The organism is Actinokineospora sp. NBRC 105648 (assembly GCF_030269645.1).
Lineage (GTDB): Bacteria > Actinomycetota > Actinomycetes > Mycobacteriales > Pseudonocardiaceae > Actinokineospora.
Genome location: NZ_BSTR01000055.1, coordinates 1 through 51,595 on the forward strand (window position 1 = coordinate 1; position 51,595 = coordinate 51,595).

Here is a 51,595-nt window from a genome sequence, read left to right on the forward strand (position 1 = left end):
ACCGCATCGTCCGCGAGTACCTGCCCACAGGTGTCGAGATCACCAGCGACCCCACCTACCTCGCCGCCATCGCCGCGGAGATCAACGACCGACCCCGTAAGATCCACGACTGGAAGAAGCCCAGCGAAGTATTCACCGAACTCCTCGAAGCAGATGCTTCCACCGCCTGAACTCGCCCCGCTCTTACTCGGGCAGCTCGGACGGTGTGCCGCACACCGACCTACGGTCGACCATGTTGGCGGCTCATCGCATGGGCTGCCCGATTTACAAGCAGGGCTCGATCTAGTGAACTCGCTTCGTGTGGGACCCCTAGAGCACCGCGGTGGAGAGAAAAGGGCGGGTGAAGGGCATCCCCACCCACGGCAAGTTTAGCGGCACTCTCCCCCCACACGAAGCGAGTCCACCAGATCGAGCATCCGTAACGGGACTTGCGTACCAGCGGGGTCGGCCTCACCGCTGCGGTTTGCTGGGGGCAGGGCGGTAGGGACTTGCGTAAGGGGCAGAGTCCATGGGGCTTTGGGCCAGGTTCGGTCTGCTGCCCTCAGTGCTGTCGGTGTCGGGGGATCATCCAGAGTGCGTCCACCGGCATCGTCAACGCCACCTTCGCCCGTGGTTCCTTCCCCGGTACCGGCTCCAACCTCCACTTCGACGCGATCGAGGCCAAGGTCAGCGTCATCTCCGTCAATGCGAACGGTTCCCCGATGCACGTGTGGTTCCCGGTCCCGAACGGAATGTATGAGCCGCGTGGCAGGTCCCTGGCCCGGTCCGGGATCCAGCGGTCCGGGTCGAACTGGTCTGGTGCCGTATGGATCGCCGGATTGTGGTTCAGGGCGTGTGGGCTATACATGACTGCCGCGTTCGCTGGTATTCGCCAGCCGCCGATCACGGTTTCCCGGGTGGCGGTTCGGCTCAGTGCCCAGCCCTGTGTGCGGTAGCGCAGGGTCTCGGCGATTACTCGTTTCGTGTATTCGAGTCGCGGTAGGTCCGCGTGTTTTGCTGTGCGACCGGCCAGCACAGTGTCCGTTTCGGTGAACAGTGCCTGTTCGACAGCCGGGTGCGTGGCAACTTCGTGGCAGGCCCAGGCCAGCGTGTTGGCGATGCTTTCCGCGCCCGCGATGAAGATGGTCATGACTTCGTCGTGGAGTTGGTCGTCGGTCATCGCTTCGCCGCCGGACTCGTCGCGGGCCAGGAGGAGCATGGACAGGAGGTCGCCGTGGTCCTTGCCGTCTGCGCGGTAGGTCGCGATGACGCCGTCGATGACCTCGCGCAGGTGAGCTTCGGCCTGTCGGTAGCGGAGGTTGCTGGGGATGGGGAGCCGGGCCAGCAGGCCGGTCGGATCCATCACTCTTCGGTACAGGCCGTTGAGGACTGTGGCGGTGGCTTCGCGGAATTCGGTGCCGTCGACATCCGTGTCCGCGGAGAACATGGCGTGGGTGAGGTTGTCCAGGGCCAGGTCGCCCATCTCCTGGTGCACCGGGAGATGTTCGTCGGCTTGCCAGGCCCCCAGTCTGCGCTCCAGTTCCTCGGACATCAGTGCCGCGTAGCCGACGATCCTGGCGTGGCTGAAAGCCGGCTGCATCAGCGCGCGCTGTCTGCGGTGCAGATCGCCGTCGGAGATGCCCAGGCCGTTGCCGAACATCGCGCGGAAGCGCTCGGTGATGGGGCCGCCCTTGCCGAAGGTCTCCGGGTCGCGCAGTGCGCCGCGGATGAGGGCCGGGTCGTTGATCACGTAGACAGTCTGCGGGCCCAGTCGGATAGCGGTTACTGGGTCGCCGGATTGCAGTGCCAGCAGGAAACCGCGTGGGTCGCGCTTCATCCGGAGGGCGTGGCCGAGCAGGGGCAGGCCGCCGGGTGCGAGGGCGGGCGCGCGGTTGTCGGTCGTGGTCACGCGGGGTCCCCCGGGATGTCGCCCGCGGGCCCGCCGCGGGGAAGGTCGGCGCGGGTGTTCCGAGGCGCGGGAGGCGCCGAAAACATCGCTACCATAACAGATAGCGGGTCTATGTCGATCACTGAACGCGCGGGTGGATGCACGTGCGTCGCGGACCGTTGACCAGTCGTCCTCCCAATGGTCCAACAGTTACTGCCATCGGGTGTTTCGAGTGTTACTATGGGGATCATATTGTGGGAGTCGACCGACTCCTGGTCGGCGAGGACGGCGATGGCGGGCAAGCGCGACTACGGGCAGTTCTGCGGCCTCGCCGCCGGGCTGAACATCATCGGCGAGCGGTGGACCCTGTTGCTGGTCCGCGAGCTCCTGGTGAGCGCCCTGCGCTTCAACGAGCTGCTGGACAACCTCCCCGGCATTGGTCCGAACCTCCTGGCCGAGCGGCTCAAGACGCTGGCCGAGCACGGTCTGGTGGAGCAGCTGCCGGTCCCCGGCGACGGTCGCGCCAAGCTCTACCGGCTCACCGAGCGCGGTCAGCAGCTGCGCGGGCCAGTGCTCGGCCTGGCCCGCTGGGGCATGCAGTTCCTCTCCGCGGGCGATCGAGACGGTGCCGAGGTCCGGGCCGAGTGGGGGATCATCGCGGTGCAGGCCATGGTGGACGCCGAGAGGCTCCCCGGGGTCGACGAGACCTACGAGTTCCGGGTCGGCGACGAGACCTTCGCGGTCACCGTCAAGGGTGGCGCGGTGCGGTTCGTGCCCGGTCCGGCCGCGGGCTCCGAGGTCGTGGTCACCAGCGACCCGGACACCTTCATCCAGATCGGTGCCGGGATGGTCAGCCCCTTCGACGCCCTGGCGGCGGGTCAGATCAAGGTCGAGGGCCCGGCCGCGGCGATCCGCCGTTGCACCCGGATGCTGGGCCTGAGCTGACCCGGTCCCGCCGCGCGCGCTTGTCCTGAACCGGGTGACTGCAGCGGTGGCGCGGGTTGGGGCGTCAGCACCTGAGCACGATCATCATCGCTATATGTTTTGATGGTAATCTGGTCGTCGAGCGAGTACTCGGGGGCGAGGTGGCGGTGGTCGACCTGCGGGCTGTGGCGGAGCACTACCATCGCGACCGGTTCCCCGAGCTGCCACCCTTGCGCTACACCCGGTCCGTCCCGGAGCTGGACCGAGACTTCTGCCGTGCCGTCGCACGGCACTTCGACCAGGCTCCCGAGTTCGCCCTCGGCGCACATGGGGCCGCCCTCTACCAGGTGCTACAGCAGGAGGACCTCCGCCAGTACCAAGCGATCCAGCACGCGGGCGTCGAGGTCCGGCCCTGGCGCGGAGCGGGCCAGCCGTATCGCGACTCCGCCACCCTGATCGAGCAGGTCACCCGGACCGGCACCCTGTGGCTCTACCTCACCCGATCAGGGCACGGTCCCGGCACCGCGGACGAGCGGCACCCGATGCTGGGTGACGCCGGTGTCGTCGTGGACGGCGAGCCGTTGTGCCACAACGACATCCTGCGCGTCGTGCACGACCTGTTCGGCCACGTCGCGCTGGGCGCCGGGTTCGGGCCGCGCGGGGAGTTCGCGGCCACCCACGGTCACCGCTCGCTCTACCCCCGGGCGGTCTGGCCGGTGCTGTTCACCGAGCAGATCGGCCAGATCTGCTGGTTCTTCTTCGGCGACCACCTGTCCGGACCGGGTGAACCCGGCCGTCTCCCGCCCGCTCGGCGACCGTACCCCAAGCAGAAGGTCTTCCTATACCCACAAAGCTTTCTGGCCTGGTTCGAAAGATCTTTCACTCCGAAAGAAGCAGACGCACGACGCGCGTGGTGACCACCGGTGCCGATACACTCGCCCGGCGCGGTCGCCACCCCGGGCGCCCGGTGAGGAGAACACGGTGAGCGACAGCGGGAACGGCCAGGACGACTCGGTGACGATGTGGCCGACGGGCGCCAGCCCGGCCTACATCGCCGCCCGCACCGAGCTGGACCGCGCCGAGCACGCCCTGCACGCGGAGATCGCCCGGCTGGCCGCGCTGCGCCGCGACCTGCCCGAGGGCGCGCCGCTGGCCGACTACGAGTTCGACGAGGGCCCGCGCGACCTCGGCCTGACCGAGCCGATCGGCAAGGTCCGGCTGCTGGACCTGTTCGGGGACAAGGACACGCTCTTCGTCTACCACATGATGTTCAGCCCGGGCGAGAGCGAGGTCTGCCCGATGTGCTCGCTGTGGGTCGACAGCCTGCACGGCGTGTCCCACCACATCCGGCAGCACGCGTCGTTCGCGGTGATCGCCAAGGCCCCGGTGCTCGAGATCCGCCGCTGGGCCGTGCGCCGCGGCTGGGACGGGCTCCGGTTGCTGTCCAGCCACGACAATACCTTCAACGTCGATGTCGGGTCTGAGACGGCGAGCGGGGACCAACTGCCGATGGTCAGCGCGTTCACCCGGGAGGGGGACCTGGTGCGGCACTTCTACACGCAGCGGGCGAACTTCATGGACAACGCGGAGGGTGGGTTCGACCTGCTGTCGCCGGTGTGGCACGTGCTTGATCTGTTGCCTCGGGGGCGGGGGGATTGGTATGCGGGGAACTCTTATGCTGGGCGTGAGCGTGGGTGAGTGCTGTGGTTCCGGGCTAGCGTGCCGTTTTCGCTGACCGGGTAAGAGCGTGGGCTCGATCTAGTGAACTCGCTTCGTGTGGGGCCCCTAGAGCACCGCGGTGGTGAAAAAAGGGCGGGTGAAGGGCATTCCCCACCACCGGCGAGTTTAGCGGTGCTCTCCCCCCACACGAAGCGAGTCCACTAGATCGAGCATCCGTAGCGGGCCTTGCGTACCAGCGGGGTCGGCCTTCGGCTGCGGTACCAGCGTGGTCGGCTGCTCCGCTGCGGTACTAGCGAGGTTGGGATCCTGTCGCGTTCCAGGGGGGTCTGCGTCTCCGTTGCGGTTGGGTGGGGGTGGGGTGGGCCGCTGTTGCCGCTGCTGCTGGTTGGTACGGAGTTGGGGAGTGCGGGTCAGGCGTACTCCTCTAGTGCGGCTCGTAGGTCCGGGGGTGGGTGAACCGGTTCCATTCGTCCGTCCTGTCTGCGCATGCAGGCCACTGTTTGGGAGCCGCTGGCGATCACGGTGTCGCCTCGGGCGAAGTCGAAGTCCATGGTGATTCGGTTTCCGCCGCGTGTGGTTAGGCGCATGCCTACTTCTATTTCGTCGAGGGCGAAGCACTCGGTGTAGTAGTTCATCGCGCAGGAGACCGTTACCAGGGCCAGTTCGCCCGAGCGCAGTGCGGTCAGTACGTCTGGTGCGTGGTCGGCGAGGAAGTGCTCTCGGCAGTGGCCTTGCCAGTGCAGGTAGTGCGCGAAATAGACGTTGCCGACCAGGTTGGTCTCGTCGAAGGTCACGCGGTGTCGGTGGCGGTAGACCCGCAGCTGCTTCACCGGACCGGTATCCCGACTGCTACCGCTGTCGTGCCGGTGAGGAGGCTGGCGATTCGGATGGTGTCGGGGACGTCCAGGACGACGCAGCCGTCGTCGACTAGTTGGATGGTTGGGTCGGTTGTGGTGTTCGCGGCGTTGAGTACCTCGTGGATGGCGGTGGACCTGGCCGCGGATTCCGGTTGGCTCTCGCCGGTCTTGTCCCGCAGCATCACGCTCAGTCTGTCCTCGGTGCCGGACTCCGCTGCCGATGTCCACACTCGACAGTCGCTCTGCACGTCGAGTCGTAGTCTGCCCGGTCTGTCCGTGCGGATCTCCAGGTGGTCGGCTACTCCGCACTCGATGAGCCTGCGACTCAGCAGGGGGCCGATGAGTGGGGTGGGCAGCGTCGTCCGCCATTCCCGGGTGCCCACGGCGTGCAGCCGGAGACCCGACCAGCGGGCCACTGCCGAGCCGTCGGTGTCGGTGAGGTTGACGTCGAAGATGAAGTCGTCGGTGGTGTGTCGTAGTTCCCGTGCTCGCACGAGTACGGGGCCTGTCGGGCGCCGCCAGATCGTCACCGCGTCCGCGCCGACTGGGAGGACTGTTCGGTGGGGTAGGCACGCGAGCAGCACGTGGATGCTGGCGTCGAGTAGGCCGGGGTCGCCCAAGAGGAGTCGTTGGGCGTGGATGGGCGCGAACCAGTCCAGAGAGGCGGTGTCCACCCAGGCGGCGACCTCGAAGGCGGAGAGGGTCACGTAGTCCCGCAGACGCGTGAAGCGGCCGGTGTGGAAGAACAGCGGGCCGTAGTACGGGTGGATGTCCGTGCGCGCCGTTGGTACTGGGCCTGGGTTGTCGAAAGGGGGCGGGTTCGAGGCTGGCACCACTGTGCAGGTGACGCGTGGGTGGGTGAATCCGTCGCTGTCGTCGGCGAGTGCGGACCGCACGTTGTCGCCATCGAGCAGGGTGGCCACGCGGACCACGCGGGCGGTGTCGCCGGTGACGGGTGAGGTGAGGTCGAGGTCGCGGAACGACCAGGCCGGGCGCGGGCCGGTCAGCGCGTGGGTGGCCTGTGCGATCGCCTCCAAGCCCAGCACCGCTGGCAGGACCGACACGCCGTCCACGCGGTGCTCGGCCAAGTACGGGTCATCGCCCAGGGTCAGCGTCGAGTCCGCGACGACCTCGACCCCCGGTGTCGCCGTCCTGACGTCTTCCAGGAAGCGCAGTAGGGGTACGTCGGTGAGTGCTATGGAGAGTGTGTCAATTCGGGGGAATCGACCGCTGATCAGCACCGTTACCGGCGCACCGGAGGTTCCGAGCAGCGAGAGCAAGGCCTCCGCGCCCGCGTCCGGGGTGATCGGTGTCAGGCCTTGCGCGGCGAGCCCGTCCACGACCCCCATCCGGGCGCCCATCCCGATCTCGGACCACAGCGACCACTCGACGCAGTGTGCGTGGCACTCCGGGTGGTCGGATGCCCACTCGACCATGGTGTGCCGTAGCCACTCGTTGGCCACGCAGTACTCGGACTGGCCGGCCAGTCCGGTTCGGCCGATGATGGACCCGTACGCCACGGCCAACCTGAGTTCGGAACCAGCCTCCTGCAACAGGTTCCGCAGTCCATCGACCTTGGGTGCCAGCGCTCGGTGCAGGCTGGTGGAGTCCACAGTGGACATTGTGCGCGGCTCGTTCACGGCGGCGCCGTGCAGTAGTCCGCGCACTGGGCCGAGGGCGCGTGCGGCAGCGAGGGTGTCGACGGCAGCTTGCCGGTCGGTGATGTCGGCGCGGTGGTAGTGCGCGTCGACCCTGGCCTGCACGGCGGCGAGTCCTTCGGCCACGGTGGGCTCGGTTTGCGGTCGTCTGCCGATGAACAGGAGTGTGCAACCGGTGCGCAGGGCGAGCGCGACGGCGGTGTGCGCGGTGATGCCGGTGACCCCGCCGGTGACCACGCACACCTCGCCCGGTCCGATCGGCGGATCGCCGGGCGTCGCCGGGGGACAGGCTGCGGTCTCCAAGTGCTCGACCGAGCCGTCCGGGCGCATCCGCAACTCCTGGTACCCGGAACCGGTGATCAGCCCTGTGTCGATATTGGTGGTCCCTGCGGGAACCTGAACGACCGTGGTCGCGCAGTCCACGAGTTCGACGTGCGCGCTGCGGGCGATGGCGGCCGCAGCCGGGTGACCATTGTGGACGATCGCCAGCACGGTAGGTCGGCGCTCCGCGACCTCGCGCAGCAGGCCCGCGACATCGCCGGTCCCCGCGTCGTCGGGAACCGCCACCACCAGTCCTGCCCGACCGCCCGGGTGGGCGCGGAATACCCTGCGCAGCCAGTGGTCTTGCGGTGCCCGTACGACCCAGTCCACCTCCACGGCGGGCCTGTTCGGCACCCCAGGAACCCAGTGGTGAGCGAAGGCGCGCACCCAGTCGTCCACGCCTCGCACCAGGGCTCCGGCGTGTTCGTCGACCACGTCCAGCTCCGCCAAGGCTTGGGCGGCCTCCCCGACGGTCGCGTCGGCGAACTCCGGGAACCGCGTCGGCGGCTTGCGGCCGAGGTCGCCCGCCACGCCGGTGATCAGGGTGACCACCCGCAGCGAGCTCAGGTGCAGGTCACGGGACAGCGACGTCGACTCGGTGATCCCGGCCAGGTCCAGCTCGCACTCGGCCGCCAGCCGGGTCCGCAGGGCCAGCACCGGGTCGCTCGCGGTCACCACGACCGGCGCTGGAGCCGACGGGGCGTGCACCGGCACCGGCTCGATCGCGCCGGTTTCGCAGGGGTTGGTCAGGAAGGACATCGGCGTCCCCGGGTCCAAGTGCCGGTGAGACCGACCGGCGAACCACGGCACCGCCGAGGCCGCACCGCAGGCGATGAGCGCGGCGGTGGCAAGGGCGTGGGCGCGGGGCGGGCCGCCGCAGTCGAGTGCCACCACCGGGGTGTCCGGCGCGCAGTCGGCGGCCAGTCCGCTGAGGGTGTGGCCCGGCCCGACCTCGACCAGTACCCCGCAGCGATCCGCCAGCGCGGTCACCGCCTCGCGGAAGCGAACCGGGCTGGTCAGCTGAGCCAACAGCGTCTCGGCGAGGTTGGAGTCCACCGCCTTGCCGGTGACGGTGGACAGCACCGGGCGCTGGGGAGTGGTGAAGGCGAGCGACGCCAGCACAGTCCGAAGTGGAGCGGTCACGGGCCGCATCGCCGGGCTGTGGAACCCGTGCGAGACGGGCAGGAGGGTACCTGCGATGCCCTTGGCGGATGCCCGGGCGAGGACCTCCTCGACCTGCGAGGTCGGACCGGCGATCGCGGTCCGTCGCGGTCCGTTGTCGCAGGCGACGACCACCGAGGTGCCCTGGACGAGATCGGCGAGCACGCCCACCGGCGCGTCCAGACTGGCCATGGTCGTGCCGGCGGCGCCGTGCTCGGCCATCAGCCTGCCGCGTGCGGTGGCCAGGGCCATCGCGTCGACCGGGGTCAGGGCGCCGGACCAGGTCAGCGCGGTGATCTCGCCCAGGCTGTGCCCGACCGCGCCGACGGCGACGCAGCCCACCCTGTCCAGCCACGCCAGTCCGGCGAGGGACTGCCGCACGATGGCGGGCTGTGCGGCGGCGGTGTCCACGGTGTCCGCGTGCGGACGGGCCTCGTCGGGGAATGGCGGTATCGGGAGGTCCTCGGCCCAGGCGGGGAGATCCGGGCGCACTGGAGCGGCCTGGCCGGGGAAGATCAGGCCGACGGCCGGGGGAGACCCGGTGGCCAGCACGAACCCGGCCTTCGACGCCACGGTCAGGGCGCCGTCCCAATCGGCGAGTCGGGCCGCGGCGGCGGTCGCGGCCGCGCACAACTCGGTCGGGCTGGCGGCGACCAAGGCGCAGCGCACCTCGGCGGCTGAAGCCTTGGCGTGAGTGGTCGCGGCCACGTCGTGCACCTCGGCGGTGCTCAGCGCGCCGAACCAGTCGGCCAACTCGGTCAGCAGGCGTGCCAGCGCGGGCGCGCTGTCCGCGCCTAGCAGCACGATGTCGTGTCGCGCGCGGGTGACCTGGGGGAGCGGTCCGCCGGGCCCGGCGCCGGGACCAGAGCCGACGACGAGGTGGGAGTTGATGCCGCCGAACCCGAGGGCCGAGACCGAGGCCAGCCTGGTCGACCGGCCCCACGGCTCCGGCGCCGGGAGTGTCCGAAGTGGAGTGAGCGGATCCCGCAGCAGCGGGTGCGGGTCGGCGCAGCCGGTGGTCGGCGGGAGCACGCCCGAGCGCACCGCGGAGATCGCCTTGAGCAGCCCGGCTATCCCGGCCGCGGCCTTGGTGTGACCGATGTTCGCCTTGATCGACCCCAGCGCGGCCCGGGGCGCGCCCGCGCCGCGCAGCCCGCTCAGCGCCTCCAGTTCGGCTTGGTCGCCGACGGCGGTACCGGTGCCGTGCCCCTCGACGAGGTCGACCGCGGCCGGGTCGACCCCGGCCATCCGGTAGGCGTGGTCCATCGCCCGCCGCTGGCCGGACGCCGAGGGACGGGTGAGCCCACCCGCGCCGTCGGCGGAGATGCCCCAGCCGCGCAGCTCGGCGAGCACCCGCAGACCTCGTCGCTCCGCCTCGTCCACGGTGGTCAGCAGGATCACCCCGCAGCCCTCACCGGGCAGGAAGCCCGTCGGGTCGGCGTCGTAGACCCGCATCTGGTCCACCCCGAGCACACCAACCCGGGCGAACCCGACCAGCTCGAGCGGGTCGATGCTCAGGTCCACCCCGCCGACCAGCGCGAACCGCAGCTCGCCGGAGGCGACCGCGCGGGCCCCGTGCACCACCGCCAGCAAGCTCGACGAGCACGCGCCGTCCACTGTGTACCCACCACCGCGCAGGTCGAAGTGGTTGGCGATCCGGCCCGCGATGGTGTTGGCCAGCGCCCCCGCCAGCGTCTCCTCGGTCGGCGCCGGGAACGCGCCCTTCACCTCGCGCTCCAGCTCGGCGAGCACCGTGGCCGAGAGCTCGGCGGTGACCTCGCCGCGGCGTAGCGCGGTGGCCGCCGCCCGGGCGATGAACGGCCACCGCACCCGCAGCTGCGTCGCCCGGCTGAACTCGCCCGCCAGGGAGTTGCCCAGGATCACCCCGACCTCGTCGCGCGGCAGCGTGTCGCCGTCGGGGGTGCCCGCGTCGGCCAACGCCTCGGCGGCGGTCTGCAGGGCCAGCCAGTGCGTGTGGTCCACGGCCCGGTGCACGCCCACCGGCACCCGGAACCGGGACCGGTCGAAGTCCCAGTCGCGCAGCACCCCGGCGTGGGTGACGTAGGTGCGGTCCGGGTCGTCGCGCTCGCCGAGGTAGGCCGGGGACAACCGACCGGGCGGGACGCGCCGGAACGACTGCCTGCCGGTGAGCACCGCCTGCCAGAGCTCGTCCGGGTCGTGCGCGTCGGGGTAGTGGCAGGCCGTGCCGACGACGGCGACGCGCGAGCTCACGCGACCCCGGCCGCGCGCGCGTCCCGGGCGCGGGCGGTGAGCAGCACGGCGGCGCGCAGCAGGCAGGTGATCACCAGGGCGAAGAACAGGCCGAAGACCACGCCCTGCCACACCAGGACCCCGTAGACCGCCGCCGCGGTGAGCCCGAAGACGACCTGGCCGCGCCGGGCGGTCGGGGTCGAGCCGGGGTCGGTGATCATGTAGTTGGTGAACAGGATGAACGCCACCCCGGTCATCGGCACCAGCGCGCCGACGAACGCGTGGTCGAGCAGCAGCCAGCGCACCCCGGCCTGGAGCACGAAACCGCCCACCCACGCGGTGATCAGCGGGATCTTCTTGGTCAGCCCCGCGTTGAGCATGGTGCCCGCCATCAGGATGCCGAGCGGGATCAGCCAGGAGAGCGTGCCGTGCAGCCAGTTCGTGAAGTGGTAGGGCGGCGCTATACCCACCCAGTCGAAGAGCACCAGGGTCACCACGATCCCGGTGTTGGACGGGTTCAGCACGTGCCGCAGCCTGCCGTTCACCCGCAACCGCACCACGTACTTGCTGGCGTTGCTCACCACCACGGCGAACAGGTACGGCCACAGCGACGAGTTGCCCCACAGCAGCATCCCGCAGGCCAGCCCGCTGATGTGGGCGGGCAGCAGGAACACCGCCACCGCCCGCGCGCCGCCCGCGAACTCCGGTCGCCGCTGGTGCGACCACGCGTCCAGGGCCTCCAGCCCGAGCGCGGTGGCGTAGCTGACCAGCAGGCAGGCGATGGGGGTGATTGGCGCCTGCTCGAAGCCGAACAGCGTGTGCCCCAGGATGTTGAACGCGGTGATCGACATCGCGAACCGCTGCAGGGCGAGCACGCGCGGGTCGCGCTTGCGCTCCGGCGGTGTCGCGACCTGCTCCTGGACGGGTGGCGGCGCGACCGCGGCGACCGGGTGCGGCTCGGCGATCTCCGGCTTGGTGATCTCGGTGGTCATCGCGCCTGCACCTCTCCGTTCGGCAGCAGCATGATCCGGTGGTGGCCGGGGGTCAGGGTCAGGGGCGCGCGGTGCTGCCCCGCGGCGTCGCGCCACGAGACCTCGGCGGTGACCGAACCACGGCGCGGCAGCGCGAGGTGCAGCTCGGCGGCCGACACCCCGGCGTGCCCGTTGGCCGGGTAGAGCTGGTACTTCTGTGCCGCGACGCCCTCGGCGGGCGGCAGCACCACCTGCGCGCCGATGGCCGCGCGCTCGCCACCGGTCGCGCCGGGCGAGACCAGCTCCAGGTCGGCCGCGGGCGGGGCGCCGGTCGCGGTGTTGAGCAGCAGCGCGGAGTCGGCCCACTGGTTGGCCACCAGCAGGTCCAGCCGGCCGTCCCCGTCGACGTCGCCGAGGGCGAAGCCGCGCGAGGGCATCGGCTGCGCCATCCCCAGTCGCCCGGCCAGGTCGGTGTACGCGCCGTCCGGGGTGGACACCCAGAACCGGTTGGCGTCGGTGCGGCCGGACAGGTCGTCGCCGGGCCGGAAGTTCGGCCAGGAACCCGGGTAGCGCAACACCTCGGCGTTGCCCATCGCCAGTTCCTGCAGCACCGGCCACCGGTCGGCCCCGGTGTCGCCGCGCACGAAACCGGTCGCCTGGGTGAGCTCGTCGGTGCCGCTGTTGTCGAAGTCGCCCGCCTTGATGTCCCAGGACCACCCGCTGCGCGCGATCCCGCGCCGCTGGCTGTGCTCGGTGTACGGCGCGACCCCGGCCCGCAGGTCCGCGGTGGACCCGGTGGGGACGAACAGCAGGTTGCTCTCGTGCAGGCCGTAGTCCTCGGTGATGTTGCTGACCGCGATCTCCGGCAGCCCCTCACCGGTCGGGTAGGTGAAGGTGACCCCCATGCCCTTGAACGAGTCCAGGCCGAGCACCTCGGACTTCGGGGTCAGCAGGTCCCGCTCGCCGACCGCCTCGGTGAACGCCACCCGGCCCGGTGTCGAGCGGTTGACCAGCAGCTTGTCCGGCCCGAAGTCGTTGGCCAGGTACATCGACGGCAGCCCGTCGCCGAGCAGGTCCTGGAAGCCGATGGCCAGTGTCCACCCGCGCAGCGCCTCGGCGGGCAGCTCCGCGCTGACGTCGGTGATCCGCGGCTTGTCGCCCGGGGTGCCGGTGGGGGTGGTCAGCAGCACCCGGCTGGGCCCGGCGTTGCCCGCGTCGCCCATGCCGTCCTGCATCCGCATCCGGGTGTCCGCGTCGGCGGCCGGGTCGAGGACCTTGGCGCCGTCGGGGAAGTAGTTGCCCACGACGATGTCGAGGTGTCCGGAGCCGTCGAGGTCGGCGACGTTGAGCGCGGTGGTGTTCCACACCTGCACGGGTTCCATCAGCTCGACCGCGCGGAAGGCGCCCCGCGCAGGCGTGGTGCCGCGCGTGGCCTGGTTGAGGAAGAGCACGGGGGAGCGGCCCCAGTAGTAGACGAGGACGTCGGTGGTGCCGTCCTCGTTGATGTCGGCGGGCACGCAACCCATCGGCGCCATGGTCGCGTCGTAGGGCAGCCCGTCCGGCCGCAGCTCGAACCGCGGGTAGGGGGCACCGCCCGCTTGGGGGACCGGCGCGATGGTGACGGAGTCGTCTCGTGGGTCGACCAGGCACACATCGGCGGGTCTGCCGAGTCCACGCAGGTCGGTCAGCGCGACCGCGGCACCCACCGCGGAGATCCAGCTGCGGATCCCGGCGAGTCCCGGTTGCACCGGCCGCACGTCGCGGGCGCCCACCGGGGCGGTGTTCAGGGGCACTTGGCGGAACGAGAACCGCTCGGCCAGCCGTTGTTGCTGCGCCTCACTCGGCGCGGGCAGCGCGGTGACCAGACCCGCCGCCACGCACAGCGCGACCGCGACGACGGCCGTGACAGACCGCCGGATGATTGCAGAGCTCACCGTGACCTCTTCTCGGGGACCTCTTGGGAGGTAGGGGTTTCAGCCGGTGACGGACGCGGTCACTCGCAGCCGCACGCGGTCTTTCCACTCCAGGTACGCCTCGACGTCCGCGCGTCCGCCCAGCTCCCGCGCCACCTCGTCGGCCCACCCGGTCGCGGTCGCGGGCACCGTCTCGGCGAGGCGCTCGCACGCCAGCGCGGTGTGCGCGGGGACGGTGCCCGACCGCACCCGTGCGGTCGCGGCGAACACGGTGCCCTGGGCCAGGTGCGGCGCGTACCGGCCCGCCACCCCGCGCAGGGTGTCCAGTTCGGTCGCGTCGACGCCGCCCGCGTACCCGGCGGCGAGACCGACACCGCTCCACAGCGCGGGTCTCGCGGTCGCCGGGGCGTGCTGGATGATCTCGTTGATCTGGACCGGGTCCGCGGCCGTCAGGAACCACATCGCCCGACCCGAGCCACCCAGCCGCGCCAGCCGCCGGGGGTCGGTGCCCGCGCGCTCGGCTCGGCGGGCCAGCGCCCGGCCACCACCGAAGAAGACGTCGGCGAACCCCGCGCCGTCCAACGCCAGCCAGCGCAACAGGGGCGTGTCCGGCAGCCGGACCGGGAGCGGGAGCCGCAACGGGGACAGTGCCCAGCCCATTCCCACGTGGATCAGGTGGGTGTACCGCTCTCCGGTGCCGCCGAGCAGCGCGGTGACCGCACCCGCCCGTCCGCCGGTGAGCACGTCGCGCTGCCCGGCGTACATGGCGGCGCCCTCGTGGGCGAACCCCTGTTCCTCCTGGGGTAGCTCCGCCAAGCCCTCGTGCACCCGCGCCCACCGGGCGGCGGCCACGTTGTACCCCTGGAGGAACGAGCGGGCGTGCCGTTCGAGGTGTGCGCGGGGTCCGGGTCGGTCGAGGCGGAACCCGCGGCGGTCGAAGTCCGCCATGCCCATCGGCAGCTGGGGACGCAGTGTGGTCATGGCGTTCTCGTCTCGGTGTTCTCGACTCGACGGAAGGGGGAGAACAAACTTAAGTAAAAGATAGTCAACCGATGCGATTTTGCCGCGATGTGCTGGGTCGATGTCAAGGGTGTCCCCCGTTTGCAGCATGTTTACCGCACCTCGGGCCGCCTTCCCGGCCGGGTGTCCTGACTATGTCACTACTGACTTCGGTGGTAAGCTCCGCGCTGGCAGAACGCTTGACAGGCCGGTCCCGGCCAGGTCGGGCGGAGTGCGGCACCGGCCAGGGCGGTGCGACCAGTCGACGGTCGTCCGCCCGGGGCCTCGCGACTGGTGCACCGGGCTGGCGCGGGTGGCACACCGCCGGTCCGGCGATCCCCCCATGGATTTCACCCAGTCGGAAATAACGCCGAATCGAATCGGGAGTGCGCATGGTCGAGGTGGTCGGCACGAGTCTGGGAAATCGCGCGATCCTGGGCGAAACGGTCCGCGCGGATTTCCCCATCCTGGTCGACCGCCCCGCGGGCGAGCCGCTCGTCTACCTGGACAACGCCGCCACCGCGCAGAAGCCGCAGCGGGTGCTCGACGCGCTGGTCGACCACTACCGCCGGGACAACGCCAACGTCGGCCGCGGGTACTACCGGCTCAGCCACCGCGCCACCGACGTCTACGAGCAGGCGCGCGCGACGGTCCAGAGCGCGCTCAACGCCGAGCACCTCGACGAGATCGTGTTCGTGCCGGGCACCACCGCGGCGCTCAACCTCCTCGCCGACACCTTCGGCCGGGCGGTGGTCGGCCAGGGCGACCAGGTGGTGGTCACCGGCATGGAGCACAACTCGAACCTGTTGCCGTGGCGGCGGTTGTGCGCCGTCGTCGGCGCCGACCTGGTCACCGTGCCCGCCGGTCCGGACGGTCGGTTGGGTGTGGCGGACTTCGCCGCCGCGCTCGGTCCGCGGACCCGGCTCGCCGCGGTCACGCACGTCTCCAACGTCCTGGGCACCGTCAACCCGGTCCGCGAGCTGACCGCCGCCGCGCACCGGCTGGACGTCCCGGTGGTCGTCGACGGCGCGCAGGCCGTGCCGCACCGACCGGTCGACGTGCGCGACCTGGGCGCGGACTTCTACTGCTTCTCCGGCCACAAGGCCTACGGGCCGCTGGGGATCGGGGTGCTCTACGGCAGGCGCGACCTCCTGCACGAGCTACCGCCCTACCAGGTCGGGGGCGGGACGGTGAAGGGCGTCAGCGCCACCGGGCCGGTCGCCTACGTCCCGGCGCCCGCCCGGCTCGAGGCGGGCACCCCGCACGTCGCCGGGGCGGTGGCGCTGGCCGCGGCCCTGGACTACCTCGCAGGCCTCGGCTGGGACGACATCCGCGCGCACGACGAGGTGCTGGTGCGCACGGCGGTCGAAGCGGTCGCCGACGTCCCGGGTGCCCGGGTGATCGGCGACCCGGCCGCGGATCCCAGCGGGATCGTCTCGTTCGTCCTGGACGGCATCCACCCCTACGACGTGGGTGGTCACCTCGACGCGCACGGCGTCGCCGTGCGCAGCGGGGTGCACTGCGCCAACACCTTCGTCGACACCTTCGACGTCGTCGGGACGGTGCGACTGTCCTTCGGCGTCTACAACACCGTCGAGGAGATCGACCTGGTCCACCGCGCCCTGCGCACCGCGCGACCGGGCCTTTGGACCCGCGAGCACCCGACGAAGCGATTCCTCTGAGCCGATGCGCTTCGACACCAAGCTCGTCCACAGTGGACAGGAGACGGTCGGCCCGTACGGCGACGTGGTGCCCCCGGTGCACGTGGCCGCGACCTACGACCGGTTCGCCCAGGACCCGCCGCGCTACTTCTACGCCCGCGGTGAGAACCCGACCATGGAGGCGCTCGAGCGCTGTCTCGCCTCGCTGGAGGACGCCCGCTTCGGCTCCGTGTACTCATCCGGCCAGGCGGCCGCCACCACCGCGCTGTCGCTGCTGTCCCCGGGGCAGCGGCTGGTGTGCTGCGACGACGTCTACGGCGGCACGCACGCCCTGGTGTCCGGCCTGCGCCGGTTCGGCGTGCGGGTCGACCAGGTCGACCTGTCCGACCCGGTGCTCGCCCGCGCCGCGCTGGCCGGGGACGTGGACATGGTGTGGGTGGAGACGCCGACCAACCCGCTGCTCAAGGTCGTCGACATCGCCGAGGTGGCCCGCCTCGGGCACGCCAGGGGCGCGGTCGTCGTGGTGGACAACACCTTCGCCAGCGCCGCCCTGCAGCGCCCGCTCGGCTGGGGCGCCGATGTGAGCCTCTACAGCACCACCAAGTTCGTCGCCGGGCACTCCGATGTGCTCGGCGGGGCCCTGGTCTGCGACGACCCCGCGCTGCACCAGGCGTTCACCGAGCACCGGACCGTCGCCGGGAACGTCCCCGGCGGGTTGGACTGCTTCCTGGTCCACCGCGGTCTGAAGACGCTGTCACTGCGGGTGGAGCGCCAGGTGCGCACGACCCGGCTGCTCGTCGAGCTGCTGGGGGAGTCGCCCGGTGTGGCCGAGGTGCACTACCCGGGACTCCCTACGCACCCCGGGCACGAGGTCGCCGCCCGGCAGATGTCCGCGCCCGGGTCGATCATCAGCTTCCGGTTCACCGGGCGGGTCGAGAAGCTGCTGGCGGGCACCTCGCTGTTCACCTGCGCGGTGAGCCTGGGCGGGGTGCGGTCGCTGGTCGAGTGCCCGGCCCTGATGACGCACCGCCCGGTGCCCCGGCCCGCCCGGTTGGCCGCGGGCATCACCGACGACCTCGTCCGGCTCTCGGTCGGCATCGAGGACCCGGAAGACCTCGCCGAGGACCTGGCCACCGCGCTCGCCGCGGCCGCCGGGGACCCCGGTGTGGACAGTCCCTGAAACCCGGAACAGCACTAAGACCCGAACAGCACTAAGACCCGAACAGCACTGAAACCCGAACAGCCACGGAGGAACCATGCCCATCCCGACCGAGCCGATCGGCAGCGTCCCGCGCCCGGAGAACCTGCGCGACGGGATCGCCGAGCTCGCGGCGGGGACGCTCGACCCGGCGGACTACGAGCTGCTGGTCGACCAAGCGGTCGCCGACACCATCAAGCGGATGCAGGCGACCGGCTCGCCGGTGCTCACCGACGGCGAGCAGGGCAAGCCCAGCTTCGTCGGCTACCCGCTGCACGGCGTCGCGGGCCTGGCCCCGGACGGCGCGGTCATCCCGTTCGCCGACGGCCACACCCGGCAGCTGCCCCGGCTGACCGAGGGGCCGTTCCGCTACGGCGCGCACGCCGCGACCTACCTGGTGGCCGCGCAGCGGCACACCGGCCACCCGGTCAAGCAGGCGGTGATCGCGCCGTCGGCGCTGAGCCTGCTCTACCCGGCCGACGGCATCGAGGGCTACCCGCGCGAGGAGTTCCTCGCCGACCTGGCCGACGAGTCCGAGCAGGACATCCGGCGCTGCCTCGACGCCGGGGCCGCGTCCGTCCAGCTGGACTTCACCGAGGGGCGGCTCTCGCTCAAGCTCGACCCGTCCGGCGGCCTGCTGCGCTCGTTCGTCGAGCTGAACAACACCGTGCTCGACCGCTTCTCCGCCGCCGAGCGGGCCCGGCTGGGAGTGCACACCTGCCCGGGCGGCGACCAGGACTCGGTGCACAGCCTGGACGTGGACTACGCCGAGCTGCTGCCCGAGCTGCTCACCCTCAACGTCGGGTCGTTCTACCTCCAGCTCGCCAGCGAGCCCGACCCGGCGCGGGTGCTGCGCGTGGTGGCCGAGCACTCCCGCGACGACCAGCGGATCTTCGTGGGCGTGACCGACCCGATCGACCCCCGGGTGGAGACCGCTGAGGAGGTGCGCGACCGGGTGCTGCAGGCGGCGTCGTACCTGCCGGTCGAGCGGCTGGGTACCTGCGACGACTGCGGGTTCGCGCCGTTCGCCGACGACGCCTCGACCTCCCGCGACACCGCGTTCGCGAAGATCGAGGCCCGGGTGCGCGGCACCCAGTTGGCTGCCGACCAGCTCGGCGTCTGAGGACCCCGGCCGCCACGGGACACCCCCGTGGCGGCCGGGCGCTCAGGCCTGCTGGACCACCGCGCCGAGACCGAGCGAGGTGACCAGGCGGTTGATGAAGGTGAACAGGGACGCGCAGAACACCGCCTCCAGCAGCTCCGGCTCGCTCCAACCCGCCGCCGCCGCGGCGGCCCAGTGATCGTCCACACCCGCACTGGCCGTGGTCGTCGCCGTGGTGAGCCGCAGCAGCGCGGCGGTGCGCTCGTCCACCGGCAGCGCGTCCACTGTGGAGCTGCCGGCGATCGCCGCGGCCAGTTCGGCGGAACCGCCGAACTGCTGCAGGAACCAGTTGTGCGAGCCCACGCAGTACTGGCAGTCGTTGAGGCGGGACGTCCACGCGGCCACCAACTCCTTGGTGCCACGGGACAGCGCGCTCTCGGTGAACACCCCCGCGTAGCCGCTGACCACCACCTCGAGCAGCTGCGGCGCGGTCGAGGTCAGCCGGAAGACGTCGGGCACGAACGGCAGCCCGGTCGCGGCCCGGGCCCGTTCGTACAGCTCGGCGGTCCGGCCGGTGGCGGCGGCCTCGGCCACCAGCGGCACCCGGACACCGGGGACGTTCTCCTGCATGGACTTCTCCTTCGCGGTGGGGTGCGCCAGCCGGTACTGCGTCGGTGACAGGCCGACGTGGCGCTTGAAGCGGGAGCTGAACGTGCCCGGGCTGTGGTACCCGACGCGCAGACCGATGTCGGTGACCCGCAACCGGGTGGTGGCCAGCAGCCGTTGCGCCTCGGCGAGCCGCAGCGCGGAGAGGAAGCGCGCGGGCGGGACGCCGGTGTGCCGTTGGAACAGCCGGGAGAAGTGGAACTTGCTGAACCGCGCGACCCGCGCCATGTCGTCGATGGTGAGCGACTCGCCCAGCCGGTCGCGCATGTCGGCGATCACCCGTTCGACGGCACGGATCGCGGGCTCGTCCACAGCGGCCCCTCGGCACGGCGACATGATCCTCGACGCTAGCAGCCGAGCGGTCCGGCCAGGAGCCCGCTTTCGAGTGACAGCAGGGCAAACCCGCGCTCAGGGTGGTGGCGCGGTCGTCGCCACGACGGCCGCGACCGCCAGAACGGCAGCCGCCACAACCACTTCCGCCGCCAGCACCCGCCGCAATGTCCCGACCCGGACACCCACGAGCGTGCTGCCCGAGGTCCCGGTGAGCCCTTGGCGCACGGCCCGGCGGCAGCGGTCGGCGAGGACGAGCAACAGGGCGAAGCCGGCGAGCTTTCCCAGCAGCAGCAACCCGTAGGGCGTGTCCACAAGCGCGGCCACCGACCCGACGTAGGCGACGCCGAGCAACCCGCCGCTGATCACGATCACCGCGACCGACACCTTGGCGACGGAGGAGAAGCGGGCCATGACCGCGCCCAAGTCCTCCTCCGGCTGCGGCCGCCAAGCGCACAGGGCCAGCTGGACGACACCACCCAACCAGACCGCGACCGCGCCGTAGTGCGCGAGATCGGCGAGCAGGGTCACGAACATGACCTCGGCGGCGATCGCGTGCCCGGCAGCGGCTGAGGTGAGCAGCAACAGGAACCCGGACACCATGGCCAGGTTCTCGTACCGGGACCGGAGCCGTGGCGGTGGACCAGCGAACAGGCGTCGCGCCACGAACGCCAGCCCGAGGGCGGCGACCACGCGCAGCACCAACAACTTCCCGTACGCGGAGTCGAGCGTGTTGGCGACCAACTCCGGCGCGAACACACGCGACAGATCCGCGCCGGTGACGTGTGCGCCTTCCATCCCCAGGGTCAGCACGCCGCCGACGGCAGCGAGCGCGCAACCGCCGAGCATCAACGCCCGCGCTCGTGGATCGGCCGTTCCGCGCGGGCGGCAGTACAGGAGGAACAGGACGCCGCCCGCGAGCGCGACGCCCAGGTAGCCGACCCAGCGCACGACTTTGGTGAGCACGGCGACCGAACCGTTGTCGGTCGTGTCCGACACCGCGCCACTGGCGTTCATCAGCGGCCCGTCCCCGACCACGAACGCGAACCCACCGCGCACCGGGTGCGTGTCCGCCGAGACGAAGGCGTACTGCACCAGGTAGGTCCCGTCACCCAGCCCAGGCCGGAGCCGAACGGCCATCTCCTCGGCCACCTCACCGGGCTGGAACACCGGCCCGTCACTGACGACCTGCCCCCGCGCGTCCACCACCCGCAGCGCGTCCTTCTGGATGCCCACGTTCTCCGACAACCGCACACTCACCACGGACGGAGCGCCGGCCAACCGCGCCCCACCAACCGGCGTCGACCCAACCACTTCTACATGCGCCAACGCCGGCGGCGCGGCCAAGACGGCCCAGCAGGCAAGGACGGCGAGCAGCGCACTGAGCCTCACACGCCCACCGCAGCGGCACGCGGGGCACACGTGCAGGTCTCGGACTCCGCACCGGTTGAGGGTTCCCGGCGGTGCAGGACCATGGCGACGATCATCGGGATGGTGACCACGGTGTTGTAGAACAGGTGCAGCTCCACGCGGGGCACGAGGAACTGGATGATGCTCGTCGGCACCGCCCCACCACCCAACCGCCACCCGGTCTGCGCTTGGGCGAACAACAGCAGGTGCTCGATGTGGTGCCAGAACTGCAACCCCAGCGCCAGGTTCCACCACTGCCGAGACCGCCCGGTGAAGCCCTTGCGCAGGAGGAAAAGACCGATCAGCATGACCAGCGCGTACCCGTAGTGCAGCCACTCGAACTGGATCAGCTTCGGGAACGGGATCCCGAGCACCCCCCGGGCCTCGCCGGCGGGCCAGCCCAAGACGTAGATCTGCACCGCCTGCACGAGATGCTCAGCCCAGTGCGCCAGCACGATCGCCAGGAACACCCACAACGCCACCTGGTGCCTGCGACCATTCAGCGCAGCCACCACGCCTGTACCGCTCATGTCCCACCCCACTGGTCGAGGGCCCGATCAGCCGACGATAGCCGTGCCCAAGCACCAGCACTTCTTCCGTCGTGCGCTCTTGTATTGTCCTAAGTGGACAAGCATCTAGCCGCCACCAGCAGACCCCACCCCACGGCGCCTCATCCCTCGTCTTTGATCCCCGATCTTGAAATCCCCAAATCTCTGAATCCCTCAATCTCTAAATGCCGAGCCCGCTGGTACGCAAGACCCGTTACGTTTGTGCTCGATTGGGTGGACTGCCTTCGTGTGGGGGGAGAGCACCGCTAAACTTGCCGTGTGTGGGGATGCCCTTCACCCCACGCTTTTTCCCCACCGCGGTGCTCTAGGGGCCCCACACGAAGGCAGTCCACCCAATCGAGCCTTCGCTTTACTCGGGCAGCTCATGAGATGTGCCGCCCTGGGGTCGACGCCACGGGTGGCTCGTAGACATGGGCTGCCCGAGGAAAAGATAGGGGGCTCGATCTAGTGAACTCGCGTCGTGTGGGGCCCCTAGAGCACCGCGGTGGAGAGAAAAGGGCAGGTAAGGGCATCCCCACCCATGGCAAGTTTAGCGGCACTCTCCCCCCACACGAAGCGAGTCCACTAGATCGAGCATCCGTAACGGGCGTTGCGTACCAGCGGGGTCGGCCTCACCGCTGCTGTTTGCTGGGGGACGGGACCCTGTCGCGTGCGGGTGTGGTCGGCCTATCCGCTGCGGTTTGCTGGGGACGGGATTCGCTTGGGTGCCAGCAGGGTCGGCCTCTCCGCTGCCGTACCGGCGGGGTTGGGATCCTGTCACCTTCCAGCGGGCGTGGGGATCCTGTTGCGCACCAGTGGGGTCGGCCTTTCCGCTGCGGTACCGGCGGGGTCGGGATTCTCTCGGGGTGCCAGCGGGCTGAGCCTTCTGCTGCGGCTCAGTGGGGGTGGTGCCTGCGGTCCGGTTGAGGATAGGCTCGCCTCATGTTGATGTTGGTTGACCATGGGTGAGATGTCTCGCAGGCCGTTGTCCCGCAGGCTGTTCTTGGCCGGGTCGGCTGCGGGTGCGCTGACCGTGGGGCTGTCCGCCTGCAGTTCCAACGGAAGCACTCCCGTCGTCTCGACCTCCGGCGCCGGTACACCTGCGGCGTCCGGGTTCCCGGTGACCTTGGAGGGTGCCGAGGGGCGCGCGGTCATCCCGGCCGCGCCGAGTCGGGTGGTCAGTGTCGGGTTCATGCGGGACATCGACGAGTCCGTGTCGCTCGGTGTGGTGCCGATCGCGGTGACCACGGCGACGAACTTCCCGTCTGGGCTGCCGCCGTGGGTCGAGGCGAGGTTGGCTGGTGGCAAGGCGCCCGAGCTGATCGAGGTCGGGGACGCGCTGCCGTTCGAGAAGATCATCGGGCTGGCGCCGGACCTGATCCTGGCCACTGACAGCTACACCCTGGACGAGGACTTCGCCAACCTGGCGGCGATCGCCCCCACGCTCTCCTACGAGAAGGCCGCGGCCGAGGACAGTTGGCAGACCCGGGTCACCCGGATCGGTGCCGCGGTGGGGAAGTCCGAGGTCGCTGCGAAGACCGTCACCGATGTCCAGGCGAAGATCACTGTGGCAAAGGCCGAACACGGGAAGGTGTTGAGCGGTAAGACGTTCACCTTCAGCCTGCTCAACGCGGAGAGCGCGCTGGCCACGATCGTCCTGCCCACCGACGCCTCCGCCCAGTTCCTCTCCCAGCTCGGGCTCCGGCTCGCCGACTCGGTGACCAAGCTCCCGCAGAACGGTCAGGCCGGCCGAGCGGTGGTCGCGCAGGAGAACACCGGGCTCCTCGACGCCGACGTGGTGCTGTTCGCCTTCCGTACCGCCGAGGAGCGCGAGCAGGTCGAGTCGGATCGGCTCTTCCAAGCGCTCCCGGCCGTCCGGCGTGGCGCCTACGTGCCGTTGGAGGTGGGGGAGGCGTTGTCGATGGGTTTCCCGTCGACGCTGAGCATCCCGTTCGCCCTGGAGAAGATCGTGCCCAGGGTCGTGGCCGCCGCCGCGAAGGCCTGAGCCCGGCAGGGCAAGCCCGAGTCGGGACGTGGTCACCGATCAGGGTCGGCAGCGCTGCCGCGCTCGCGTCGACCGTCCCGCCCCGTGGGCGCGCCAGACCCTCCAGTGGATCATGTCGGGGTATTGTTAGCCTAACCTTCAGTTGTCCACGGGCGGCCAGCACGCGGAAGTGGGCGCGCGCGGAAGAGGGGACTGTCGGATGCCGGGAGCGCCAGCGGCGGTCGTCGAGGGCGGTGCCCCCACCGGCAAGCTCGTCCGCCCGCGCGCCGGGGTCCGGTTCACCGGCCTGCTCGTCGCTTTGGTGGCGCTCGCCGGGGTCTGCGTGGCCAGCCTGTTGGTTGGCGCGCAGGACATCGACCCGCACACCGTCTGGCGGTTGCTCCTGCACGACGACGGCTCCGAGACCGCCTACATCGTCCGCGAGCTGCGCGTCCCGCGCACGCTCGTCGGTCTGCTGGTCGGTGCCGCCCTCGGTCTCGCGGGTGCGTTGATGCAGGCGCTCACCCGCAACCCGCTCGCCGACCCCGGTCTGCTCGGCGTGGAGATCGGCGCATCGACGGCGGTGGTCCTGGCCATCTCGCTCCTCGGCGTCACCGCGCCCGCGGGCTACGTGTGGTTCGCCCTGGCCGGTGCCGGGGCCACGTCGGTGTTCGTCTACGTCCTCGGTGCCGCAGGGCGCGCGGCCACGCCCGAGCGGATGGTCCTCGCCGGTGCGGCGATCACCGCGGCGCTCGGCGCGCTGGTCGGCACCGTCCTGGTGCTCGACGCGCAGACCTTCGACCAGTTCCGGTTCTGGGTGATCGGCTCCCTCGCGGGCCGGGGCATGGACGTCTTCTGGCAGGTCAGCCCGTTCATCGCGGTCGGGTTGGGGATCGCGCTGCTGCTCGGCCGGCCGCTCAACGCACTGGCCCTCGGCGACGAGGCGGGCCGCGCCCTGGGCGCCCGGATCGGCGAGACGCGGCTGGTCGGGGCGCTCGCGGTGACCCTGCTCAGCGGCGCCGCCACCGCGGCGGTCGGGCCGGTGGGGTTCGTCGGTCTGACCGTGCCGCACGTCGCCCGGGCGATCACCGGACCGGACCACCGCTGGGTCCTGCCGTACTCCGCGGTGTTGGCGCCGATCCTGGTGCTCGGCGCCGACGTCGTCGGCCGGGTCGTCGGCTCGCCGGGGGAGCTGCAGGTCGGCATCGTGATGGTGCTGATCGGCGGGCCGGTGTTCATCGTGCTGTGCCGCCGCCGTCGGATCGCGCAGCTGTGACCACCGAGCCGCCGCGGGCGGTCCCGTTCACCGGCTGGGTGCTGCGCACCCGCTCCGGCGCCGTCTCGCTGCGGCTGCACCCGCGCGTGCTGCTGGTGGGGCTCGCGCTCGTCGCGGGAGTTCTGGTCGTCTCCGCCCTGACCCTGACCACCGGCGACTACCCCGCGCCGCTCCCGGACGTCGTGCGCACCCTGTTCGGCGACGGCCCGCCCGGTCTGGAGCTGGTGATGAACCGGTTCCGGGTGCCCCGGCTGCTGCTGGCCCTCGGCGTCGGCGCCGCCCTCGGCGCGGCGGGCACGATCTTCCAGAGCGTCTCCCGCAACCCGCTGGGCAGTCCCGACGTCATCGGCTTCACCACCGGCTCGGCCACCGGCGCGATCCTGGTGCTGCTCGTCTACCAGGACGCCTCGGTCGGCGTAGCCACCGGTGCCCTGGTGGGCGGCCTGGTCGCCGCCGTGCTCGTCTACCTGCTCGCCTACCGGCGCGGCGTGCAGGGGTTCCGGCTGATCCTGGTCGGCATCGGCGTCAGCTCGATTCTGGCCGCGGTCAACACCTACCTGCTCAGCCGCGCCTCGATGCAGGACGCCCGCAACGCCCAGCTGTGGCTGCTGGGCAGCCTCAACGGCCGCGGCTGGCCGCAGGTCACTCCACTGTGGACGGCGCTGGCCGTGCTGCTGCCGGTCGCGCTGGCGCTGGGCGGGCGGATGGCCATGCTGGAGATGGGCGACGACGCCGCCCGCGCCCGCGGTGTGCCCGCCGAGAAGAGCAGGCTGATGCTGGTGCTCACCGGCGTCGCGCTTACCGGCGTGGCGACCGCGGCCGCCGGGCCGATCGCCTTCATCGCCCTCGCCGCCCCGCAGGTGGCCCGCAGGCTGGTCCGCTCGGCGGGCCCGAGCGTGCTGCTCGCCGCCCTCACCGGCGCCCTGCTGCTCGCCGCCGCCGACCTGGCGGGCCAGCGGCTCTTCGGCCCCGTCCAGCTGCCGGTCGGCCTGACCTCCGGCGCGGTCGGCGGGGTGTACCTGATGTGGTTGCTGACCAGGCAGTGGCGGGAGACGCGATGACCGGGGACCGACTGCGCGCGGACGGCCTGACCCTCGGCTACGACGACCGGGTCGTGGCCCGGGACCTGAGCCTGACCATCCCGGACGGCTCGTTCACCGTGATCGTCGGGCCCAACGCGTGCGGGAAGTCCACCCTGCTCAAGGCCCTGGCCCGGATGGTCAAGCCGCGGGCGGGCACCGTCCACCTCGACGGCGCGCCGATCGGCTCCTACTCCACCAGGGAGATCGCCCGCAGGCTCGGCCTGCTGCCGCAGTCGTCGATCGCGCCCCCGGGCATCACCGTCGGCGACTTGGTCGCCCGCGGCCGCTACCCCCACCGGCGCCTGCTGCGCCAGTGGTCCACGGCCGACGAGCGGGCCGTGGTCGAGGCCATGCGCGGCACCGGGGTCGACGCCTTGGCGGCTCGACCGGTCGACGAGCTCTCCGGCGGGCAGCGCCAGCGGGTCTGGCTGGCGATGGTGCTGGCCCAGCAGACCTCGGTGCTGCTGCTGGACGAGCCCACCACCTTCCTCGACATCGCCCACCAGGTCGAGGTGCTCGACCTGTGCGCCGACCTGCACGAACAGGGCAACACCCTGGTGCTGGTGCTGCACGACCTGAACCAGGCCTGCCGCTACGCCACCCACCTGGTGGTCATGAGCGCGGGCGCGGTGGTCGCCCAGGGCGACCCGGCCGAGATCGTCACCCCCGACCTGCTCGCCGACGTCTTCGGCCTCCCCTGCCGGGTGATCGAGGACCCGGAGACCAACACCCCGCTCGTGGTCCCGCTCGCCCGCACCGCCGTGCCCACCTGACCGCACTCGGGTCGAGGGACACGACACACCGGGCGGGAGGTTTGTCCCGGTCGCCCCGGAGGCACCCCGGGAAGACCTCGATCCCAGGGAGACACCATGGTGGACGTCAAGCGCACCTTCACGGTCGACCGGCCCGCCGACGCGGTCCTCGACTACCTCCGCGACTTCTCCCGCACCGAGGAGTGGGACCCGGGCACCGTCTCCTGCGAGCGCCTCGACGGCGGCCCCGTCCAGGTCGGCTCGCGGTGGCGCAACGTCTCGAAGTTCCTCGGCTCGGAGACCGAGCTGACCTACCGGCTCACCGTCGCCGAGCCCGGCCACCTGCGCTTCGTCGGCGAGAACGACACCGCCACGGCCACCGACGACATCACCGTGCGACCGGCCGACCAGCCGGGCCGCAGCTCGGTGACCTACCACGCGCACATCGACTTCCACGGTGCCGCCAAGCTGGCCACACCGATCGCCAAGATCGCGTTCGAGAAGCTCGCGGGTGAGACCGAGGAGAGCCTGACCAAGATCTTCGCAACCCCGGTCGCCTGAGCGATCCGGCGCCGCCGCCCACCACCTGAACTGCTGGACGCACGTGGACGGCACCGGTTCGGATGGACCGGGCTGACCACGACTGTCCTCTTCGGAAGGCCAGGGTGGTCGGCGTGGTGCAACGGGAGTGCGGGCCTGTCCCGTCCTCCCGGTGTGCGGATCCTGTGGTTGTCAGCTCTCGTCCTGCTCGCCGGGTGTGCCTCGCCACCGGCGGCACCACCTGTGTCTTCGGCACCGCCTGTCTCGTCTGCACCACCCGTGTCCCCAACGCCACCGGCGGACGGCCTCGTCCTACGAGTCGACGAGATCCCAGGGGGCGTGGGGATCCCGGGCAGGCTGAGCCTCCCGCGCTTCGCGCTCTACGGCGACGGCACCCTGATAGTCCCGGCCGACACCGACGGCGCCATCCCCACGGCCCAAGTCCGTCATCTGACGAAGGCCGCTGTCACCGGCCTCCGCGAACGCGCCCGCGCGGCAGGTCTGGACACCGCGCGTTCGTACCCGTCGCAGATGCCCGACGCGCCGGTGTTGGTTGTGACCTTCGGTCAGGCGCGCACCAGGATCACCGACCCGGAGAGGTCGGAGGTCGCCCGCGCGGTCACCGTCGACCTGGACGCCTTGGAGGTCACCGGCCCGCCGACCCCGTACTCGCCCACGACGTTCGCCGTCAACGCCTCGCCCACGTCCACCGACTCGGCCAAGGTGCGGCCCTGGCCGCTCGACCCGCTCGACTCCGGCACGCCGCTGGACATGGGCCTGTGCACCACCTACCCCACCGCGCGCCTGCTCCCGGTGGCGGGCCCCGCCGGCCTGTGGACCGACCGCGGCACGACCTACCGCGTCTTCATCCGCCCCCTGCTGCCCGGCGAACCCGATTGCGCCGCCCTGTCCCGCTGACCGATCGCCTGTTCCGCTTCTCGCCGCGCGGCCTGGTGTCGTGGGCCGACCTGGTGTCCGTCTGCCCGCCCCTCGGTGTGCGGTCGGCCATTCCGCGAACACGCCGAGCTTGATCGTCTAGCTTGGTGCCCGGGATGTCGGGCTCGGGGTGAGGGGATTCGATGGGCAACAGGGGTGCGTGGGGAACGGCCGTCGGCGTGCTGGCGACGGTGGTGCTGGCGGCGGGCTGCGAGAGCTCCGGCACGGCGAGTCCGGTGACGTCCAAGGCGACCACGACCACCACCACGACACCCGTGAGCCTGCCGCCGGGGGAGTACCAGGTCCTGTTGGACGAGGCCGACCGGGTGATCGCCGCGGTCGCCGACCGGTTCGCCGGCACCCTGGCGCTGACCGACTACACCGCGCTCACCAAGGAGTTCCGCGACGTCCTGGAGGCGCAGGCGACCGTGCTCGACAAGCAGGTGCCGCCGTCGGCGGTGGGGGAGCAGCACCGGGAGGTCGTGAAGGGGCTGCGGGTCGCCTCCGAGTACGCGACGTCGGTGACCTTCTCCGGCTCGCCGACCGACTCGTGCGGACTGCCGACCCGGGTGACCCCGGTGCAGCTCGACGGCCTGCGGCTGAGCACGATGGAGACCAGCAAGCTCAAGACCAGGGCTGCCGCCCTCACCGGCAAGGGCTACAAGTTCGGCTCGTTCGTGGCCCTCGTCGAGCGCCCGCTGGCGCTGCCCGCCGAGCAGAGCAGGCGTGCGGGCAACGGCGAAATGGTGCTGCGCAACGGTCCGCGCGGCCGCGGCGTCCTCAAGGTGATCAACAGCGACGAGAGCGACGTCGCGGTCGCGGTCATGACCGGGACCCCACCCACCCCGCAGTCCATGGTCTACGTCCGCGCGGGCGCCACCGCCCGCGTCACCGGCGTCGGCGGCGGCTACGAGGTCTTCTTCAAGACCGGCGCCGACTGGGACCCGGCCGCTCGCGGGTTCACCCGCGACTGCGCCTTCCAGAAGTTCGACCAGCCCTTCGGCGCCAACGAGAGCTGGGAGATCACCCTGAAGAAGCGCGTGGGCGGCAACGCCAGCACCAGTGCCGCACCGAACTTCTGACAGTCCCAAGAGGACTTCAGGCGCCCCGAGGTGGACTCCGGAGCCTCTGGACCGCCGCGACGGGCAGCCGGTCTGCCCGCGCGTTGCCCCTTTCGGCCTGTGCCACTCACCTGCACCCCGTTAAACCTGGAGTCGCCCAAGCCAGTGCGAGGAGCGGCATGCACGCACACGATGAAAAGCGCGACGACAAGGCAGGCGGTCAGGCCAAGAAGGCCCCGGTGGTCGGCCGGGTCGAGGCGTCCGCCTCGCTGGTCGCGCTGCAGAAGATGATCGGGAACGCCGCCCTGGGCCAGTTGCTCGAGCCCGGCGACCAGGACCTCGACGTCCAGCGTTCGCTGGTGCACCAGGTCTTGCGCACCCCCGGCCGTCCGCTGGACGAACCCGTGCGCGCCGACATGGAGGCCAGGCTCGGCGCGGACTTCTCCGACGTGCGCGTGCACACCGACCGCACCGCGCACGAGTCCGCGGCGTCGGTGGACGCCGAGGCCTTCACCTCGCGGGAGCACATCGTCTTCCGGCAGGGCAACTTCGACACCTCGTCCGCGGCGGGCAAGCGGATGCTCGCCCACGAGCTGACCCACGTGGTGCAGCAGCGCTCCGGCCCGGTCGCGGGCACCGACACCGGTGGCGGGCTCTCGGTCAGCGACCCGTCGGACCGGTTCGAGCGCGAGGCGGAGCACGTGGCCGAGCAGGCCATGCACGGGCCGGTCGACGCGCACGCCGTCGGGGGCGCGCCCGACGTCATCGCGCGGATGATGACCGTCGGGGCGTTCAAGCAGCGCACCAAGGGGTTCCGCCGGGGCAACAAGATCGAGGCGGTCGAGGCCGCGCTGGTGGCCTACCATGCGCTGCCGTTGGCGAACTACGTCGGCAGGCGCGCGCAGCTGGAGGTGGTGCGGCAGGCCGCCGACGGCTACCTGCAGAACTCCGACACCAAGAAGCACCAGGCCGCCGTCGACGACCTGGTCAACGAGAGCCACGACGAGACCAACGCCATCCGGCTGAACGCCGTCATCCAGGAGACCCGGCAGCGTGCCGCCGCCCACCAGGACATCTATCAGGCGGTGATCGCCGCCGACGGGGCGGCGGACGACACGAACAAGGTGCGCCTGCTGATGCGGGCCCAGGACCTGATCGTGCACCAGAGCGACCTGAACAACACCGGTGGCGAGGGCGACCTGGCGTTCCTCAACACCAAGATCGGCGAGTGGATGACCCTGGTCGCCTCGACCATGGACGCCCCCACGCTGCGGCTGGTGATCGCCGACGACCTGGCGACCCTGACCCGGCTGAGCACCGACCAGAGCGTCCCCGCCGTCACCCGGCGGATCCTGGTCGACGTGCTGGCGCACCAGGACATCACCGAGTACCAGACCGGCCAGCCCGGCACCCGGCTGTCCAACCCGGGCGCGGACAAGAAGTACACCCTGCGCAACCCGGTCAACCAGCCGCACGGCTCCACCGAGCGGCTCGGGTCGCTCGCCCACGAGATGACCCACGTGGACGCGGGCGAGACCTACGACAACACCGAGATCCTGCTGCTGTTGCGGCCCGGCCTGCCCGACGACGCCATCAAGGCGCTGACCGACCGGCGGCGGGACTCGATCACCCACCTGCGCACCCTGCTGGCCGCGCACCAGGGCTTCTCCGGCAACCAGGAGCAGCTGTTCAGCGGCAAGCTGGACTACACCATGCGCGGCAAGCTCGAGGGCTACGCCATGAGCTTCCGCAACGCCGGGAAGATCGACGAGGCCACCTTCGACCACCTGCTGCACCTCGCCGAGCTGACCAAGCCGAACAGCGGGCTGCTGGTGGAGTACGACACGGTCCTGAACCAGCTGCTGGTCTACCTGCACCAGTGGGGGGTCGACCCGCGGTCCCCGCTCTACGTCGAGGTCCTGCGCCTGGCCGACCAGCAGCGGCAGGAACGCCACCCCTGAGTACCCCGGCGCACAATGCGGGGGTGCGACGACTGGAACCCGATCGAGCGGCGCGGCTGCGAGCCGCCGAGCTGACCTACCCCGAGGTGGGCCGCACTACCGGAGACCTGCCGCCGGGCTACCGGATCACCCACCGCGTCGTCCGGTTGCCCACCACCGTGGACTTCGACCGGGCAGCGCGCGACCTCTTCGCCTGGCGGGTGCAGCTCCGCGCGGGGCTCCAGGTCACCGCCTCCGACGAGATCGTCGTGGCCGGTGCCGTGGTCGAGTTGGGGATCGGTCCGCTCACGGCGCCCTGCCGGGTGGTCCACGTGGTCGACGAGCCGCGCAGGCGGGGCTTCGCCTACGGCACCCTGCCCGGCCACCCGGAGTGCGGTGAGGAGGCGTTCCTACTCGACCACCGAGACGACGGGATCACCTTCACCATCCTTGCCTTCTCCCGCCCCGCGACGGCGCTGGCCAGGCTCGCCGGTCCCGTCGGCCACTGGCTGCAGGACGTCGTGACCGGGCGTTATGTGCGCGCGCTCACCTGACCGGATCCCGGGAACCGGCTTGACGGGGCAGCGGGTGGCACCCGGAGGATGACCGGGTGACTGAACCGATCACGTTGGCCGCCCGGGTGCGCCGCAGACCGCTGGTCCCGCTGGCCTCGACCAGCGTCGCGGTCGGGGTGGCCACCTCGTTGGCGGTCCCGTTCCTGTCGCTGTTCCTCACCCGCGAGGTCGGCGCCGACCCGGTGGCGCTGGGCGGTTTCCTGCTCGCCGGGCCGGTCGCCGGCGTCGTGCTGAGCACCCTGGTCGGGCGGCTGTCCGACACCCGGGCGATCCGCCGGACGCTGCTCGTGGTCGGCGGCGTGGCCGGGGCCTGCGGGTACGCGCTCTACGCCGTGGTCCGCGACTACTGGCTGCTGCTCGCGGTGTCGACCACGCTGGTGGCGATCACCTTCGCCCTGATGCCCCAGGTGTTCGCCTACGCCCGGCAGGTCGTGCAGGACTCCGGCTCGGCGCGGGCGCCACTGGTGATCAGCAGCCTGCGCACGCTCGTCTCGGTGTCCTGGGTGGTCGGTCCGCCGCTGGCCGCGCTGCTGGTCGCCACCTCCGGCTTCGGCGGTCTGTTCGGCACGGTCGCGCTCTGCTACGCCCTGGTCGCGGTGCTCGCTGTCCTGCTCCCGGACCCCGCCACGGGCCCGGCGCGCCCACCGGTCGAACGGCCGGGCAGGCCGCCTGCCCGGCTCTTGGTCGCCGTGCCCGCGTTCGTGCTCGTCCAGGCGGCGGGATCGCTCGGGGTGACCACGCTCCCGCTGTTCGTCACCGAGGAACTGCACGGCACCGCGGGCGACGCGGGCCTGGTCCTGGGCTTGTGCGCGGCGCTGGAGATCCCGCTGATGATCGGCCTGGGCGTGCTGGCCGTGCGCGGCAACCAGCACCGACTGGTGGTCGGCGGCACCGCCGTGGCCCTCGGCTACCACGCGGCGATGTCGGCGGCGACGAGCGTGTGGCAGGTGGCGGCCGCCCAGGTGCTCAACGCCGTCGTGATCGCCGCAGTGATGGGCGTCGGGATCTCCTACTTCCAGTCGCTGGCGCCGGACCGGCCCGGCATGGCCACCACGCTGTTCACCAACACCGCCGTGGCCGGGACGATGATCTCCGGCCCACTCCTCGGCGTCGCCGTCGAAACCGGCTACCGCACCGCCTACCTGATGAGCCTGGCGATGGCCGCGCTCGGCCTGGTGCTGCTGCTCGCCGGCCTGCGGGGCACCCGTCGCGACCCGGGCGTGATCGGCTAGCCCGGCGCTCGTCCCGGCCTTGATCATGCACCTGTATGATACAGATCTATGACAGGTTCACGGTCGCAGTGGCTCATCGCCGAACTGCGGGAACGGGTCGCGCTCGGCGACTACGGACCCGGCGGTTCGCTGGAGAGCGAGGCCGACCTCGGCCGCCGCTACGCGGTGAGCCGCGTGACCGTGCGCCGCGCCCTGGAACACCTGCGCGGCGAGGGCCTGCTGGCCGCCCGCAAGGGCGCCGGCTGGTACGTCGTCTCCGGTGCCTCCTTCGGGCAGTCCCTCGCCCTGGGCAGCTTCCAGCACGCCGCCTCGGCCGTCGCCGAGGCCGGGATCCCCTTGGGCCGCACCGTGGTCGAGTACGGCTACGGCGCCGCCCCGGAGAGCGTGGCGCACCTGCTCGGTGTCCCCGACGGCACCGAGGCCCTCCGGGTCCAGGCGGTTCGGCGGGCGGGGGAGGGACCACTGGACGTGGTCACCGAGTGGGTCCCGCTGGCCCTGGCCGCACCGGTGAGCCGCGCCGACGCCGAGGACCCCGGCACCTGGGAAGCCCTGCGGCGCAAGGGAAATGAGATAGCCGTCGTCCGCCAGAGCATCGCCGCCACCGCCGCGGGCGAACGCGTGGCCGAGTTGCTGGAGGTCCCGTTGTCCACCCCGGTCCTGCTCGTCCGACGCCTCGCCCTCGGCCCGGACGAGCGCCCGATCGCGCTGTCCGAGCACCGGTACCTGGGCCACCGCTTCCGCCTGGAGGTCGAGTTCCGCGGCTGGCCCGCCACCGCGGCTGCCGAACCACCCGGCGTCGCCCCGATCACCACCACCGAACAGGAAGGCTGACATGCGCCTGCTCGTCACCGGAGCCGCGGGCTTCATCGGCTCCCACTTCGTCCGGCACTGGGTCGCCGCCCACCCGGACGACACCGTCGTCGCCCTGGACGCCCTGACCTACGCGGGCACCGAGACCAACCTGGCCGATGTCCGCGACCGGATCACCTTCGTCCACGCCGACATCGCCGACGCCGAACCGGTCCTGCGCGAACATCGACCCGACGTGGTCGTCAACTTCGCCGCCGAGTCGCACAACAGCCTGGCGATCCTGGACCCCGCGAGGTTCTTCCGCACCAACGTCCTCGGCACCCAGGGTCTCCTGGAAGCCGCCCGACGCGCGGAAGTGCAGCGCTTCCACCACATCTCCACCTGCGAGGTCTACGGCGACCTGGCACTGGACGCCGACCAAGCCTTCACCGAGGACTCGCCTTACCGCCCGCGCACCCCGTACAACGCCAGCAAGGCGGGCGCCGACCACGCGGTCCGCGCCTACCACGAGACCTTCGGCCTCCCCGTCACGATCACCAACTGCGCCAACAACTACGGCTCACACCAGTTCCCGGAGAAGGTGCTGCCGTTGTTCACCACCCACGCGCTGGACGGCAAACCCCTGCCGGTCTACACCTCGAAGCACAACCGCCGGGAGTGGATCCACGCACTGGACCACGTCCGCGCCATCGAGGCAGTCCTCGACCGGGGCGCTGTGGGCGAGACCTACCACGTTGGCACGGGCATTGAAGCGAGCGTGGAGGACATCGCGAACCTGGTCTTGGACGAGCTGGGGCTGCCTGCGTCGCTCAAGCACGAGGTGCCAGACCGTCCCGGCCACGACCGCCGCTACCTCCTTGACTCGAGCAAGATCCGGCGCGAGCTCGGGTGGGAACCCTTGGTGGACTTCGAATCTGGGATCCGGGACACGATTCGCTGGTACGCGGCGAACCGTGTCTGGTGGGAGCCTCTACGTGACCGGTCCCCGATCGCGGAAGGTGCTTGGAAGTAGTCGGGCAGGCTTGATCTAGGGGGCTCGTTTTTGTGTTGCCGTCTTCGTTGCCCGGGTTACAAGCGGGGCTCGATCTAGGACTCGCTTTGGGGTTGCCGTCTTCGTTGCCCAGGTAAGAGCGGGGGCTCGATCTAGTGAACTCGCTTCGTGTGGGGCCCCTAGAGCACCGCGGTGGGAAAGAAGGGCGGGTGAAGGGCATTCCCCACCACCGGTCAAGTTTAGCGGTGCTCTCCCCCGTTACCGTCTTCGTAGCTCCTGATCATGGAGCGGTGGTCGCCAGGTCCGGCATGACTTTGTCCCCCAGTCGCACGCATGATCCGGGGGGTGGTGTCACCGGGCCTGGTGGCGTCGAGGGACCGCTGATAAGGACACGGCCGCCCGGAGGGTAGGTCTCGTCGTAACGTGGGTGCCGGCACTCGATGCTTGACCGGCGACCACCCGCGACGAACGAACGGCGTGATGGATGAGCAGCGGTTTCGGGGTGTTCCTGGGCCTGGACGTGGGTAAGGGCGAGCATCACGCCGTCGGCTTGGACCCGGCTGGCAGGCGGCTGCATGACGGCCCGCTGCCCAATAGCGAGACGAAGCTGCGGGCGTTGTTCGACAAGCTCGCCGCGCATGGCTCGCTGCTGGTGGTGGTCGATCAACCGGCCACGATCGGGGCACTGCCGGTCGCGGTCGCCCGCGCGGCTGGGCACCAGGTCGCCTACCTGCCCGGCCTGGCGATGCGGCGCATCGCCGACCTCTATCCGGGACGCGCGAAGACCGACGCCCGGGACGCGTTCATCATCGCCGACGCCGCCCGATCGTTGCCACACACGCTGCGGCCGGTCGACGTCGGGGACGAGGCCCTGGCCGAGCTGGAGGTGCTGGTCGGCTTCGATGACGACCTGGCCGCCGAGGCCACACGGTTGTCGAACCGGATCCGCGGCCTGCTCACCGGCATCCACCCCGCCCTCGAACGCGCCATCGGCCCGAAGATCGCCCACCCCGCGGTGCTGGAGATCCTGTCCCGCTGCGGCGGCCCCACCGGAATCCGCGCCGCCGGTCGACGCAAGCTCACCGCGATAGCGGTCGCGCACGCACCAAGGATGGGCGACAAGCTCGTCGCGGTGATCCTGGCCGCGCTGGACGAACAGACCGTCACCGTCCCGGGCACCGCCGCGGCCGACACCGTGCTGCCCCGCCTGGCCGACAACTTGAAAACCGTGCTCCAGCAACGCAAACAGGTCGCCAGCGAGGTCGAGGGGATACTCGATGCGCACCCTCTCGCCAGGGTCCTGACCTCGATGCCCGGCATCGGAGTCAGGACCTCCGCCCGGATCCTGCTCGAGATCGGCGACGCATCCAACTTCGCCAGCGCCGCCCACCTGGCCGCCTACGCAGGCATCGCCCCGGTCACCCGCAGCTCCGGCACCTCCATCAAGGGCGAGCACCCCGCGCGCACCGGCAACCGCAAGCTCAAACGGGCCTTCTTCCTCGCCGCGTTCGCAGCCTTGTCCGACCCCACCAGCCGGGCCTACTACGACAGGAAGAGAGCCGAGGGAAAGAAACACAACGCCGCACTCATCTGCCTGGCCCGCCGCCGCTGCGACGTCCTGTTCGCCATGCTCCGAAACAAGACCAACTACCGACACCCCGAACCCGCTACCGCCCCGGCTGCGGCTTGACAACCACATAAGGACACCCCCCCCACACGAAGCGAGTCCACTAGATCGAGCATCCGTAGCGGGGCCGGCGGTACCAGCCGGGCCGGCCCCACCGCTGCGGTTCCAGCGGGGTCATGATTCTCTAGAAGCCTCCGCCGCAGTATCAAGTCGCCACAGCAGTGCAGGTGTTAGGAGCATCAGCACCCCGGCCGCCACCAACGCTCCCTGAGTCCCCAGCACGCCACCCAGCACGCCCCACACCACAGTCAAACCAGCGACCACCGCACCCCGGGAAACGTTCCACGCCAACAGCACCCGAGCGACCCGGTCGGCAGGTGTTCGGGTCAACCGGCAGGTCGAGAACACCGGGTTGAAGACCCCGATGCACGTGATCATCCCGAACTCCACCAGCACCACCAGCCACACCTGTCCAGCTTGGACGAACGCCAGCCCGAGCAACCAGCACGCCCGCAAGCCCCCGCTCACCACCAAGACCCGGTGCTGCCCGAATCGCGACACCAGTGGGCGTGCCAACCGCGCGCCCACCAGCCCTCCCACGCACGGCACCCCGAACGCCAGGCCGTACTCGAACGGGCTGAATCCATACTCCCGCAACAACAGCACCGCCAGCAGTGGCGCCGTGGCCAGGATCAGGCCGTTCACCAGCGTGGTGTTCAGGAACAGCGCCCGCAGGTACCGGTCGGACACGGTGTAGCGCCATCCCGCCGTCACATCGCCGAGGCTGACCCGCTTCACTTGACGGGCAGGCTCTGGTGTCCGGATCGCCCGGATTCCCAGTGCCGAGAGCAGGTAGCTGACCGAGTTGGCCAGCATCGTCGTGACCGGGCCGAACAGTCCGATCGCCGCGCCGCCGAGTGGTGGGCCGAGCGCGGTCGTGGTCCAGGTCGTCGCCTCGAACCGGCCGGAGGCCACCAGCAGGTCCTCGCCCCGCACCATCGACTTCAGCAGCGACCCGCTGGCCGCGGTGAACACGATGTTCGCCGCGGCCACCACCATCGAGACGACGACGAGTTGGGCATAGGTCAGCCATCCCGCCACATACCCGGCGGGCACCGAGAGGATCGCCAGGAACCGGGTCAGGTCGGCGCCGATCATCACCGGTCGCTTCCCGCGGAACTCCACCCACGGTCCCAGTGGCACTGCCACCAGCGCGCCCAGTGCCAGGCCCGCGGCGGCCAGGATCGACACCTCGGTGGTGCTGCTGTGCAGGACCAGGATGGCGACCAGCGGGAACGCGTCCAGGGCGAGCCAGGACCCCGCCGAACTTACCGCGAACGCCGTCCACAGCCACCCGAAGTCGCGCCCCAGCCCCATGGCCCCCACCCAACCAACCGGCGTCCGGCCGGTCCGCACGGGGGTGGGACCACTGGGTTGATAGGCCAGAGATGGACGCCCTTTAAGGGGTGGAGTTGACCGGTACTAATAGCCTGGCTGGCCTCAGCCTGCGCGAGGTGGGCATCGTCCCGACAGCCTTCTACCGCCACTTCGGCTCAACGGACGAACTGGGCGCGGCCCTCGCCGAAGAGAGCATGCGAACCCTCCGCACCATGCTCCGCGACGACCGCCCGGTGATCACACCGGGCGGTAGGAGCAGCGCACCCCGGTGTGCACGGCGTCGCGCAGGTGCGCCCCGATGACCGCGTCGGCCTCGCTGAGCCGGGCGAGGGTGCGGCGGATCGCCTTGCCGACCGCGATCCGGGCCCGCTCCGCCCCGTCCGGGATGGCGCGGGCCTTGCCGCCCAGGCCGGTGGCGTGGCCGAGCTCGGCCAGCAGCCAGTCGTGTTCGGCGCGGGCGCGGGCGGCGCCCGCCTCGTCGCCCCGGGTGTCCAGGTCGTCGAGCTCGGCGCGCAGCCGGGCCAGCCGGTCGCGGTACTCGCGGTAGGCCAGCTCGTCCAGGACCGGTTGCGCCACCACCTCTTCGCGCACCGCGTCCAAACCGGTCACCAGGTCGGCGGCGTGGATCTCGGCGGCCGGGTTGGCGATCAGCACCGCCAGGTGCGCGGCCCCGACGCTGTGCGGGACGGTCACCGACCGGTGGCCCAGGCTGATCCGCCAGTCCCGCCCGTGCCGGTGGCAGGTGACCGCCTGCGCCGGGGCGGCGCGGCCGAAGTCCGGGACCGGCAGGTCCAGGGCGGCGGCCTCCTCGGCCGCGGCGGCCCGTTCCCGGCGCGCCTCGACCACCTCGCCGCGGGCCGCGAGGGCCTGGGCGTACCGGAGCCGGGACGCCACGACCGCGGGCCAGTGCCGCAGCGCGAGGTTGGCCCGCACCGCCGCGGCCAGGTGCTCGGCCGCCCGGTCGAGCTCGCCCAGGGTCAGCGCGGCCACGCCCAGGGCGTGCTCGGTCGATCCGAAGCAGGCGACGCCCAGGCTCACCATGGCGGGCAGCCGACCGAACGGGCTGAGCAGCTCGTAGGCCCGCGCCGCGGTCTCGGTGTCACCGAGCAGGTTGGCCGCCTCCACCACGCCGTTCATCGTCACCAGCCAGCTGCTCGACCGGGGCAGCTCGGCCAGGTCGCGGCCGCGCAGCGTGGCCAGCGCCCCGGCCGCGGTCCGCCGGTCACCGGCCTGCGCCGCGGCCACCGCCAGGGCGGCGAAGTAGGCGTTGTCCACGGTGCTGAGGGTGGGGGAGTGGACCAGCTCGTCGAGCATCGGCACCAGTTCGGCCAGCCTGCCCTGGTACCAGCGGATCGCCACCAGCTGCCCGCCGTACCACCCGGCCGCGTCGATGTCCCCGGCCGCCGACCCGCGCTGCGCACAGCCGTGCGCCATCGCCTCGGCCTCGGCCAACCTGCCCGCGCGGATGGCGAGCATGACCTCGATGGCGTTCACCACGAACCCGACCGCCAGGTGGTCCTGCGCCTCGACCAGCGCGCGCAGCTCGACCAGCCTGCGCTGGGCGTGCGGGTCGGCGTCGAGGAACAGGTCGACGGTCTGCCACAGCAGCCCCATCAGCGCGTCACTGCGCCTGCCGGTCCGGGCGCACTCGCCGATCAGCTCGGCGGCCAGCTCGCGGCGCAATGCCCCGTGGTCGGGTCCCAGCACGCAGTGGTGGGCCAGGCTCAGCCCGTCCATCCACGCCTGTGGGTCCCGCGCCCGCCGAGCCTCATCGAGGGCGGCGACCACCGATTCGTGCCGCCCGGCCTGGTAGTCGTCCTCACCCGCCAGCCGCACCCGCAGCCGCAACGCGAGCGAGGAGCCCGGCTCCACCGCCGCCAACGCCGCCACCAACCGACTCCGCAACCGCGCCGACGCCGCCGCCGTCCGGTGCTCGTGCACCCATAGCCCACCGAGCCCCAAGGCGGCCAAGGCCATCGCCCGCCCGTCCCCGTTCCGCTCGGCCAAGTCGTAGGCCCGGTCGAACCGCTCCCGGCTGTCCACCAGGTTGCCGTCCACCACCAGCGCCCGAACCCCCGCCGCCAGCAACGACTCCACCCACTGCACCAGGTCGGCGACCGCCGTACCCCGTCTGACCCCTGCCACCCGCGCCCCCATTGCCATGCCGAACTCCCCCTCCAGAGAGAGGCCCGACACCCACACGTCCGCCGACCCTCCACGGTTCACCCGTTCGGCCGGACCCCCATACGTGTGATCGTTTCACGATCCACCGGGCGTTAGGGGGCGTCCACACAGATCCACGGCGGTCAGGGGAGCGGAACGCGCAGCAGGACAGTCCACCTCCCCTGCGACCGCAGGGGAGGTGGACTGTCCTGGGGAAAGCGGTGGATCAGAGGTCGAAGCCGACCACCCAGCTCTGCGCCGGGGTCCCGTTGCACCGGAAGACCTGCACGGCCAGCCCCGGGGTCGACTGCCCACCGGGCACGTCCACGCAGAACCCGGTGTCCCGGAACCCGACCCGGGACTCCAGGACCGTGATGGCGGGCAGGTCGACGTTGGTGTTGAACTCCTCATTGCTGATCCGCTTGCACTGCCCCTGCAGCACCCGCGTCCCGTTGGCGGCAGGCCCGAACACGTCGAAGCAGAACCCACTGGCCTGGTTGAGGAACATGTAGTGGTGCGACCCCACCCGCTGCTCCAGCCACCCCTGCGCCGGATTGCCGCGCTGGCAAGGCATCTGCACGATCGCCACCAGTTCGGCGGTGGACCCACCCTGCGGCTGCAGACACAGTCCGCTGCCACTGTTCTTGATCGGGTGGAACGCCGCAGCACTGGCCCCGGTCGCCGAAGCGGTAAGGCCAACACCGACCAGCATGAACACGGCGGCAAGCCCGGTCAAAACCCGACGCCACCTGGCGGTAAGTGATGCGTTCATCTGTCTCCCCTGAATGAACCCGGGCGCCTCTCGCCCGTCACCACTACGGCGTGACACCCCGTTCCACACCGTTCCACCGCTGAGCACGCACCAGCCACCCCGCCGGCACGCAACCGCAGCAGGATCCGCAAGAGAATCCCGTCCCCCGCTGGTACCGCAGCGGAGAGGCCGACCCCGCTGGAACGCAACAAGATCCCAGCCCGGCTGGTACCGCAGCGGAGAGGCCGAACCCACCAGCACCCAAGTGAATCCCGTCCCCCAGCAAACCGCAGCGGTGAGGCCGACCGCGCTGGAAAGCAACGCCCGCTACGGTTGCTCGATCTGGTGGACTCGCTTCGTGTGGGGGGAGAGCACCGCTAAACTTGCCGTGGGTGGGGATGCCCTTACCCTGCCCTTTTCTCTCCACCGCGGTGCTCTAGGGGCCCCACACGAAGCGAGTCCACTAGATCGAGCCCATGCTTTTACTCGGGCAACCCATGTCTACGAGCCACCCGTGGCGTCGACCCCCGGGCGGCACATCCCACGAGCTGCCCAAGTAAGAGCGGGGCTCGATTGGCTGGACTGCCTTCGCGCGGGGCCCCTAGAGCACCGCGGTGGGGAAAAAGCGTGGGGTGAAGGGCATCCCCACACACGGCAAGTTTAGCGGTGCTCTCCCCCCACACGAAGGCAGTCCACCCAATCGAGCACAAACGTAACGGGTGTTGCGTACCAGCGGCTCAGCATTTAGAGATTTAAGATTGAGAGATTGAGAGATTTAGGAACTCAAAGACTGAGGGATTCGGGATAGGCGGGCATGGGTATTGGCCTCGGGCATTCTGGGGCTGTGTCAGGCCAGTTCGATGGTGACCGGAATGGCCGTGCCCAGGGTGTGGCCGACCGGTGAGCTGTTGACGACCTTGGCGTGGAGGGCGTCGATCTCCTCCTGTGCCGCGGGCGACTCGATCTTGACCTTCGCCGTGATGGTGTCGAAGCCGGCGTGTCCCTCCGCCAGTCCCAGGAAGACGTGCAGATCCACGTCCCCCTTCACGTCAACGGTCAACCGGTCCAGCTGGATGCCCGCCACGGTCGCGTTGGCCGCGTAGCCGACTGCCAGGCAGTTCCCCAAGGCGCTGAGCAGTTGTTCGACCGGGTTCGGTGCCGTGTCTGCCCCGCCGAGGGCGGTCGGCTCGTCTGACGGGGTCTCGGCGAAGGCTCGGACCCGGGCCGCTGACTGGAATCCGCCCTTCCAGGTCACGTGTGCGGCCCAGGTGGTCTTGGCCTTGGACTCGTCCTGCTGGACGGCGGCCACCAGAGCGCCGACCGCCTGGATGTCCACGTTGTTCAGGGGCTGTTCGACGTCCACGGTCATGGTCGTTCTCCCAGGTCAGAGGGGTTGACCTGGCGAGCGTGCCGCCGTGGTCGGCGACCCCGCAACCGCAACCGCGATGTGGGAGGAAGCGCCACGGGCGGCCGAACGGTGGTATCGCGCTGGAGATGTCTGCTATTTAAATCGACTATTTGCTATCAAGATAACGGGTGGTGGGTCCAGATCGGCACCACTACCAGAGGAGGCCAGCGCCGGTTCACAACGCATGGAGGGAAGGAGCCCTGAGGGAGGGGCACGCGGGAAGAGCCCCGGACGAAGGAGTCTTGAGGGAAGGAGGTCGGAGGGGAGAGGTTCGGCTTGCCCGCGACAGAGTGCGCCTGGTCGCCTGCCAGGCCGCTACACGGCGACGACGCAGTCGTCGGAGCTGTGGTTGCCGTAGATGCTGACGATGCCTGCCGTGCCGTCGCCGAAGAAGCGGGAGAAGACGCCTGCTGGGCGGCCGCCGAAGAGCAGGGGGCCGAGGACCGGGGCGATCGCGACGTCGTGTGGCTCGTCTGCGCCGTCGGCGATCATGGACAGGGTGCAGGTCCGGGGTGCGACGAACTCCTGAACCACGCTGGCACCGTTGTCGACAGCGGTGGTGACCGCCGCCGTCCAGTCGGCCGGTGTGGTGTCCCGGCCGAGGATCACCTGCTTGCCGCTCATGCCCAGGCCCTCCTTGAGCACCAGCAGGTCCTTGTTGTCCACGACGAACTGGACCAGGTCCACCTCGGCCCCGCCCCGGGTGGTCCGGCGGTCGGCGAGGACGCGGGTCCACGGCAGGTAGCGCTCGACCAGTGCCCGGTCGGCGGTGGTCATCCACGGCCTGCCCTCGGACAGCAGGCCCATGGTCAGCTTGCTGGACAGGAAGGTCGAGGTCTGGGTGCCCACCAGCAGGCAGCCGTTGTCCAGCGCCGCCTGCACCGGTGTCGTGTCGATGCCCAGTTCGTCCCAGTCCGGGATCGTGAAGTTGCGCAGCCCCACCGGGTAGCGCAGGTGTGGCGGGCAGTCCCAGGCCTCGTGCAGGTCTTCCGGTTCGAAGAACCGGGCGGTGAGGCCGTGGTTGTTGAGGTAGTCCGCCTCGATGTCGAAGTACCGGGTCGACTCGACGCCCTGGTCGCGGGCGCTGCCGACGAGGGCGACCCGGGGCGCGAGCGCCAGTTCCGCGCACAGGTCCCGGAACATCTCCGCGCGCACGGCGAAGGGGCTCCGGTGTCCGAACGGGACTCGGCCTGCCTCGTCCGCGTACAGCTTCCGCCAGACCTCGAGGCGGCAATGAGTTTCCACCGGACCGCCGAGGGCGCCGCTGACGTTGAACTCCAGGAACTGCGGCCCGTTGGGTCCGATCACGATGTCCGGCCGGGCGACGCAGTCGGCGTAGCGCTCCTCGATGAACTGGTCCGCCACGAAGAGCTGGTTCTCGCTCTCCGGCATCCCGTACGCCGCCAGTCGCCCCGCCGTCGTGTCCGCGCGCTCCAAGGCGACGCGACGCACCAAGTCCAGGAGTGCCGCCGTCGCCCGGTAGAGCTCGGCGTAGGACGCGCGGGGGAGTGCGATCGGGGCGGCGGGCAGCAGCGGCTGGTACGGCCAGCCGGTGTCGCGGATCTCGGTGCGCAGCATCTCCTGGATCGTCGACGCGGGCGCGGCGGGTCGCAGGCGGTGCTCGCCGAACCACGGGTGACCCTGCGGTCCGACGTGCTCGAGCGCGGTCATCGGCCCAACCTCTCTCGTCCATTCCGGACTGACTGGACTGCCATTGTGGGGAAAACCCCGGCACCGCTACGGTTCCGGTCGGTGGTCACACGGGAGGACGGCACATGACGCTGCGCCAGGTCGGGGACAACGAGTTCGTCGAGGAGCACGGTGGGGACTACGAGGACTTCGCCCCCGGCATGGTGATCCGGCATTGGCCCGGGCGCACCATCTCGGAGACCGACAACACCTGGCTGACCCTGCTGACCATGAACCAGCACCCGCTGCACTTCGACCGCGCCTACGGGGAAAGTGCCGAGTACGGGCAGATCCTGGTCAACAGCGGCATCACCCTCTGCCTGGTCGGCGGCATGACCGTGCAGGCGCTCTCCGCCCGCGCGGTCGCCAACCTGGGCTGGGACAAGGTGCGCCTCAAGGACCCGGTGTTCGTCGGCGACACCCTCTACGCAACGAGCCGGATCCTGGACAGGCGCCTGTCGAAATCCCGCCCGGGGCAGGGGATCATCACTGTGGAGACCACCGGGGTGAAGTCGACGGGGGAGACCGTGATCGTGTTCGAGCGGTCGTTCATGGTCCGCTGCCGGGAGGCGGGCACTCACCCGGCCGACGCCTCGTAGAGCGCCGCGGCCGCGGCGGTGTCCTCGATGGCCAGGCCGACGCTGCGGAACACCGAGGTCCGGCCCGCTGCGGCGCCTGCGACCAGCGTGCCCAGCTCGTGCAGGTCGGTCTCGCCGATCAAGCCCTCGGCCAGCGCGATCCGCACCTCGCCCGCGTCCTCGACCGCCGCGGCCCGCTCCTCGACCGCGACGAACGCGGACGCGAGCAGCGCCGGGTCGATCTCAACGGCGTGCTCGTTCGTCCCGCCGATCACGTTCACGTGCGCGCCGGGCGCGACCCAGTCGGCCGCCACGATTGGCGTGCTGTCGCTGGTCGAGGTCGCCGTGCAGATCACGGCGGCGTCAGCCACGGCCGCCTTCGCCGTGTCGAACACGGTTACCGAGTGCCCGAACGTTTCACGAACCCACTCGGCGAACGCCTCCGTGCGCTCAGCCGTGCGGGAGAACACCCGCACCGACCGGATGGGCCGCACCGCAGACACTGCCCGCACCAGCGCACGGGCCTGCACTCCGGCGCCGATCAACGCCAACTCCTCGGCGTCCTCGGCCGCGCACAGTCGAGTCGCGAGACCCGCGACCGCGCCCGTGCGGACGGCGGTCAGCTCAGCCCCGTCGAGCAGGGCCGTGATCCGGCCGGTCGCCAGGTCGGTCAGCACGACCACGCCGTGGATCAGCGGCAACCCGCGGTCGGCGTTGTCCGGGGTGATCGTGGTGATCTTGACGCTGCCCACCCCGCGCCGCTCCCAGACCGCCGTGCCCGCTAGCAGTTGCCGATCCGCGCCGTGCTCCACGATCGTCCGCGACGGCGAGACCGTCGTGCCGGCGGAAAGGTCGGCGAACGCCTCGGCCAGCGCGTCGATCACCCGCACCAGCCGGTCGGCGCCCGCCATGTGCTCGGCCCCGATCACCACGGTCATCCGGCCACCTCACGGGCGCTCAGCTCGGCCACCACGTCGACGATAAGGTCTTCCTGCCCCGCGATGGCCTGCCGACGGCCCAGTTCGAAGAACACGTCCCGGGGGTCCACCCCGGCTCGCCCGGAGGACTCCAGCACCTGGTGCTTGAACCCGGAGAACACCCCGGCCAGCCCGCTCACGATGCTCAGCGAGCCGGTGAACGGGGGAGCGGGCATCAGCTCGCGCTCGGCGAACTCGGCGGCGTCGAGCAGCCCGTAGAGGTCGATCCCGGTCGTGAAACCCGTGCGCTCTAGCACCGGCACCAGTACCTCGAGCTGCGTGTTCCCCGCGCCCGCGCCGAAGCCGCGCGCGCAGCCGTCGATGATCCCGGCGCCTGCGGCCGCGGCGGCCACCGAGTTCGCGACGGCCATGCCGAGGTTGTTGTGGCCGTGGAAGATCACCGGCACGTCCACCGCGCTGGCGATCGCCCTGATCCGCTCGGTGACGTCGTCCGGGAGGAAGTACCCGGCGGAGTCCATGATCCCGACCCCGCGGGCGCCGTAGCCGACGACCGCCGCGGCCTGCTCGGCGAGCTGCTCGGGGGTGGCCATGTGGCTCATCATCAGCACGCAGTGCGCTTCGGCGCCCGCCTCGGCGAGGAACCCGAGGTGCCGCTCGGCCAGTGAGGTCTCGGTGCAGTGCACGCCGATGCGGATGATGTCGGCGCCGTGGGCGATCGCCTTGCGAAGGTCGCTCGAGGTGCCCCAGCCGGGCAGCATGAACACGGCCATCTGGCTGTGCCGCAACGCTTCCCGGACGGTGGAGAGCATCAGGTCGTCGCTCACCGCGGCCTGTCCCACCTGGATCGAGGAGGCGCCGAGGCCGTTGCCGTGGCCGACCTCGACCACCGGGATGCCCGCCGCGTCGGCCGCCTCGGCGTACCCGCGCAGCGCGGTGACACCGAGCTGGTGGCGCACCGCGTGCTGGCCGTCGCGCAGCGTCGGGTCGTGGATCACCACGGGGGTCATCGGCGTGCTCCCGTCCGGGTGGTCCGGCCGAGCCGGGCCGCGTGCTGCTCGGCGACCAGGATGGCGGCCGAGTTGATGATGTCGAGGTTGCCCGCGTAGTGCGGCAGCACCTCGCTGGTCGCGGTGACCTCCACCGAGACCACGACCCGGTCGCCGGTGACCGAGCAGGCGGTGACCCGGTAGCCGGGGGCGAACGCGCGCACCTGCTCGGCCGCCGCGTCGACCACGGCCCGCACCGCCTCGGTGGTGGCGCCCGGGATCACCGCGTGCACGGCGGTGCGGAACGTCGCGGGCGGCACGGCCGGGCTGATGTTGAGGATCGCCTTGGTGTCGGCGACCCCGGAGAACGCGCTGATCGCCTGCTGGGTGGTGGCGACGTACTCGTCGAGGTTGAGCCGGGTCGCGCGGCCCGCGATGGTGCTGGCCACGGTGGACACGACCTCGATGTAGGCCGCGGTGAACCGGCTGGCCAGCGCGTGCGCGATCGGGATGGACGCCTGTCCGCCGCAGCTGATCAGGCTGACATTGCGCTCGGTCGGGGTCTGCGTGCCGGTCACGGTGGGCACGACCATCTGCCCGAGCTTGCTGGGGGTCAGGTCGATCAGCAGGGTGTCGAGCGGGCGCAGCAGACGCCAGTGCTCGGCGTGCGACATGGCGTTCGTGGCGTCGAAGACGACGTCGAAGGGTCGGGGTGCGGCGAGGATCGCGTCGATCCCGCCCGCGGTGGTCGGGTAGCCGAGGCGTTCGGCGTGCCGCAGGCCCGCGGAGTCCGGGTTGCGGCCCACGACCAGCGCGCACTCCAGGACGGGGGAGTTGTGCACCTTGCTGACCAGGTCTTGGCCGATCGCGCCGGTGCCGATGACGGCCACGGTGACGGGTTCGGTCGTGCCGACGTGCTCGGTGATGGTCATCGGGTGCCTCCCCGGGTGCCGAACCGCGCCGTCCAGGCGTCACCGAGGGCCACGGTGGCGCGGGCCATCCGGGCGAACGGCGGGCCGACCATGTTCCCGTCCAGGACCGCGATCCCGCCGTCGGCGGCCTGGACGGCCCCGGTGACCCGGCGGGCCAGCCGCAGGCCGTCGGGGTCGGGCCGGAGCGCGCCGTTGATCGCGGCGAGCTCGGTCGGGTGCACGGTGGCCTTGCCGTGGAAGCCCAGTTCCCGGACCCGGGCGATCTCCTCGGCGAGCACGTCGGGTTCGGCGAGCCGGAAGTTCGCCGTGTCCACGCAGGCCGTGCCGTGCCGGGCGCAGGCCAGGGCCATCGCGTGCCGGGCGGCGAGCATCCCGGCCCAGGTGATCTCGATCCCGAGGGTGGCGGCCAGGTCGGCCGAGCCGAGCACCAGCCCGTCGGCCGCGGCGGCGATCGCGCCGATGTCGGTGATCGCCTCGACGGTCTCCACGGTCACGTAGACCTCCGGGTGCTTGCCCGCCTCGGCGAGCGTGGCGCGCAGCAGGGTGACCTCGACGGCCGAGCGCACCATCGTCATGACGATGAAGCCCGGCGCCACCGCGCTCTCGCCGAGCAGCACCAGGTCGTGCACGGCGGCCATCGTGCCCAGCTCGTTCACCCGGACCGCGACGTTGGCGGGGTCGGGCGCCTTCTCCAGCGCCGCCCGGCACACCACCCGCGCGGCGGCCTTCTCCGCCGCGGGGACGGAGTCCTCCAGGTCGATCAGGTGCACGTCCGCGTCGTAGGACCAGGCCTTGACGACCCGGTCCAGCGACAGGGCCGGGGTGTAGAGGATGCTGCGCGGGATCGCCCTGGCGGTCACGGGGCCGCCTCCTCCGGTAGCGCGCCCACCTCGACCAGCACCGCGCCCAGCGCGCGGATCTGCTCCTCGGTCTGGCCCGCGCGGAGCATGACCCGCAGGCCCGCGGTGCCGCGCGGCACGATCGGGAAGAACACCGGCGAGACGTAGAACCCGGCCTCGTACACCTGGCGGCCCGCCTCGATCACCGTCTCGTCGCTCATCGGCACCACGCGGATCGGGTACGTGGTCCCGGTCTGCTCGGTCTTGATCAGTGAGTCGAACAGCTCGATGTGCGCGCGCAGCCGCCCTTGGAGCGCGGTCAGCTCGTCGGTGCGGTGGATCTCCGCGGAGGCCAGGGAGGCGCCGACGGCGGCGGTGTTCATCGGCTGGGAGTAGCTCAGCGCGCCCGCGAACCGCTCGATGACCCGTTGCGCGGGCTTGGCGTAGCCGTCGAGCAGGATCGCCGCGCCGCTGGTGCCGAACGCCTTGTTCAGGGTCGCGACGGTGATGGTGCGCTCGTCGCGGATCGGGCAGTGCGAGCGGATGTAACCGACGCCGCGCTCGCCGTAGGCCGAGACCGAGTGCGAGTCGTCGTAGTAGACCAGCAGGCCGTACTTCTCCTGCAGCTCGGCGAGTTCCTGGACCGGGGCGTAGCCGCCGAGGCTGTCCGCGCCGTCGACGACGTAGGCGACCCGCTGGTAGCGCTTGCACATGTCCTCAAGGAACCCGACGTCGTGGTGCCCGCAGGTGACGACCTCGGTCTCGTCGGCGCAGGCGGGTTTGGCCCCTGCCATCGACACGTGGGCGTACTTGTCGAACACCATCAGCGGCCGCGTCCCGTTACCCAGGTGCCCGGAGGCGATCAGCGGCAGCAGGCCCGCGCTGGCCACGCCCGCGGAGATCGCGCTGACCACCTCGGCGCCGAACAGCTCGCCGAGCGAGGCCTCCAGCTCCAGCAGCGCGGGGATCTGCACCCGGCTGCGCGGGATGCAGTGGTCGAGCACGCCGAAGCGGCGCAGCGCGTCGACGGCGCCGTCGATGACCTTGGGGTGCGAGTCGAGGTCGAGGTAGGAGCAACAGGTGAAGTTGACGAACTCGTGGCCCTCAGGGGTGTGCAGCACGCCGTCCTGGAGCTCGGCGACGATCCCGGCGAGCCCGTTGCGCTCGGACATGTCCCAGAACGCGTTGCCGACCCCGACCGCCTTGTCGTTGTTGCGGTAGCGGTGGGTGGGGGTGATGCTCGTGCGCTCGGTCATGACGCGACCTCGGCGGGCTGGTAGTTGTAGACGCCCTTGAGCTTGCGGTAGGCGGCGGTGTAGAGCGCGACGCCGAGCACGTAGGGCCTGCGGAAGATCTTCGGGTCGCGCAGCCAGAAGTTGACGTTGATGTTCATCTCCTCGAGCGACTCGGCCTGGTGCCACCAGCCCAGCGGCAGGTAGAGCATCTGGCCAGGCTCGAGGATGAGCTCCCGGCGTTCGGCCAGTTTGGACACGAGCTTGGGGAAGCGCACCGGGTCGACGTCGTCGAAGTCGAAGGCCTGGGACTTGTCGCCGAACCCGCGCGCGAGCGAGCGCGGGTAGTACTCGAACGACCCGGGCGGCGACAGGACGAACCGCTTGCGGCCCTCCAGCGCGATGTTGAAGTTCTCCAGCTCGTCGAAGTGGCTCTGGGTGAACACGCCCTTGTGGCTGATCCACAGGTTGGCCGCGTTGAGCGAGCGCCGGTAGTCGAACAGCGCCCCGGCGTCGAAGCCGAGGACGGCGTCGACGTCGGCGGGGCTGTTGCGGATGTTGGACACGATCCGGTTCCAGGTGCCCGGGTCGGTCAGGTACTTGTCGTCGGCGAAGAAGTCCCGCAGCCGGATCTCGGTGGTGGTCCAGCGCTCGGAGTTCTGCTTGTTGCTCGGCTCGGTGAACAGGGTGACCGCCATGTCGCCGAGCCGCTCGGCCACGCCCTGCCTGCCCAGGCCCTGGACGTCGGCGGGCAGGGTGATCACCACGGGCACGTCGGCCCGGATCAGCGCCCGGATCCCGAAGGCGGTGAACTCCTCGAACGAGATGCGGGGGACCGGCAGACCGCCGAGACCGTCCCGCCCGGAGACCGGCTGTGCTGTGCTCACGACTGTCCTCACTGTCCTCATCTGGTAGCCGTCCTCACCGGTGGCTGTCCGTACCTACTGGCTGCCTGTACCTGCTGGCTGTCTGTTGCTAGTGCTCCACTACCGCGACTCCCGCGACCGGGCGCGCGTCCCGCCCGGTCGCGCGCAGCGCCGACTGCCCGGCGACGCTGAGTCCCAACGCGACGACCCCGCCGCCGACCGCGGCCCACGCCGCGTGCTCGAAGGTCCCCAGTTCGGCGAGCCTGCCGCCCGCCGCGGTGCCCAGGGCGATGCCCAGCGCCCCGGCGCTGGCCAGCCAGGAGAACCCCTCGGAGAGGGAACCCTTGGGCGCCAACGACTCCAGCAGCGTGCTGCCGGTGATCAGCGCGGGCGCGATGGCGAGCCCGGCGACCACGGCGAACAGGCCCATCACCAGCCCGGAGCCCGCGAAGGCCAGCGGCAGGGCGCCCAGCGCCAGCACCAGGGCGGTGATCGCCAGCAGCCGGGACTGCGGGAGCCGCCAGTCGACGGCGCCGTAGACCGCGCCCGCGGCGAGGCTGCCCACCGCGGTCAGCGACAGGAACACCCCGCCGAGGCCGGGCGAGCCCAGTCCCTTGGCGAAGGCGACCATCGTGACGTCGACCGCGCCGAGCAGGAAGCCCATGCCCGCGTAGGCGGCCATCAGCACCCGGACCCCGGGCACCGAGATCGCCCGCGGCGCCCGCTCGGCGGGCTTGCCCGCGGTCGGCTCCGGCGTCGGCTCCGACGCGCGGTGCAGCGCCACGGCGATGGAGCCGGTGGTGGTCAGCACCGCGCAGGCGACCAGGCCCGCGGCCGGGTGGACCGCCGAGGCCAGCACGGTGACCAGCAGCGGTCCGAGCAGGAAGATCGTCTCGTCGAGCATCGATTCCAGGGCGTAGGCCGCGCGCAGCCGGTCCTTGTCGACCAGCGCCGCCCACCGCGCCCGCATGAACGAGGTGAACGAGACCGAGGTGCAGCCGGTGGCCACCGCGGCCACGACGAGCAGCCACAGCGGCGCGTGCAGCAGGACCGACGCCAGCAGCCCGGTCATCGCGACCCCGTGCGCCGCGCACGCGGTGAGCAGCACCCGCCGCTGGCTGAGCCGGTCGGCCAGCCTGCCCAGCACCGGGCTGACCAGCCCCTGCGCGACCAGCATCACCGCCGCCACGGCGCCCGCCCGGCCCAGTGACCCGGTGACCGCGGTGACCAGCAGCAGGGTGGCGATGGAGCGCATGGCGATCGGGAACCGCCCGACCACCCCCCACAGCGCCAGCGCCGCGCCGCCGGGCGTCCGCAGCAACCGGAGATAGGACCCGAACCCGGAATTGGACCCCGAATCGCCCCCGGACACAATTCTCCCGTCTGTGTGAGGTGAGATCCCACGCAGGGGAGCGTCAAGGTTTGTGATCTTGGTGTGAAGTCGGCGGATGTAGTGGCCGGTATCGACACATGAACGAAGAAGGTGGCCTCCTGCCTGCGATGATGCGGGTTCTCACACCATGCACATCGCA

Annotated in this window: 41 protein-coding genes and 2 pseudogenes; 22 read left to right on the forward strand and 21 right to left on the reverse strand. The window is 71.0% G+C overall.

Features of this window, described 5'->3' with window-relative positions; all coding sequences use genetic code 11:
• Positions 1 to 170, forward strand: a pseudogene (locus tag QSK30_RS37210) (IS30 family transposase); the annotation flags it as partial.
• Positions 171 to 541: 371 nt separating this feature from the next.
• On the opposite strand, the gene QSK30_RS31390 reads toward QSK30_RS37210, so the two are convergent.
• Complete coding sequence (locus QSK30_RS31390; RefSeq protein ID WP_285508456.1) at positions 542 to 1,888, reverse strand: cytochrome P450; 1,347 nt, start codon at positions 1,886 to 1,888, stop codon at positions 542 to 544.
• Between the two features lie 219 nt (positions 1,889 to 2,107).
• Between QSK30_RS31390 and QSK30_RS31395 the strand changes: the two genes are divergently transcribed.
• The 3 genes from QSK30_RS31395 to QSK30_RS31405 all read left to right on the forward strand — a co-directional run bounded on the left by QSK30_RS31395 (position 2,108) and on the right by QSK30_RS31405 (position 4,489).
• Positions 2,108 to 2,812, forward strand: coding sequence for a winged helix-turn-helix transcriptional regulator (locus QSK30_RS31395; RefSeq protein WP_285508457.1), 705 nt, complete (start codon positions 2,108 to 2,110; stop codon positions 2,810 to 2,812).
• Between the two features lie 56 nt (positions 2,813 to 2,868).
• Positions 2,869 to 3,708, forward strand: a complete 840-nt coding sequence (locus QSK30_RS31400; RefSeq protein WP_285508459.1) for a crotonobetainyl-CoA--carnitine CoA-transferase — start codon at positions 2,869 to 2,871, stop codon at positions 3,706 to 3,708.
• A 64-nt stretch (positions 3,709 to 3,772) separates the two neighbouring features.
• Complete coding sequence (locus QSK30_RS31405) at positions 3,773 to 4,489, forward strand: DUF899 family protein (RefSeq protein ID WP_285508461.1); 717 nt, start codon at positions 3,773 to 3,775, stop codon at positions 4,487 to 4,489.
• Positions 4,490 to 4,881: 392 nt separating this feature from the next.
• Here QSK30_RS31405 and QSK30_RS31410 read toward each other — a convergent pair whose 3' ends face one another.
• The 5 genes from QSK30_RS31410 to QSK30_RS31430 are packed head-to-tail and all read right to left on the reverse strand — an operon-like array spanning position 4,882 to position 14,544.
• Positions 4,882 to 5,301 carry an acyl-CoA thioesterase gene (locus QSK30_RS31410; RefSeq protein ID WP_285508463.1) on the reverse strand — a complete coding sequence of 140 codons (420 nt, stop codon included), beginning with the start codon at positions 5,299 to 5,301 and terminating at the stop codon, positions 4,882 to 4,884.
• Positions 5,298 to 10,700 carry a type I polyketide synthase gene (locus tag QSK30_RS31415; protein WP_285508465.1) on the reverse strand — a complete coding sequence of 1,801 codons (5,403 nt, stop codon included), beginning with the start codon at positions 10,698 to 10,700 and terminating at the stop codon, positions 5,298 to 5,300. The genes QSK30_RS31410 and QSK30_RS31415 overlap by 4 nt, the downstream gene beginning before the upstream one ends.
• Positions 10,697 to 11,671: an enediyne biosynthesis protein UnbU gene (locus QSK30_RS31420; protein WP_285508467.1), complete on the reverse strand. Its 975-nt coding sequence runs from the start codon at positions 11,669 to 11,671 to the stop codon at positions 10,697 to 10,699. Before QSK30_RS31420 ends, QSK30_RS31415 begins: the two co-directional genes overlap by 4 nt.
• Positions 11,668 to 13,584: an FG-GAP repeat domain-containing protein gene (locus QSK30_RS31425; protein WP_285508469.1), complete on the reverse strand. Its 1,917-nt coding sequence runs from the start codon at positions 13,582 to 13,584 to the stop codon at positions 11,668 to 11,670. Before QSK30_RS31425 ends, QSK30_RS31420 begins: the two co-directional genes overlap by 4 nt.
• Before the next feature lie 39 nt (positions 13,585 to 13,623).
• Positions 13,624 to 14,544 (reverse strand): DUF1702 family protein, encoded by a 921-nt coding sequence (locus QSK30_RS31430; RefSeq protein ID WP_285508471.1) that lies wholly within the window; start codon positions 14,542 to 14,544, stop codon positions 13,624 to 13,626.
• A gap of 410 nt (positions 14,545 to 14,954) precedes the next feature.
• On the opposite strand from QSK30_RS31430, the gene QSK30_RS31435 reads away from it, so the two are divergent.
• From QSK30_RS31435 to QSK30_RS31445, 3 genes are all read left to right on the forward strand, one after another.
• Positions 14,955 to 16,244, forward strand: a complete 1,290-nt coding sequence (locus QSK30_RS31435) for an aminotransferase class V-fold PLP-dependent enzyme (protein ID WP_285508472.1) — start codon at positions 14,955 to 14,957, stop codon at positions 16,242 to 16,244.
• A 4-nt stretch (positions 16,245 to 16,248) separates the two neighbouring features.
• The gene (locus QSK30_RS31440; RefSeq protein WP_285508474.1) at positions 16,249 to 17,403 is read left to right on the forward strand and encodes a trans-sulfuration enzyme family protein; all 1,155 of its coding nucleotides are present in this window, start codon (positions 16,249 to 16,251) and stop codon (positions 17,401 to 17,403) included.
• Between the two features lie 76 nt (positions 17,404 to 17,479).
• A complete protein-coding gene (locus tag QSK30_RS31445) occupies positions 17,480 to 18,544 on the forward strand; it encodes a cobalamin-independent methionine synthase II family protein (protein WP_285508475.1) in 1,065 nt (354 codons plus the stop codon).
• A 42-nt stretch (positions 18,545 to 18,586) separates the two neighbouring features.
• On the opposite strand, the gene QSK30_RS31450 is transcribed toward QSK30_RS31445, so the two are convergent.
• From QSK30_RS31450 to QSK30_RS31460, 3 genes are all read right to left on the reverse strand, one after another.
• Positions 18,587 to 19,501 (reverse strand): peroxidase-related enzyme, encoded by a 915-nt coding sequence (locus QSK30_RS31450; RefSeq protein WP_502871914.1) that lies wholly within the window; start codon positions 19,499 to 19,501, stop codon positions 18,587 to 18,589.
• 96 nt (positions 19,502 to 19,597) lie between these two features.
• Entirely contained in the window at positions 19,598 to 20,941 is a 1,344-nt protein-coding gene (locus QSK30_RS31455; RefSeq protein WP_352231649.1) for a copper resistance CopC/CopD family protein, read from the reverse strand.
• Positions 20,908 to 21,459 carry a hypothetical protein gene (locus QSK30_RS31460; protein WP_285508478.1) on the reverse strand — a complete coding sequence of 184 codons (552 nt, stop codon included), beginning with the start codon at positions 21,457 to 21,459 and terminating at the stop codon, positions 20,908 to 20,910. The genes QSK30_RS31455 and QSK30_RS31460 overlap by 34 nt, the downstream gene beginning before the upstream one ends.
• A gap of 979 nt (positions 21,460 to 22,438) precedes the next feature.
• Between QSK30_RS31460 and QSK30_RS31465 the strand changes: the two genes are divergently transcribed.
• The 13 genes from QSK30_RS31465 to QSK30_RS31525 all read left to right on the forward strand — a co-directional run bounded on the left by QSK30_RS31465 (position 22,439) and on the right by QSK30_RS31525 (position 36,346).
• Positions 22,439 to 23,482 carry an ABC transporter substrate-binding protein gene (locus tag QSK30_RS31465; RefSeq protein WP_285508480.1) on the forward strand — a complete coding sequence of 348 codons (1,044 nt, stop codon included), beginning with the start codon at positions 22,439 to 22,441 and terminating at the stop codon, positions 23,480 to 23,482.
• Between the two features lie 199 nt (positions 23,483 to 23,681).
• Positions 23,682 to 24,737, forward strand: coding sequence for a FecCD family ABC transporter permease (locus tag QSK30_RS31470; protein WP_285508482.1), 1,056 nt, complete (start codon positions 23,682 to 23,684; stop codon positions 24,735 to 24,737).
• Positions 24,734 to 25,798: a FecCD family ABC transporter permease gene (locus QSK30_RS31475; RefSeq protein ID WP_285508484.1), complete on the forward strand. Its 1,065-nt coding sequence runs from the start codon at positions 24,734 to 24,736 to the stop codon at positions 25,796 to 25,798. The genes QSK30_RS31470 and QSK30_RS31475 overlap by 4 nt, the downstream gene beginning before the upstream one ends.
• Complete coding sequence (locus QSK30_RS31480) at positions 25,795 to 26,592, forward strand: ABC transporter ATP-binding protein (protein WP_285508487.1); 798 nt, start codon at positions 25,795 to 25,797, stop codon at positions 26,590 to 26,592. Before QSK30_RS31475 ends, QSK30_RS31480 begins: the two co-directional genes overlap by 4 nt.
• A 96-nt stretch (positions 26,593 to 26,688) precedes the next feature.
• Positions 26,689 to 27,132, forward strand: coding sequence for an SRPBCC family protein (locus QSK30_RS31485; protein WP_285508488.1), 444 nt, complete (start codon positions 26,689 to 26,691; stop codon positions 27,130 to 27,132).
• Positions 27,133 to 27,390: 258 nt separating this feature from the next.
• Positions 27,391 to 28,029, forward strand: a complete 639-nt coding sequence (locus QSK30_RS31490; protein ID WP_285508490.1) for a hypothetical protein — start codon at positions 27,391 to 27,393, stop codon at positions 28,027 to 28,029.
• A 161-nt stretch (positions 28,030 to 28,190) separates the two neighbouring features.
• Positions 28,191 to 29,129 carry a hypothetical protein gene (locus QSK30_RS31495; RefSeq protein ID WP_285508491.1) on the forward strand — a complete coding sequence of 313 codons (939 nt, stop codon included), beginning with the start codon at positions 28,191 to 28,193 and terminating at the stop codon, positions 29,127 to 29,129.
• A 158-nt stretch (positions 29,130 to 29,287) separates the two neighbouring features.
• On the forward strand, positions 29,288 to 31,069 hold the full coding sequence (locus QSK30_RS31500; RefSeq protein WP_285508493.1) for an eCIS core domain-containing protein: 1,782 nt from the start codon (positions 29,288 to 29,290) through the stop codon (positions 31,067 to 31,069).
• A gap of 23 nt (positions 31,070 to 31,092) precedes the next feature.
• The gene (locus QSK30_RS31505; protein ID WP_285508495.1) at positions 31,093 to 31,602 is read left to right on the forward strand and encodes a DUF1990 domain-containing protein; all 510 of its coding nucleotides are present in this window, start codon (positions 31,093 to 31,095) and stop codon (positions 31,600 to 31,602) included.
• Between the two features lie 56 nt (positions 31,603 to 31,658).
• Positions 31,659 to 32,855: a sugar efflux transporter gene (locus tag QSK30_RS31510; RefSeq protein ID WP_285508498.1), complete on the forward strand. Its 1,197-nt coding sequence runs from the start codon at positions 31,659 to 31,661 to the stop codon at positions 32,853 to 32,855.
• A 48-nt stretch (positions 32,856 to 32,903) separates the two neighbouring features.
• The gene (locus QSK30_RS31515) at positions 32,904 to 33,686 is read left to right on the forward strand and encodes a GntR family transcriptional regulator (RefSeq protein ID WP_285508500.1); all 783 of its coding nucleotides are present in this window, start codon (positions 32,904 to 32,906) and stop codon (positions 33,684 to 33,686) included.
• Between the two features lies 1 nt (position 33,687).
• Positions 33,688 to 34,677 (forward strand): dTDP-glucose 4,6-dehydratase, encoded by a 990-nt coding sequence (gene rfbB, locus QSK30_RS31520; RefSeq protein ID WP_285508502.1) that lies wholly within the window; start codon positions 33,688 to 33,690, stop codon positions 34,675 to 34,677.
• 463 nt (positions 34,678 to 35,140) lie between these two features.
• Complete coding sequence (locus QSK30_RS31525) at positions 35,141 to 36,346, forward strand: IS110 family RNA-guided transposase (protein WP_285508503.1); 1,206 nt, start codon at positions 35,141 to 35,143, stop codon at positions 36,344 to 36,346.
• A 111-nt stretch (positions 36,347 to 36,457) separates the two neighbouring features.
• On the opposite strand, the gene QSK30_RS31530 is transcribed toward QSK30_RS31525, so the two are convergent.
• Positions 36,458 to 37,660, reverse strand: a complete 1,203-nt coding sequence (locus QSK30_RS31530; protein ID WP_285508505.1) for an MFS transporter — start codon at positions 37,658 to 37,660, stop codon at positions 36,458 to 36,460.
• A 116-nt stretch (positions 37,661 to 37,776) separates the two neighbouring features.
• Between QSK30_RS31530 and QSK30_RS31535 the strand changes: the two are divergent.
• Positions 37,777 to 37,911 (forward strand): annotated as a pseudogene (locus tag QSK30_RS31535) (TetR family transcriptional regulator); the annotation flags it as partial.
• A gap of 7 nt (positions 37,912 to 37,918) precedes the next feature.
• Here QSK30_RS31535 and QSK30_RS31540 read toward each other — a convergent pair.
• The 4 genes from QSK30_RS31540 to QSK30_RS31555 all read right to left on the reverse strand — a co-directional run bounded on the left by QSK30_RS31540 (position 37,919) and on the right by QSK30_RS31555 (position 43,674).
• Positions 37,919 to 39,826, reverse strand: a complete 1,908-nt coding sequence (locus tag QSK30_RS31540; RefSeq protein ID WP_285508507.1) for a hypothetical protein — start codon at positions 39,824 to 39,826, stop codon at positions 37,919 to 37,921.
• Positions 39,827 to 40,070: 244 nt separating this feature from the next.
• Positions 40,071 to 40,616 carry an RICIN domain-containing protein gene (locus tag QSK30_RS31545; protein ID WP_285508509.1) on the reverse strand — a complete coding sequence of 182 codons (546 nt, stop codon included), beginning with the start codon at positions 40,614 to 40,616 and terminating at the stop codon, positions 40,071 to 40,073.
• A gap of 826 nt (positions 40,617 to 41,442) precedes the next feature.
• Complete coding sequence (locus QSK30_RS31550) at positions 41,443 to 41,964, reverse strand: OsmC family protein (RefSeq protein WP_285508511.1); 522 nt, start codon at positions 41,962 to 41,964, stop codon at positions 41,443 to 41,445.
• Between the two features lie 354 nt (positions 41,965 to 42,318).
• The gene (locus QSK30_RS31555; protein WP_285508513.1) at positions 42,319 to 43,674 is read right to left on the reverse strand and encodes a hypothetical protein; all 1,356 of its coding nucleotides are present in this window, start codon (positions 43,672 to 43,674) and stop codon (positions 42,319 to 42,321) included.
• 104 nt (positions 43,675 to 43,778) lie between these two features.
• Between QSK30_RS31555 and QSK30_RS31560 the strand changes: the two genes are divergently transcribed.
• Positions 43,779 to 44,291 (forward strand): MaoC family dehydratase, encoded by a 513-nt coding sequence (locus QSK30_RS31560; RefSeq protein ID WP_285508515.1) that lies wholly within the window; start codon positions 43,779 to 43,781, stop codon positions 44,289 to 44,291.
• On the opposite strand, the gene QSK30_RS31565 is transcribed toward QSK30_RS31560, so the two are convergent.
• The 7 genes from QSK30_RS31565 to QSK30_RS31595 form a co-directional block, all read right to left on the reverse strand.
• Positions 44,270 to 45,208, reverse strand: a complete 939-nt coding sequence (locus QSK30_RS31565; RefSeq protein WP_285508517.1) for an ornithine cyclodeaminase family protein — start codon at positions 45,206 to 45,208, stop codon at positions 44,270 to 44,272. The genes QSK30_RS31560 and QSK30_RS31565 overlap by 22 nt on opposite strands.
• The gene (gene dmpG / locus QSK30_RS31570) at positions 45,205 to 46,215 is read right to left on the reverse strand and encodes a 4-hydroxy-2-oxovalerate aldolase (protein ID WP_285508518.1); all 1,011 of its coding nucleotides are present in this window, start codon (positions 46,213 to 46,215) and stop codon (positions 45,205 to 45,207) included. Before dmpG ends, QSK30_RS31565 begins: the two co-directional genes overlap by 4 nt.
• Positions 46,212 to 47,126, reverse strand: coding sequence for an acetaldehyde dehydrogenase (acetylating) (locus QSK30_RS31575; protein WP_285508520.1), 915 nt, complete (start codon positions 47,124 to 47,126; stop codon positions 46,212 to 46,214). Before QSK30_RS31575 ends, dmpG begins: the two co-directional genes overlap by 4 nt.
• Positions 47,123 to 47,986: an HpcH/HpaI aldolase/citrate lyase family protein gene (locus QSK30_RS31580; protein ID WP_285508522.1), complete on the reverse strand. Its 864-nt coding sequence runs from the start codon at positions 47,984 to 47,986 to the stop codon at positions 47,123 to 47,125. Before QSK30_RS31580 ends, QSK30_RS31575 begins: the two co-directional genes overlap by 4 nt.
• Positions 47,983 to 49,221, reverse strand: a complete 1,239-nt coding sequence (locus QSK30_RS31585) for an 8-amino-7-oxononanoate synthase family protein (RefSeq protein ID WP_285508524.1) — start codon at positions 49,219 to 49,221, stop codon at positions 47,983 to 47,985. The genes QSK30_RS31580 and QSK30_RS31585 overlap by 4 nt, the downstream gene beginning before the upstream one ends.
• Positions 49,218 to 50,084 carry a cupin-like domain-containing protein gene (locus QSK30_RS31590; RefSeq protein WP_285508526.1) on the reverse strand — a complete coding sequence of 289 codons (867 nt, stop codon included), beginning with the start codon at positions 50,082 to 50,084 and terminating at the stop codon, positions 49,218 to 49,220. The genes QSK30_RS31585 and QSK30_RS31590 overlap by 4 nt, the downstream gene beginning before the upstream one ends.
• 88 nt (positions 50,085 to 50,172) lie before the next feature.
• Entirely contained in the window at positions 50,173 to 51,384 is a 1,212-nt protein-coding gene (locus QSK30_RS31595) for an MFS transporter (RefSeq protein WP_285508527.1), read from the reverse strand.
• Positions 51,385 to 51,595: the final 211 nt, after the last annotated feature.

Coding starts and splice junctions, on each gene's coding strand:
- QSK30_RS31485 (WP_285508488.1), top strand. CDS start 26,689: ATGGTGGACGTCAAGCGCACCTTCACGGTCGACCGGCCCGCCGACGCG.
- QSK30_RS31395 (WP_285508457.1), top strand. CDS start 2,108: ATGGGGATCATATTGTGGGAGTCGACCGACTCCTGGTCGGCGAGGACG.
- QSK30_RS31560 (WP_285508515.1), top strand. CDS start 43,779: ATGACGCTGCGCCAGGTCGGGGACAACGAGTTCGTCGAGGAGCACGGT.
- QSK30_RS31495 (WP_285508491.1), top strand. CDS start 28,191: ATGGGCAACAGGGGTGCGTGGGGAACGGCCGTCGGCGTGCTGGCGACG.
- QSK30_RS31575 (WP_285508520.1), bottom strand. CDS start 47,126: ATGACCATCACCGAGCACGTCGGCACGACCGAACCCGTCACCGTGGCC.
- QSK30_RS31465 (WP_285508480.1), top strand. CDS start 22,439: ATGGGTGAGATGTCTCGCAGGCCGTTGTCCCGCAGGCTGTTCTTGGCC.
- QSK30_RS31445 (WP_285508475.1), top strand. CDS start 17,480: ATGCCCATCCCGACCGAGCCGATCGGCAGCGTCCCGCGCCCGGAGAAC.
- QSK30_RS31555 (WP_285508513.1), bottom strand. CDS start 43,674: ATGACCGCGCTCGAGCACGTCGGACCGCAGGGTCACCCGTGGTTCGGC.
- QSK30_RS31515 (WP_285508500.1), top strand. CDS start 32,904: ATGACAGGTTCACGGTCGCAGTGGCTCATCGCCGAACTGCGGGAACGG.
- QSK30_RS31500 (WP_285508493.1), top strand. CDS start 29,288: ATGCACGCACACGATGAAAAGCGCGACGACAAGGCAGGCGGTCAGGCC.
- dmpG (WP_285508518.1), bottom strand. CDS start 46,215: ATGACCCCCGTGGTGATCCACGACCCGACGCTGCGCGACGGCCAGCAC.
- QSK30_RS31565 (WP_285508517.1), bottom strand. CDS start 45,208: ATGACCGTGGTGATCGGGGCCGAGCACATGGCGGGCGCCGACCGGCTG.
- QSK30_RS31435 (WP_285508472.1), top strand. CDS start 14,955: ATGGTCGAGGTGGTCGGCACGAGTCTGGGAAATCGCGCGATCCTGGGC.
- QSK30_RS31545 (WP_285508509.1), bottom strand. CDS start 40,616: ATGAACGCATCACTTACCGCCAGGTGGCGTCGGGTTTTGACCGGGCTT.
- QSK30_RS31480 (WP_285508487.1), top strand. CDS start 25,795: ATGACCGGGGACCGACTGCGCGCGGACGGCCTGACCCTCGGCTACGAC.
- QSK30_RS31585 (WP_285508524.1), bottom strand. CDS start 49,221: ATGACCGAGCGCACGAGCATCACCCCCACCCACCGCTACCGCAACAAC.
- QSK30_RS31525 (WP_285508503.1), top strand. CDS start 35,141: ATGAGCAGCGGTTTCGGGGTGTTCCTGGGCCTGGACGTGGGTAAGGGC.
- QSK30_RS31550 (WP_285508511.1), bottom strand. CDS start 41,964: ATGACCGTGGACGTCGAACAGCCCCTGAACAACGTGGACATCCAGGCG.
- QSK30_RS31460 (WP_285508478.1), bottom strand. CDS start 21,459: ATGAGCGGTACAGGCGTGGTGGCTGCGCTGAATGGTCGCAGGCACCAG.
- QSK30_RS31530 (WP_285508505.1), bottom strand. CDS start 37,660: ATGGGGCTGGGGCGCGACTTCGGGTGGCTGTGGACGGCGTTCGCGGTA.
- rfbB (WP_285508502.1), top strand. CDS start 33,688: ATGCGCCTGCTCGTCACCGGAGCCGCGGGCTTCATCGGCTCCCACTTC.
- QSK30_RS31430 (WP_285508471.1), bottom strand. CDS start 14,544: ATGACCACACTGCGTCCCCAGCTGCCGATGGGCATGGCGGACTTCGAC.
- QSK30_RS31420 (WP_285508467.1), bottom strand. CDS start 11,671: ATGACCACCGAGATCACCAAGCCGGAGATCGCCGAGCCGCACCCGGTC.
- QSK30_RS31470 (WP_285508482.1), top strand. CDS start 23,682: ATGCCGGGAGCGCCAGCGGCGGTCGTCGAGGGCGGTGCCCCCACCGGC.
- QSK30_RS31440 (WP_285508474.1), top strand. CDS start 16,249: ATGCGCTTCGACACCAAGCTCGTCCACAGTGGACAGGAGACGGTCGGC.